At 71.9% G+C, this 48,744-nt stretch carries 50 protein-coding genes and 1 riboswitch; of the genes, 28 read left to right on the top strand and 22 right to left on the bottom strand.

Annotated elements, in window-relative coordinates; genetic code table 11:
• A partial coding sequence (locus tag NK718_RS20465; RefSeq protein WP_307730388.1) for a metallophosphoesterase family protein occupies window positions 1-890 on the bottom strand: 890 nt, incomplete at its 3' end.
• 260 nt (window positions 891-1,150) lie between these two features.
• Between NK718_RS20465 and NK718_RS20460 the strand changes: the two genes are divergently transcribed.
• A complete protein-coding gene (locus tag NK718_RS20460; protein ID WP_254746188.1) occupies window positions 1,151-1,633 on the top strand; it encodes a DUF4188 domain-containing protein in 483 nt (160 codons plus the stop codon).
• A gap of 24 nt (window positions 1,634-1,657) precedes the next feature.
• Here the strand turns inward: NK718_RS20460 and NK718_RS20455 are convergent, their stop codons facing one another.
• Window positions 1,658-2,617, bottom strand: coding sequence for a leishmanolysin-related zinc metalloendopeptidase (locus NK718_RS20455; RefSeq protein WP_254746186.1), 960 nt, complete (start codon window positions 2,615-2,617; stop codon window positions 1,658-1,660).
• Between the two features lie 398 nt (window positions 2,618-3,015).
• Here NK718_RS20455 and acpA point away from each other — a divergent pair, with 398 nt between their 5' ends.
• Entirely contained in the window at window positions 3,016-4,383 is a 1,368-nt protein-coding gene (acpA, locus tag NK718_RS20450) for an acid phosphatase (RefSeq protein WP_254746184.1), read from the top strand.
• Here acpA and NK718_RS20445 read toward each other — a convergent pair.
• A complete protein-coding gene (locus NK718_RS20445; RefSeq protein WP_254746182.1) occupies window positions 4,380-6,158 on the bottom strand; it encodes a cation:proton antiporter domain-containing protein in 1,779 nt (592 codons plus the stop codon). The genes acpA and NK718_RS20445 overlap by 4 nt on opposite strands.
• A gap of 84 nt (window positions 6,159-6,242) precedes the next feature.
• Here NK718_RS20445 and NK718_RS20440 point away from each other — a divergent pair, with 84 nt between their 5' ends.
• The 3 genes from NK718_RS20440 (at window position 6,243) to NK718_RS20430 (ending at window position 7,151) form a co-directional block, all read left to right on the top strand.
• A complete protein-coding gene (locus tag NK718_RS20440; RefSeq protein ID WP_254746180.1) occupies window positions 6,243-6,497 on the top strand; it encodes a helix-turn-helix transcriptional regulator in 255 nt (84 codons plus the stop codon).
• The gene (locus NK718_RS20435) at window positions 6,494-6,871 is read left to right on the top strand and encodes a hypothetical protein (protein ID WP_254746178.1); all 378 of its coding nucleotides are present in this window, start codon (window positions 6,494-6,496) and stop codon (window positions 6,869-6,871) included. The genes NK718_RS20440 and NK718_RS20435 overlap by 4 nt, the downstream gene beginning before the upstream one ends.
• Window positions 6,872-6,977: 106 nt before the next feature.
• Window positions 6,978-7,151 carry a hypothetical protein gene (locus NK718_RS20430; protein ID WP_254746176.1) on the top strand — a complete coding sequence of 58 codons (174 nt, stop codon included), beginning with the start codon at window positions 6,978-6,980 and terminating at the stop codon, window positions 7,149-7,151.
• 98 nt (window positions 7,152-7,249) lie between these two features.
• On the opposite strand, the gene NK718_RS20425 is transcribed toward NK718_RS20430, so the two are convergent.
• Window positions 7,250-7,537 (bottom strand): hypothetical protein, encoded by a 288-nt coding sequence (locus NK718_RS20425; protein WP_254746174.1) that lies wholly within the window; start codon window positions 7,535-7,537, stop codon window positions 7,250-7,252.
• Window positions 7,538-7,924: 387 nt separating this feature from the next.
• Here NK718_RS20425 and NK718_RS20420 point away from each other — a divergent pair, with 387 nt between their 5' ends.
• Together NK718_RS20420 and NK718_RS20415 are read left to right on the top strand one after the other, a co-directional pair.
• Window positions 7,925-8,524 (top strand): methyltransferase family protein, encoded by a 600-nt coding sequence (locus tag NK718_RS20420; RefSeq protein WP_254746172.1) that lies wholly within the window; start codon window positions 7,925-7,927, stop codon window positions 8,522-8,524.
• Between the two features lie 176 nt (window positions 8,525-8,700).
• Window positions 8,701-9,420 carry a trypsin-like serine peptidase gene (locus NK718_RS20415; RefSeq protein WP_254746170.1) on the top strand — a complete coding sequence of 240 codons (720 nt, stop codon included), beginning with the start codon at window positions 8,701-8,703 and terminating at the stop codon, window positions 9,418-9,420.
• 15 nt (window positions 9,421-9,435) lie between these two features.
• On the opposite strand, the gene NK718_RS20410 is transcribed toward NK718_RS20415, so the two are convergent.
• The gene (locus NK718_RS20410; RefSeq protein ID WP_254746168.1) at window positions 9,436-10,332 is read right to left on the bottom strand and encodes an EamA family transporter; all 897 of its coding nucleotides are present in this window, start codon (window positions 10,330-10,332) and stop codon (window positions 9,436-9,438) included.
• A 563-nt stretch (window positions 10,333-10,895) separates the two neighbouring features.
• Here NK718_RS20410 and NK718_RS20405 point away from each other — a divergent pair.
• Window positions 10,896-11,207, top strand: a complete 312-nt coding sequence (locus tag NK718_RS20405; protein WP_254746166.1) for a hypothetical protein — start codon at window positions 10,896-10,898, stop codon at window positions 11,205-11,207.
• 591 nt (window positions 11,208-11,798) lie between these two features.
• Here NK718_RS20405 and NK718_RS20400 read toward each other — a convergent pair.
• On the bottom strand, window positions 11,799-13,046 hold the full coding sequence (locus NK718_RS20400) for an SAM-dependent methyltransferase (RefSeq protein WP_254746164.1): 1,248 nt from the start codon (window positions 13,044-13,046) through the stop codon (window positions 11,799-11,801).
• Window positions 13,047-13,354: 308 nt separating this feature from the next.
• On the opposite strand from NK718_RS20400, the gene NK718_RS20395 reads away from it, so the two are divergent.
• Window positions 13,355-13,624, top strand: a complete 270-nt coding sequence (locus NK718_RS20395; RefSeq protein WP_254746162.1) for a hypothetical protein — start codon at window positions 13,355-13,357, stop codon at window positions 13,622-13,624.
• Between the two features lie 213 nt (window positions 13,625-13,837).
• Here the strand turns inward: NK718_RS20395 and NK718_RS20390 are convergent, their stop codons facing one another.
• Both NK718_RS20390 and NK718_RS20385 read right to left on the bottom strand, forming a co-directional pair.
• Window positions 13,838-14,623 (bottom strand): ADYC domain-containing protein, encoded by a 786-nt coding sequence (locus NK718_RS20390; protein WP_254746159.1) that lies wholly within the window; start codon window positions 14,621-14,623, stop codon window positions 13,838-13,840.
• A gap of 35 nt (window positions 14,624-14,658) precedes the next feature.
• Complete coding sequence (locus tag NK718_RS20385; protein ID WP_254746157.1) at window positions 14,659-14,904, bottom strand: hypothetical protein; 246 nt, start codon at window positions 14,902-14,904, stop codon at window positions 14,659-14,661.
• A gap of 383 nt (window positions 14,905-15,287) precedes the next feature.
• On the opposite strand from NK718_RS20385, the gene NK718_RS20380 reads away from it, so the two are divergent.
• Window positions 15,288-15,575, top strand: coding sequence for a GYD domain-containing protein (locus NK718_RS20380; protein WP_254746155.1), 288 nt, complete (start codon window positions 15,288-15,290; stop codon window positions 15,573-15,575).
• A 151-nt stretch (window positions 15,576-15,726) separates the two neighbouring features.
• Window positions 15,727-19,032, top strand: coding sequence for an AAA family ATPase (locus NK718_RS20375; RefSeq protein WP_254746153.1), 3,306 nt, complete (start codon window positions 15,727-15,729; stop codon window positions 19,030-19,032).
• A 71-nt stretch (window positions 19,033-19,103) separates the two neighbouring features.
• On the opposite strand, the gene cysK is transcribed toward NK718_RS20375, so the two are convergent.
• Together cysK and NK718_RS20365 are read right to left on the bottom strand one after the other, a co-directional pair.
• Window positions 19,104-20,177: a cysteine synthase A gene (cysK, locus tag NK718_RS20370; protein WP_254746151.1), complete on the bottom strand. Its 1,074-nt coding sequence runs from the start codon at window positions 20,175-20,177 to the stop codon at window positions 19,104-19,106.
• Window positions 20,178-20,286: 109 nt separating this feature from the next.
• Window positions 20,287-21,984: a cation:proton antiporter domain-containing protein gene (locus NK718_RS20365; RefSeq protein ID WP_254746149.1), complete on the bottom strand. Its 1,698-nt coding sequence runs from the start codon at window positions 21,982-21,984 to the stop codon at window positions 20,287-20,289.
• A gap of 195 nt (window positions 21,985-22,179) precedes the next feature.
• On the opposite strand from NK718_RS20365, the gene NK718_RS20360 reads away from it, so the two are divergent.
• Window positions 22,180-22,359 carry a hypothetical protein gene (locus NK718_RS20360; protein WP_254746147.1) on the top strand — a complete coding sequence of 60 codons (180 nt, stop codon included), beginning with the start codon at window positions 22,180-22,182 and terminating at the stop codon, window positions 22,357-22,359.
• A gap of 339 nt (window positions 22,360-22,698) precedes the next feature.
• On the opposite strand, the gene NK718_RS20355 is transcribed toward NK718_RS20360, so the two are convergent.
• Complete coding sequence (locus tag NK718_RS20355; RefSeq protein ID WP_254746145.1) at window positions 22,699-23,109, bottom strand: DUF1236 domain-containing protein; 411 nt, start codon at window positions 23,107-23,109, stop codon at window positions 22,699-22,701.
• Between the two features lie 142 nt (window positions 23,110-23,251).
• On the opposite strand from NK718_RS20355, the gene msrB reads away from it, so the two are divergent.
• Both msrB and NK718_RS20345 read left to right on the top strand, forming a co-directional pair.
• Window positions 23,252-23,686, top strand: a complete 435-nt coding sequence (gene msrB, locus NK718_RS20350) for a peptide-methionine (R)-S-oxide reductase MsrB (protein WP_254746143.1) — start codon at window positions 23,252-23,254, stop codon at window positions 23,684-23,686.
• 72 nt (window positions 23,687-23,758) lie between these two features.
• Window positions 23,759-24,520, top strand: coding sequence for a hypothetical protein (locus NK718_RS20345; protein WP_254746141.1), 762 nt, complete (start codon window positions 23,759-23,761; stop codon window positions 24,518-24,520).
• Here NK718_RS20345 and NK718_RS20340 read toward each other — a convergent pair whose 3' ends face one another.
• From NK718_RS20340 to cysG, 3 genes are all read right to left on the bottom strand, one after another.
• On the bottom strand, window positions 24,521-25,081 hold the full coding sequence (locus NK718_RS20340) for a DNA-3-methyladenine glycosylase (protein WP_254746196.1): 561 nt from the start codon (window positions 25,079-25,081) through the stop codon (window positions 24,521-24,523). It lies immediately after the preceding gene.
• The gene (locus NK718_RS20335; RefSeq protein WP_254746139.1) at window positions 25,078-26,013 is read right to left on the bottom strand and encodes a Gfo/Idh/MocA family protein; all 936 of its coding nucleotides are present in this window, start codon (window positions 26,011-26,013) and stop codon (window positions 25,078-25,080) included. The genes NK718_RS20340 and NK718_RS20335 overlap by 4 nt, the downstream gene beginning before the upstream one ends.
• An 85-nt stretch (window positions 26,014-26,098) precedes the next feature.
• Complete coding sequence (gene cysG, locus NK718_RS20330; RefSeq protein WP_254746137.1) at window positions 26,099-27,586, bottom strand: siroheme synthase CysG; 1,488 nt, start codon at window positions 27,584-27,586, stop codon at window positions 26,099-26,101.
• Window positions 27,587-27,845: 259 nt separating this feature from the next.
• On the opposite strand from cysG, the gene NK718_RS20325 reads away from it, so the two are divergent.
• The 9 genes from NK718_RS20325 (at window position 27,846) to NK718_RS20285 (ending at window position 35,840) form a co-directional block, all read left to right on the top strand.
• Window positions 27,846-29,615 (top strand): methanol/ethanol family PQQ-dependent dehydrogenase, encoded by a 1,770-nt coding sequence (locus NK718_RS20325; RefSeq protein ID WP_371877336.1) that lies wholly within the window; start codon window positions 27,846-27,848, stop codon window positions 29,613-29,615.
• The gene (locus NK718_RS20320; protein WP_254746133.1) at window positions 29,596-30,420 is read left to right on the top strand and encodes a substrate-binding domain-containing protein; all 825 of its coding nucleotides are present in this window, start codon (window positions 29,596-29,598) and stop codon (window positions 30,418-30,420) included. Before NK718_RS20325 ends, NK718_RS20320 begins: the two co-directional genes overlap by 20 nt.
• A complete protein-coding gene (locus NK718_RS20315) occupies window positions 30,417-30,974 on the top strand; it encodes a c-type cytochrome (protein ID WP_254746131.1) in 558 nt (185 codons plus the stop codon). The genes NK718_RS20320 and NK718_RS20315 overlap by 4 nt, the downstream gene beginning before the upstream one ends.
• A complete protein-coding gene (gene coxB / locus NK718_RS20310) occupies window positions 30,971-31,975 on the top strand; it encodes a cytochrome c oxidase subunit II (RefSeq protein WP_254746129.1) in 1,005 nt (334 codons plus the stop codon). The genes NK718_RS20315 and coxB overlap by 4 nt, the downstream gene beginning before the upstream one ends.
• Window positions 31,976-33,895: a cytochrome c oxidase subunit I gene (gene ctaD / locus NK718_RS20305; protein WP_371877335.1), complete on the top strand. Its 1,920-nt coding sequence runs from the start codon at window positions 31,976-31,978 to the stop codon at window positions 33,893-33,895.
• On the top strand, window positions 33,895-34,497 hold the full coding sequence (locus NK718_RS20300) for a cytochrome c oxidase subunit 3 (RefSeq protein WP_254746127.1): 603 nt from the start codon (window positions 33,895-33,897) through the stop codon (window positions 34,495-34,497). The genes ctaD and NK718_RS20300 overlap by 1 nt, the downstream gene beginning before the upstream one ends.
• Window positions 34,494-34,847 carry a hypothetical protein gene (locus tag NK718_RS20295; RefSeq protein ID WP_254746125.1) on the top strand — a complete coding sequence of 118 codons (354 nt, stop codon included), beginning with the start codon at window positions 34,494-34,496 and terminating at the stop codon, window positions 34,845-34,847. The genes NK718_RS20300 and NK718_RS20295 overlap by 4 nt, the downstream gene beginning before the upstream one ends.
• Window positions 34,844-35,419 carry a c-type cytochrome gene (locus NK718_RS20290; protein ID WP_371877334.1) on the top strand — a complete coding sequence of 192 codons (576 nt, stop codon included), beginning with the start codon at window positions 34,844-34,846 and terminating at the stop codon, window positions 35,417-35,419. Before NK718_RS20295 ends, NK718_RS20290 begins: the two co-directional genes overlap by 4 nt.
• Before the next feature lie 283 nt (window positions 35,420-35,702).
• Window positions 35,703-35,840, top strand: coding sequence for a hypothetical protein (locus NK718_RS20285; RefSeq protein ID WP_254746123.1), 138 nt, complete (start codon window positions 35,703-35,705; stop codon window positions 35,838-35,840).
• An 88-nt stretch (window positions 35,841-35,928) separates the two neighbouring features.
• Here the strand turns inward: NK718_RS20285 and NK718_RS20280 are convergent, their stop codons facing one another.
• From NK718_RS20280 to cobD, 5 genes are all read right to left on the bottom strand, one after another.
• The gene (locus NK718_RS20280) at window positions 35,929-36,168 is read right to left on the bottom strand and encodes a DUF2188 domain-containing protein (protein WP_254746120.1); all 240 of its coding nucleotides are present in this window, start codon (window positions 36,166-36,168) and stop codon (window positions 35,929-35,931) included.
• 254 nt (window positions 36,169-36,422) lie between these two features.
• Entirely contained in the window at window positions 36,423-37,094 is a 672-nt protein-coding gene (locus NK718_RS20275) for a spermidine synthase family protein (protein ID WP_254746118.1), read from the bottom strand.
• Between the two features lie 4 nt (window positions 37,095-37,098).
• The gene (locus NK718_RS20270; RefSeq protein ID WP_254746116.1) at window positions 37,099-37,419 is read right to left on the bottom strand and encodes an ArsR/SmtB family transcription factor; all 321 of its coding nucleotides are present in this window, start codon (window positions 37,417-37,419) and stop codon (window positions 37,099-37,101) included.
• Window positions 37,420-37,467: 48 nt separating this feature from the next.
• Window positions 37,468-38,253, bottom strand: a complete 786-nt coding sequence (locus tag NK718_RS20265) for a potassium channel family protein (RefSeq protein WP_254746114.1) — start codon at window positions 38,251-38,253, stop codon at window positions 37,468-37,470.
• Complete coding sequence (gene cobD, locus NK718_RS20260) at window positions 38,250-39,293, bottom strand: threonine-phosphate decarboxylase CobD (RefSeq protein WP_254746112.1); 1,044 nt, start codon at window positions 39,291-39,293, stop codon at window positions 38,250-38,252. The genes NK718_RS20265 and cobD overlap by 4 nt, the downstream gene beginning before the upstream one ends.
• Between cobD and cbiB the strand changes: the two genes are divergently transcribed.
• Window positions 39,292-40,266, top strand: a complete 975-nt coding sequence (gene cbiB / locus NK718_RS20255; RefSeq protein ID WP_254746110.1) for an adenosylcobinamide-phosphate synthase CbiB — start codon at window positions 39,292-39,294, stop codon at window positions 40,264-40,266. The two genes, cobD and cbiB, sit on opposite strands and share 2 nt — an antisense overlap.
• Window positions 40,267-40,269: 3 nt before the next feature.
• On the opposite strand, the gene NK718_RS20250 is transcribed toward cbiB, so the two are convergent.
• The 3 genes from NK718_RS20250 to cobU are packed head-to-tail and all read right to left on the bottom strand — an operon-like array spanning window position 40,270 to window position 42,875.
• Window positions 40,270-41,712, bottom strand: a complete 1,443-nt coding sequence (locus NK718_RS20250) for a cobyric acid synthase (RefSeq protein ID WP_254746190.1) — start codon at window positions 41,710-41,712, stop codon at window positions 40,270-40,272.
• A gap of 26 nt (window positions 41,713-41,738) precedes the next feature.
• Window positions 41,739-42,359, bottom strand: a complete 621-nt coding sequence (cobO, locus tag NK718_RS20245) for a cob(I)yrinic acid a,c-diamide adenosyltransferase (protein WP_254746108.1) — start codon at window positions 42,357-42,359, stop codon at window positions 41,739-41,741.
• Window positions 42,360-42,362: 3 nt separating this feature from the next.
• Window positions 42,363-42,875, bottom strand: coding sequence for a bifunctional adenosylcobinamide kinase/adenosylcobinamide-phosphate guanylyltransferase (cobU, locus tag NK718_RS20240; protein ID WP_254746106.1), 513 nt, complete (start codon window positions 42,873-42,875; stop codon window positions 42,363-42,365).
• A gap of 42 nt (window positions 42,876-42,917) precedes the next feature.
• Window positions 42,918-43,116: riboswitch (cobalamin riboswitch) on the top strand.
• Between the two features lie 114 nt (window positions 43,117-43,230).
• Here cobU and NK718_RS20235 point away from each other — a divergent pair.
• From NK718_RS20235 to NK718_RS20220, 4 genes are all read left to right on the top strand, one after another.
• Window positions 43,231-43,662, top strand: a complete 432-nt coding sequence (locus tag NK718_RS20235) for a DUF1636 family protein (protein WP_254746104.1) — start codon at window positions 43,231-43,233, stop codon at window positions 43,660-43,662.
• A complete protein-coding gene (gene cobW / locus NK718_RS20230; protein WP_254746102.1) occupies window positions 43,659-44,714 on the top strand; it encodes a cobalamin biosynthesis protein CobW in 1,056 nt (351 codons plus the stop codon). The genes NK718_RS20235 and cobW overlap by 4 nt, the downstream gene beginning before the upstream one ends.
• Window positions 44,715-44,727: 13 nt before the next feature.
• Window positions 44,728-48,087: a cobaltochelatase subunit CobN gene (gene cobN / locus NK718_RS20225; RefSeq protein ID WP_254746100.1), complete on the top strand. Its 3,360-nt coding sequence runs from the start codon at window positions 44,728-44,730 to the stop codon at window positions 48,085-48,087.
• Window positions 48,084-48,744, top strand: a 661-nt coding sequence (locus tag NK718_RS20220; RefSeq protein ID WP_503827000.1) for a ferredoxin-like domain-containing protein, incomplete at its 3' end; no start/stop codon positions are given. The genes cobN and NK718_RS20220, both read left to right, overlap by 4 nt.

Raw genomic sequence — 48,744 nt, 5'->3', positions numbered from 1 at the left:
CCCGGGCTCAGCGTGGCGTAGGCGACGCCGAGCCCCGCGAGCCCGAGGATCAGCGCCGAGGCCGCGATGCGGCCATAGGAGGGGGCCGGCTCGCTCACGCCCGGCGGGGGAGCCATCGGCGGCTTCAGCGCGTTCAGCCCGTCGGCGCGGGCGGGGCCGGACAGGCGCGAGATCAGCGCCAGCACCTGCCGCTTGGAGCTGAAGAACAGCGCCTCGCCGTCGTCGCGCACCTGGATGAAGCCGACCGGATGCACCTGCCCGGCCGTGAACACCGCCGCCGTGAGCGCGCCGCCGAACACCGCGCCGGTGTCGATATTGGTGCGGTGGTCGCGCTCGTCGGGCAGCGGGGCGGAGCCCTGGGCGAGGCGCACCGGCGTGTGGCCATGCACGACGTGCTTGCCGAAATCGTGGTCCGAACCGATGAACGGCTCGCGGATCCACAGCCGGTCGGCGTCGGACTGGCGCTCCAGCGGCGTGTCCGGGTCCAGCCCGGCGTGGACGTAGTAGCGGACGTCGTCCTCGGCGAAGGTGGGCAGGCCGGAGATCCATGCGACGACGTCGCGCGGCAGGTCGGAGACGTCGGCCGCGCCGAAGCTCGCCAGCGTCGCCACGCCGCCATTGTCGAGCCACACCGCGCGCGCGGCGGCGTCCTGGCGCGCCAGCAGCAGCATCTGCTCGTGGTTGCCCATCAGGCAGGTCACGCCGTCGGGGTCTTCCGCCTGCAGGGCGCGCACCCGCGCCAGCACGCCGGCGCTGTCGGGCCCCCGGTCGATGTAATCGCCAAGAAAGATCACACGCCTCGGCCGGCCCGCCGCGTGCGTCTCGATCTCCGACAGCATCGCCGCGAGCAGATCGGCCCGCCCGTGCAGGTCGCCGACGACAAAAATCATCTCGATGTCAGTCAATGACGACCCCCCGTTGTGACGACGCCCAAGAAAATGCGTCCGGAGCCGCGCCTCTGCCCGGGGGACAACGTCGGCTGATTTCGGATGTTCCCGGCGTCCCGCGCCGGCATCACGCAATCGAGACCGGCGAGACCGATGGCCCCCGTTGCCAAGCTGAAGCGCCGGGGTCACGCTTGCGCCCAGTACGCGGATCGTCGGTCGTGCCGGGCAGACCGGGTGTTCACAGCCCGTCGGGGGAGACGCGGATGTCGGAGATCATCGCGGAGCGCATGGCGGCGGAAATCGACGGCGACTTCGTCGTGTTCCTGATCGGGATGCGCGTCAACAAGCTCTGGAAGCTGGGCCAGTGGATGCCGACCGCCAGGGCGATGGGCGTGATGCTGAACGAGCTTTACGCCCGGCCATCCGAGGAGACCGGCTTCCTCGGGCATCAGCGGCTGTCGCTGTTCAACATGGCCCAGTACTGGCGCGACTTCGACAGCCTCGAAGCCTATGCGCGGTCGAAGGACGCGGCGCACTGGCCGGCCTGGGTCGAGTTCAATCGGAAGATGAAGAACGCGCGGGGCGACGTCGGCATCTGGCACGAGACCTACAAGGTCCGCGCCGGCGAATACGAGGCGATCTACTCGGGCATGCCGAAGACGGGGCTCGGCAAGGTCTCGTCCCTGACGCCGGCCACCGGCCCGCGCGAGGCGGCGCGGCAGCGCCTTCGCCTCGCGGCCGAATGAGCCGGGCCGCGACGATGTCGCGGGTCAGACCGCCAGGAGCCCGCTGTCGATGAGGATCGACGCCGTGGCGAGGTTCGGGTCGGAGACGGTGTAGCCCATGTCGTGGAACGCGGCGAGCGTGGTGTCGGAGAGATAGGTCTTCTCTCCCGCCCCGATGTAGCCGGTCATGAGCTCGTTCGACATGGCGACCCCGCCGGGCGCGAACGCGGTCTCGGACCAGTGCGAGCCGGCGGTGCCGGTTCCGCCCGCGGTCTCGATCGGCACGGCGCCGCCATAGGCCTGCACGGCCGAGGCTCCGCTGAAGTTCCCCGCCGCGTCCAGCAGGGCCTTGGCGGTGAAGATCGGCCCGGCGAAGCCGAGCGCATGCCCCATCTCGTGCAGGATGATGGTGTCCCAGGTGCCGTTGAAGCCGTTCTTCGCTGAATTCGCGAGGTCGGTGGAGTCGAGCTTCATCGTCGATTCCACGGGCAGGTAGTAGGAATAATCGCTGTAGGTCCGCACCGTGTTGATCGTCGTCTGCGCCAGGATGTTGCCCAGGATCGGGCTGCCCGTCCCGTCGATGCGCCCGGCGCTGACATGGATCACGAGGTCGTCGATGGGCGTCGTGTTGTCCTGGTAGAAGTCGTCGTGGACGTCGCCCGTGATCCACGTGCTCCACGTATTGGCGGCCCAGACGATCAGGTCGTGCTGCTTCTGGGTGAAGCTGCCGACGAAATCGAGCGTGATGTTGAACTGCAGGCTGTCGGCGACCGTGTCGGCGGCGCCGGTCGTGTAGTCCTGGAACGTGGTGGCCCCGCCGCTGGTCGAGCCGCCGCCTCCCGATCCGCCGCCACCTGTCTTGGCGGCGTCGCCGGTCGGGAAGACGAAGATCTCGTGGTCGAGCAGCACGGGCCCCGCGTGCTCCTGGGCCGCCGGCGCGGCCTCGAGCCAGAAATCCGCGCGATTGTCGTCGCCGAGCGTCAGTCCGTCACGCGTCCTGGTCATCGCGGTTCCCCCCATCCCGAGACGTCAAGCTACCACGGGTTGCAGCGGGGGTGCATGCAGGCCGTGCAATTAAGACTAATCTCCGGCCATGAAAGACGTGGGAAATGGAGGGGCGATCCAGGCCAAAGTGTTCAGGCGGCACGACACCTCCCCTGAGGCCTCCTGGCGGCTCGACACATAGTCGATACTGTCCAACGCGGCTGCGCCGCCGGCCGAAGGTGTCCGGCGTCTTGTCCGGCCGCCACATCGCGCCGGCGGCGCGCCCGGCCTTGGCGGCATCGCCCGCGAAGCCGAGATCTCCGCCCCGCCGGCACGACGGCGACGCGCATTGAAAAGCGGCGGGCCGGCCGGCATGCTGGCCTGCGATCCCGCACGCGGGACGTGGAGGGAGATCCAACATGCACAGGCTTGCGGCGGGCTGCGCGGCGGGTGTGGCGCTGGCGACGATCTGGGGCGGCGCGGGCGCGCGGGCGCAGATGGCCGCGCCGGCCGGCCTCAACCAGATCGAGACCATCGTGGTCCTCTACATGGAGAACCGCAGCTTCGATCACCTGTTCGGCAATTTCCCCGGCGCGAACGGGCTCTCCAACGCCGGCGACGCGGCGATCCAGGTCGACGCCGACGGCAAGCCCTACGCCGCCCTGCCCGACCCGCTCGACCTGCGCAAGAAGCCGCCGGCGCGCTACGAGAAGCTGCCGGCCTCCATTCCCAACGGCTTCTTCAGGCTGGACGACAGCTACAAGCTCAGCGACCAGCTCGGCAGCCTGGTCCACGCCTACTACCAGCAGCAGATCCAGATCGCCGGCGGCAAGATGAACCGCTTCGCCGAGGGCTCGGACGCCCAGGGCTACGCGATGGGCGTTTGGGACGGCTCGTCGCTGAAGATGTACGACTACGCCCGCAAGTACACTCTCGCCGACAACTTCTTCCACGGCGCGTTCGGCGGCTCGTTTCTCAACCACATCTGGCTGGTGTGCGCCTGCGCGCCGGTCTACCCCAACGCCCCGGCCAAAATCGTCGCCAGGCTGGACGCCTCCGGCAAGCTCATCGAGGACGGCTTCGTCACGCCGGACGGCTATGCCGTCAACACGCTGGAGCCGGTGGGCGGGCCGTTCGGACCGGAGACCAAGAAGGAGCGCCTGCTGCCGGTGCAGACCATGGCCACCATCGGCGACAGGCTCAGCGAGAAGAACGTCTCCTGGACCTGGTACTCGGGCGGCTGGAACGAGGCGGAAAGCGGGACGCTGAAGGCCGGCGCGCCGTTCAGCTATCACCATCAGGCGTTCGCCTTCTTCGACCGTTTCCAGAAGGGCAAGCCGGACCGCGCCGCGCACCTCAAGGATCTCGACGACATGCTGGCGGACATCGACAGGGGCACGCTGCCGCAGGTGGTGTTCTACAAGCCGCGCGCCGGCGTGAACCAGCACCCCAGCAACAGCAACGTCCTGTCGAGCGACGCCCACGCCGCCGACATCCTGGCGCGGCTGGAGAAAAGCCCGCAATGGGCCCACATGGCCGTCATCGTCACCTACGACGAGAACGGCGGCTTCTGGGACCACGTCGCCCCACCCACGCGCGACCGCTGGGGACCGGGCACGCGCGTGCCCACCATCGTCGCCTCGCCCTTCGCCAAGACAGGGTTCGTCGACCACACGAGCTACGACACCACCTCGATCCTCAGCCTGATCGAGCTGCGCCACGGCCTCGCGCCGCTGACCGAGGCCGACGCCAAGGCGACGCCGCTGCTCAACGCCTTCAAGTTCTAGGCCGCGCCGGGAACGGGCGTCGCCTCGGCGACGCCCTCGAGACGGCTCTCGATATGCTCGGTCATGCCTCGGGCGATCTCGGCCTCGCCGACGATGATCAGGTCGGCGCCGTGGCGCTGGAGATAGTCGACCTCGTCCTGCGAATGGGCGCGGGCGATGATCTCCAGCGCCGGATTGGCGCCGCGCCCCTGCTCGACGAGGATGCCGTTCTCGAACGGATTGGGAATGGCGCTGATCAGCCAGCGCGCCTGCGCGATGTTGGCCGCCGCCAGGATGCCCTCCTGCGCCGCCGTGGCCGCGATGGCCTCGACGCCGCGCGCCCGCAGCGCCTCCACCACATCGTCGCGCTCCTCGATGACGAGCAGCTTCTGGCCCTTGGCCAGCAGGCGCTCGCCCACCAGGCTGCCGACGCGGCCGTAGCCGACGAGGACCGCATGCCCGGCGAGCGCGGACGTGGGCAGATGCGCGGCCTCCTCCTCCGCCTCCGCCGCCGCTGTCGCGCCGGCAGCGGCCGCCGGCCCGGCCCGGTCCGCCGCCCGCGTCCCCTCCCCCTCGCGCCGGCGAATCCAGGGGCCGAGCCGGTCCAGCGCCTGGAACAGCAGCGGGTTCGCCAGGATCGACAGCAGCGCCGCCGCCATCACGAGGTCGCGCCCCTGCGCGGGAAGCAGGTCCAGCTCGACGCCCAGCCCGGTGAGGATGAAGGAGAACTCGCCGATCTGCGACAGCGCCGCCGACATCGTCAGCGCCGTCGTCCACGAGCGGCCGGACAGCTTGACGATGGCGAACGCCGCCGCGGCGTTGCCGACCACGACGACGAGGAAGGCCCCCAGCACCAGCACGGGATTCCGCACCAGGATCATCGGGTCGAACAGCATGCCGACCGACACGAAGAACAGCACCGCGAACGCGTCGCGCAGCGGCAGCGTCTCGCGGGCGGCCTGCTGGCTCAGCGTGGACTCCGCGAGGATCATGCCGGCGAAGAACGCCCCCAGCGCGAACGACACGCCGAACAGCTCCGCCGACCCGAACGCCACGCCGAGCGCGATGGCGAGCACCGCCAGCCGGAACAGCTCGCGCGAGCCGCCATGCGCCACCCAGTGCAGCACGGCGGGGATGACGCGTCGGCCGACGATCATCATCACCGCCACGAACGCCGCGACCTTGAACAGCGTGACGCCCAGGATGGCCCACACCGATTGCAGGCCGAGCCACGTCACGAGCATGCTGCCGTGGTCCGCGCCCGCCTTGCCGCCGAGCAGCCCCGCGGCCGCGGGCAGCAGCACCAGCGCGAGCACCATGGCGAGGTCCTCGACGATGAGCCAGCCCACCGCGATCTTGCCACGCTCGGTGTCGATCAGCCGCCGCTCCTGCAGCGCCCGCAGCACCACCACCGTGCTGGCGACGGACAGAGCGAGGCCGAAGACGAGCCCGGCCCCCGCGCTCCAGCCCATCGCCTGCGCCATGCCGAAGCCCAGCAGCGTCACCAGGGCCATCTGTCCCAGCGCGCCCGGCACGGCGATGGTGCGCACGGCCAGCAACTCGGACAGCGAGAAGTGGAGCCCCACGCCGAACATCAGCAGGATCACGCCGATCTCGGCGAGCTGGTTCGCCAGCCCCTGGTCGGCCACGTAGCCGGGCGTGAAGGGGCCGATCAGGACGCCGGCGAGAAGATAGCCGACGAGCGGCGACAGGCGCAGCCTGTTCGCGATCGCCCCAAACACGAAAGCGAGCCCGATGCCCGCGACGATGGTGGCGATCAGCGAATGATGAGGCATCCTGGCTCCGGAGAGGTCGTGAAGGCCTTGATTTAGGATTGAAAACGCATATTTCAACCTAATTGGTTGAAATCCGAGGTCGAGTTGACGCTCTTTCTCACGCCCGCGCACTGCCGCGCCGCTAGGGGCCTGCTCGACTGGACGCAGGACGATCTCGCGCGCGCCGCCGGCCTGTCGCGCAGCACGGTGCGCGATTTCGAGACCGGACGCCACGACCTTCACCGCGCCACCGAGGCGCATATCGTCGAGACGCTGCAGCAGGCGGGCGTCCGCCTCATCCCCGCCGACGAGGGCGGCCCCGGCGTGCAGTTGCGCCAAACCGGGACGACGCCCCCGTGAGGTCGTCGCGGCGGCTCCCGTTCGGCAACCTTGCGGCGCTGGCGGCGGCGGCGCTGGTCGCCGCCCTGCTGACATTCGCGAGCGGCGCGCCGCGCGACGACGGGCCGGCGTCGGGCGTGGCGCTTCACGCGCCGACCGCGCCCGCGACCCTGCTGGCCCGGCAGGCCCCGGTCCTGCTCGCCCGCAAGCCGACGGGCGCGGCGTGGCTCGCCGGCCGCGACGGCGCGCCCGCTGCGGCCACCGCCGCCGAGGCGGCGCTTCCAGACGGGTTCGGCGGCTCTCGACTGGCCCTCGTCGAACGCGACGCCCCGGCCGAGGCCGGCCGCGCGCATGCCTGGGCGCGCGGTCCCCCGGGGGCGGGTTCAGCTCTCTGAATCCCATTCGCGCCCGCTCGTCGGGCGAGGACCCATGTTTTCGCAGGGGCGAGGCCGGCCATGGCCGGATCGCGCTCGCCCGCCTGCGTCATCAGGATTTTGCATCATGAAAAGACCACGCGCCGTGATGAGCGGCATCGTGCTGTTCCTGGGCGTTCTCGGCACGCTCGGCGCCCTCGGCGTCGATCTGTTCGAGGAGGCGCTGCACTTCGCCATCTATCTCGCGGCCGTCACCGCGCTGGCCCTCTGGCTGGCGATCGGGACGGCGCGAGCCCACTGAGCCAAAGCCTGCGGCCCGCGTCTCGCGACGCGGGCCGTCACCACCATCCGTGAACTGAGCGCGTCACGCACCTCGCGTGGCGTCGCAGCGCGGACCATTCAGCTCTTCTTGAGGCAGTCGCTGGAGAACTCGCGCCACGTCTGGCCCTGCGTCTTGCCGGCCTTCTTCATCGCCTGCCACTTGCTGCCGCAGGCCTTCATCTTGTTGCGCTGGGCCGTCTGGGCCGGCGTCGGCGCCTTCGTCGAGGTGGAGGGCGCGGCGGCGGCGGGCTTGGCGGGAGCGGTGGCGGCCGGCTTGGCTGGAGTGGTCGCGGTCTGGGCGAAGGCCGGTGACGCGACGCCGAGCGCGACGGCGGCGGAGAGGACGCAAGCGAGGATGGTCCGCATGGCAGGGCTCCCTTGTCAGGTCACGCGCGACAAGAACCCGCAGGCAGCGGGGTCGCGCCGTGCTCACGACAACGCTGGCGTCCCGGCCAGGTTCAATCCGCCCGCCCCGGCGCGCCGCCCCGCGGGGACCAGCGACCCTTTCCATCCCGCGCTCGCGGGCGGACGAGGCTGGCACGCTGGCGTCGGGGCACAACGCCGCGACCTGGGCGTGCCGGAGGGCCAGGTGGGGCCCCTGCGGCGTCGCGGGCGCTTGACGGGCGGCGAGGCGCGGCGCATCAGGAAACGGCGCTCCGCGCTCTCGGGACCGAGGGCGAAGTTGTGGGCTCGTGTTAACACAATCATCAAGTTGCCGCTTTAAAGCTTGAGCCGCCACATGGGGGCCGACACATGACACGTTCGCAGCTCGCGCTGATCGACCGGCTGGAACAGGCCGTGATCACGGTCCTTTGGCTGTGGTTTGCCTACCGCATCTACGAATCCAGCTCGCCCTTCGCGCCGCTGCTGCTGATCTCGGAGATTTCGGTCGCCGTGTTCGTGCTGGTGCGCCGGCCGACGCTGAACGTCTCGACCCGCCTGTCGGACTGGGGCCTGGCCTGCGCCGCCACGGCGCTGCCGCTGCTGGCCGAGCCCACCAACGGCGAGGGCTTCGTGGTGGCGGGAATGCTGTTCTACCTCGCCGGCCTGCTCTGGCAGCTCGGGGCCAAGTTCTTCCTGCGCCGCAGCTTCGGCGTCGCGCCCGCCAACCGGGGCATCGTGACCTCCGGCCCCTACCGCTTCATGCGCCACCCGATCTACGCCGGCTATCTCTCGACCCATATCGGCATCCTTCTGCTGATGCCGTCGCTGTGGAACCTCACGGTCTACGGCGCGGCCTGGGCGGTGCAGGTGCTCCGCCTGCTGGCCGAGGAGCGCCTGCTGGGCGAGGATCCCGACTACCGCAGCTACCAGCAGAAGGTCCCGGCGCGGCTGGTGCCCGGCGTCTTCTGAAAGCGCGCCCGGCCGCCGGTTGGCGCGCGGCAAGGCGGCCTCTACCATCGCCGCCGATGATGCGCTTCGCCCCTCCCGCCCGTTCGGCGGCAGCACTCCTGTGTCTCGCGCTCGCCGGCCTCGCCTCCGCGCCGTCGCGGGCTGAGCCTGCCCCCGCCCTCCGCCACGTCGGCGAAATGGCCGATCCGGCGCAATGGCCGGCGTCGTCCATCGGCCCGCTGCGCATCGCGCCCAACTCGTCGCACCGCATCTCGTGCACCGGCACGCTGGTCGCGCCGGACGTGGTGCTGACGGCGGCGCACTGCCTGTACTTCGCCGGCGCGCCGGTGAACCCGGCCATCGTCAACTTCCTGCCCGGCCAGCGCCAGGGCGCGCCGGGCGCGCGCGGCGTCGGCGCGCGCTTCGTCATCGCGCCGGGCTTCGACATCGGGGACCGGACTCCGCGCGGCGCGGCGAACGACTGGGCGCTGGTGGTGCTGCGCGAGGCGCTGGACTTGAAGCCCGCGCCCGTCGCGGCGCTGCCGCCGGAGCGCCTCGCCGAGCTGTCGCGGGCGGGGGCGATCAGCCAGATCGGCTACGGGGCGGACCGGATGTACCTGCCCAGCGTGTCGCGCCCCTGCCCCGTCGCCCCCGGCCCGGACGGCGGCGCCTTCCGCTACGGCTGCCTGACCCGACACGGCTATTCCGGCGCGCCGATCTTCGCCGATCTCGCGGATGGCCCGGCCGTGATCGGCATCGGCTCGCGCGTTCCGGAAGCCGTGCTCGCCGACCCGGGCCGCCCGGGCGCGCCGCCCGCCGCGATGGCGACCGACGCCGGGCAGTTCGCCGCCGCCGTCGCGGCGGAGTCGCGGCGCGCCTCGACGCCTTCCGAAAGGCCGACCAGCCAGCCCCGCTGACAGCGGCCGGCGGCGTCAGCCGGCGCGCCGCCGCAGCGCCTTCACCGCCATCGGCCACAGCATGCCGACGGCGAGGCCGCCGATGACGAGCGCCGCCGCGCCGATCTTCCACCCCGGCAGCGGCTCGCCGAGCAGCAGCACCGACGCGCCGAGGCCGAACACCGGCACGAGCAACGCCAGCGGGGTGACGGTGGCGGCGGGGTGGCGGGCCAGCAGCCACGCCCAGGCGGCGTAGCCGAACAGGCTGTTGCCGACCGACTGCCACAGCACCGCCGCCCAGGTGCCGGGCCCCGCCTCGCGGACGCCGGTCGAGATCGCGTCCCAGCCCTCGAAGACCAGCGCCAGCGCCGCCAGCGCCGGCGCGGCGAACACGCTCGACCACACCACGTAGGCGACCATGTTCACGCGCCCGGCCCGGCGGGCGACCATGTTGCCGGCCGCCCAGCACGCGGCGGCGAGCACCACCAGAACGAGGCCGAGCGGCGTCGTCGTGGCGTCGACATGGGCGGCGATGATGGCGATGCCGGCGCAGGCGAGCAGCAGGCCGAGCACCTGGAAGGGACGCACCGTCTCGCCGGCGAGGACCATCGCCGCGCCGATAGTGAAAAACACCTGCACCTGCACCACCAGCGAGGCCAGGCCCGGCGAGATCATGCCGCTCATGGCGATGAACAGCAGCCCGAACTGTCCCGCGCCGATCAGCAGCCCGTAAAGCGCGAGCTGCGACCACGGCACGGGCGGGCGGCGCACGAACAGCAGCGCCGGCACGGCGGCGAAGAAGAAGCGCAGCGCCGCGAAGGCGAGCGGCGGCAGATGGTTGAGCCCGGCGCGGATGACCACGAAGTTGGTGCCCCACACCGCGACGACGGCGAGGCCGATGAGGGCGTGGGTCAGGGGCAGAGCGGCGGGCATGGGGGAGTCTCCGGGAGCCCCGTCATGCCACGGATTCGACCCCGGGCGCGATCCCCCCGCGCGCAAACCCGTTCCGCGGGGGCCGGCGGGCAGGCCGTTCCAACGTGGGCCGATCAGCGCGCCGCCCGTGCGCCCCGGCACGCCGGCTGCGACGCCGAACTGGCGGAGCTGGCGCTTGACTCCCCGGGCGCTTGGGCGGACCCTTCCTTTGGTCGCCGATCACGGGCGGCGCAAACGCCGGAGGTCTCGATGGAGCCACCGCCGCAGCACAAACCGCACATCCCCCGGACAGTATGACGGACGCGGGGGAGCGGACTTCACGTCCCGCATCCCGGATCTGGCCAGGACATGCAGGTCCAGCCGACAGCGGACGCGCGCACCCGCCTGCGCCGTCCGGGATGCGTCGTCATTCCCCCGAAGATGCCGGGCTCGCCGGTTTTGGTTTCGTCGGTCACGGCCTCGAGGCAGCCGCCGGTCCCCCGCTCGTATCGCAGCGCCCGGGTCCGCCCCGCGCCGGCCGTCCCTCCCCCGCTCGCGTCCTCATCGCCTCCGCGCTCGCCGCCGTGACGCTGGGACCGGCGCGCGCCGCTTGGGCGGCCGAGCGCGCTCCCTTCGCCGGCGCGTGGTCCTGCGCGCAGCTCGTCGACAACGAGGTCGTCGGCGACTGGTGGCCGGAGCGCTACGCCGAGGACGGCGGCCCGCTGGCCGACGGCGCGGGTGCGACGCCGGCGGGTTCGGCCCGCCGCCTGAGCGCGCGGGTCTACGACGTCGTGTTCCCCGACGGAGGCCGCTCGCGCATCGCGATGAAGGCGCCGTTCGTCTTCGTCCGCTCCACCGCCGAGCACGCCTATCTCTGCGTCCGCCGCCGCCCCTGAGCGCGGTCGTCCCCGGTCCCGGAACCCCGCAGCATGGCGGAGGGCCCGGGAACGGGCGGACACGCGTCCGCCCTTTGCGGTTGCGGGCCTCCGGCCCGCCCGTCCCCGGGTCGGTGCAGCGGAAGCGGAACCGAGCCCGGGGCCCAGCGCAATCTGTTCGCGCGCCAGCGCGTCCTTACTAAAAAGGCTTAGAAAGCGCCGCTTCGCGGCAGCATCCATGCGCTGGATCCCGGACACCCCTCCGCTATCGCTCCGGGGTTCCGGGAACGGGCGGACTGACGTCCGCCCTTTGGGGTTCCGGGAACGGGCGGACACGCGTCCGCCCTTTGGGGTTGCGGGCCTCCGGCCCGCCCGTCCCCGGGTCGGTGCAGCGGAAGCGGAACCGAGCCCGGGGCCCAGCGCAATCAGTTCGCGCGAAGCGCGTCCTTACTGAAAAGGCCTTTAACAAGCTCAACGCCCAGCCGATCGTCCCCTCAACGGTTGAGCTTCACTCAACGTCAAGCCGAACAACGGGCGGAAGTGGTCGGAATTTGCATTGATTCCAACTGAAGTCGCGAACGCGGCCCTGTTCCGTCCCGGATTCCGGGGCGATCAGGCGTATTTCGGCACGGACTTTGAAGCTCGCGCGCGCGGCCCGGCGAGGCGCTTTTCGGCTTCGCCGATATAGTCGCGGGTCAGCGGCACGGCGTCGATCCGGCGCGCCATCTGGATCTGGAACACCATGTGACCGGCATGGCGGAACGTCGCCTCGCAGGCCGCCAGATAGAACTCCCACATCCGGCAGAAGCGCTCGTCGTAGAGCTTCGCCGCCACGTCGCGCCTGGCGAGGAAACGCCGCCGCCATTGGCGCAGCGTTTCGGCGTAATGCAGGCGCAGGATCTCGATGTCCGTGATGTGGAGGCCCGCCCGCTCGATCCACGGGACCACCTCGGAGAGCGCAGGCGAGTAGCCGCCCGGGAAGATGTAGCGGGCGATCCACGGATTGGTGCTGCCGGGACCGTCGGCGCGCCCGATGGCGTGGACCACCGCCACGCCGTCCTCCTTCAGGAGGTCGCGCACCGCGCGAAAGTAAGTCCCGTAGTGATTGACGCCGACATGCTCGAACATGCCGACGGAGACGATGCGGTCGTAGGAGCCGGTGGCGGCGCGGTAGTCCTGCAGCAGGAAGCGCACCTCGTCCTCGCGCCCCGCCACCCGCGCGCGCTCGCGCGCCACCTCCGCCTGGCGTTCCGACAGGGTGAGCCCGGTGACGTCGACGCCCGCCATGGCGTTCAGCGTCAGCGCCAGCCCGCCCCAGCCGGAGCCGATGTCGAGCACGCGCTGGCCCGGCTTCAGCAGCAGCTTGGCGGCGATGTGCCGCTTCTTCTGCTGCTGCGCCTGCTCCAGCGTGTCCTCGGGGCTGAGGAAATAGGCGCAGGAATACTGCATGTCCTCGTCGAGGAAGAGGCGGAAGAACTCCTCGGTGAGGTCGTAATGCGCGGCGACGTTGCGCCTGGCGCGCTCCGCCGGGTTGAACTGCGCCGCGCGACGCAAGAGGCCGCGCAGGCGCGCGCCGACGATCGAGGACCAGTCCGGGTAACTCCAACCGGCGCTGGCGAGCACCAGGTCCAGCAGGTCGTAGACGTCGCCCTGCTCCATCGTCAGCGAGCCCTCCATGAAGGCCTCGCCCAGCGCGAGCTGCGGGTCCAGCACCAGCCGGGTCAGCGTTCGACTGTCATGGATGCGCACCGCGACGACGGGTTCGCCGTCGCCGAACGTGGCGACGCGCCCCTTCCAGTCCGTGACGCGCAAGGTTCCACTGGTGATGCGGGTGCGAAGGAGAAGCTCGAGGAGACGCATGCGTCCGTCCCTCCCCTGTCGGTTGCCCATCGCGGACCGGGCCGCGACGGCAACCGGCCGTGAGCGTCGCAGCACGCCGAAAAAACGCAAGAGATGAGCGACGGGTTTCATGCGCTGCGGGCATGGCGAGAGCGAAGCGCCCGGCGGAAACGGCCGGCGCGCGCGCACGCCGCGCGTATCCGCACCTTCATGGTGAACGGAAAGGCGGGAGTTTCGCCGCCGGCCGTAACGTTAAAACAGGGCTTTCGCGCGCGGGCGCCGGCGCTCTGCTAACCTGCCTTTCGTCAACGAAATTCGAGGAGTGTCCCATGAAGCGGCGCGGCTCCCCCGCCACCGGCCCCGTCATGACTCCGCCCGCGCGACCCGTCTTCGCGCGCCCGCGCAAGGTGGAGCACGCCGGCGGCGCCATCGCCCTGCCCTCCTGGATGGGCCGCCTGGCGCAATCCTGGGCCTGGCAGCCGCCGGCCGAGCGCGCCGCCACCGTCGCCGCGGCGTTCCTCGTGGTCGTCGCCATCGGCATGGGCGTGTACGGCTTCGCCAGCCATACCGGCGCCAAAGTGCTGGGGCATATTTTTTGAGGTTTGGGTCGCGCCGTCCTCAGGCCATCGCGCTCGGCGCGCCCGGTTCGGTCGCGGGACAGGAGGGCCAGGACGCCCGGTCAGAGCGCGGATTCGCAAAAATTCGCGCCGAGTTCCGAAGCCCGGCCGGTTTTGAGCTTAATTCTCTCGTGGCGTTGCTTAACTGCACGCTCAATCGCCTTAAAAGGGCGGGCCGCATCAATAAACGCCCGATTATGATCGATTGAGCACCAGCACACGCGGGTCCGCCACATCCTCCCGGCAGGCCTCCCCGGTATGCCCCCGCAGCGCCGGGACCGCGCGCTCCAGCGCCTCCAGCGTCATCAACTCCCGGTAGCGGGTCTTGCGCACGCACACCGCCCCGTCCGGACCCCACGCCGCCTCGAAGGTCAGGCCGCCGGGATCGCCGGCCGGCAGGTTGATCCCGAGGCGGTCGAACAGGTCGATCGGCGTGTCGTCGCGGGTATGGCCGACGCCGTCCCCGGCATAGTCGGCCCGCACCATCCGCACACAGGCCTGGTGGGCGTCCCAGAGGTCCGCCCCCTTGGCCGAGGCGCGCCACGGCTTGTAGCCCCAGCGCACGCACTTGCCGATGGCGCCCCCGGTGCAGATCAGCGAGAACGCCGCCTCGTCGCGGACGTGCCGTCCGTCCGCCGTCCAGCGCCCGCTCAGCGGAAAGGCCTTGGCGACGCCGTCCGGACCCGGCAGGCAGAAGGGCGACCACGCCCCGGACGCGGGATCGCGCACCGAGAGGCTGTAAAGGCGGATATCCTTGGCGGGGTCGTCCGGATCATCCTCGACGGCGTCGATCCGCACCGCCTGCTCGCCGCCGCCGTCGGCGTCGATGGAGAGCACCGCGCCGACGAGGTCGGCCGGTCCCAGCACGCGCCCGTCCGGCAGGGTCAGCGTGAGGTCGGACCCGATGGCCTGGACGCGCGGACGGTCCGGCTGTCCCGCCGAGGCGAAGGACAGCGCCACGCCGGCGCTCAGGAGCGCCAACGCGAACCGTCGAAGCGCCCAGACCACCTGTCCGGCTACTTCGTGTCGACGACCGTTCCGTCCTTCAGCGTCACCCTGCTGAGGCTGACGGCCCGGGTGTCGAACATGGCCTTCTCGGTCGCCGCGTTGGCGGCGAGCCGGTTCGCGGCGAGCCGGTTGGCGGCCAGCCGGTTCGCGGCCAGCCGGTTCGAGGCCAGCCGCGCGTCGGCGGGCACGACCGTGACCGCGACGAAGCTGGCGACGGACGCCGCCGCCAGCGCAAACGCTACGCTCTTCTTCATGGAACCTCCTGCCCAAAGCACGAGGACACGCACCGGCCAAGAACGGCCGATCCCACACGCTACGCGCCCCAAACACGGAGCGAAACGCGAACGATGTGCGAATCCGCACCCCGCCGCTTGCCGGGCCAGGCATGAAAATCATCGCCCCGGTCGCGTGCGCCCGCGCACTCCCGCCAGCTTCTGGCGAAACTTGCCTTATGTTAGGTTTTCGGCCGCCGGTCGCTGGGACCGCGCGTTCTCCGTCGTTTCGCCTCCGACCGCCAAGTCGCCTCCACCGCGCGCCGACAACGCCCGCGCCAAAGCCTGGCGATCGAGGGACCTGCATTCCGCCGCGGACCGGCGGAAGGGAGCCGGCCCCGCCGGCAGCCTGGGAGGAGACGGTCATGAAATTCATCGCGCTGATCAGCTGGACGGACCAGGGCGTGAAAGCCGCGAAGGAGTCGCCGCAGCGGCTCGACAAGGCCCGCGACATGGCGCACGGCCTCGGCATCAAGATCGAGCAGGCCTTCCTCACCCTCGGCGACATGGACATGGTCTGCATCGTCGACGCGCCGAGCGACGAGGCCTACGCGAAATTCCAGCTGAAACTCGCCGCCGGCGGATCGGTGCGCACCCGCAGCATCAAGGCGTTCGCGGAAGCCGACTATCGGGGCATCATGGCCGCGCTGTAGTCCGGCCGCGCGCCGCCGCGCACGAGAGCGCGGCGGCCGCTCCACGTCCCGGAAGAGTGAACCGCCGCCCGCGGCGCGCCCGGCCTGTGTCGGGGTTCTGCAATCCCCACGCGAAATCTGCTATCCTGCGCAGGACGCCGGGGGAAAACCCATGGACGTGTCCGCATGGCTCTCCTCGCTCGGGCTCGGCCAGTATGCCGACGCCTTCGCGGCCAACGATGTCGACGAGAGCGTGCTCGCCGAGCTGACCGAGCAGGATCTGGCGGCCATCGGCGTCGCCTCCGTCGGTCATCGCCGCAAGCTGCTCAGCGCCATCGCCCGCCGGCGCGGCGGCGAGGCGCGGGAGCCCCCGCCCGCCGCGCCGCGCCCGCCCGCCGGCGGATCGTCCGAGATGGGCGACCGCCGCCCGGTGACGGTGCTGTTCTGCGATCTCACCGGGTTTACCGCCCTCTCCCGCCTGCTCGGGCCGGAGGGGACGCACGCCGTGCTCACCCGCTTCTTCGCCGTCGTTGACTCCATCGTGGCGCGCTATGGGGGAACCGTCGACAAGCATATCGGCGACGCCGTGATGGCGGTGTTCGGCGCGCCGGTGGCGCACGAGGACGACCCGCGCCGGGCCGTGCTCGCAGCGCTCGACATCCAGCGCGCCATGCCGGCGCTGGGGCGCGAACTCGGTCGCGAGGTCCAGGCCCACAGCGCCATCGCCACCGGAACGGTCGTGGCGAGCGGGCTCGGCAGCGCCCAGCACAGCGAATACACGGTGATCGGCGACGCGGTGAACCTGGCGGCGCGGCTGCTGGAGCGCGCCCCGGCCGGCGGAACCGTGGTCTCCGCCGACATCCGCGCCGCCTGCGAGGGCCTGTGCGGGTTCGAGGAGCTGCCCCCCGTGACTCTCAAGGGGCTCGAGGGGCTCGTCGCCGTGTACCGTCTCGACGAGGCGGGGACGGGCGGCGCGCTCGCCTCCGGAGCCGACCGCGCGCTCGTGGGGCGGGCGGCCGAGCTGCACCAGCTCGTGGCCCTGCTCGACGCCTCCCGCGCCGGCGGGCGGGCCGTCATCATTCGCGGCGAGGCCGGCATCGGCAAGAGCCGGCTCGCCCGCGAGCTGCTGGCCGACGCCGCGCGGCGCGGGGTGACGCCCCATGTCGGCCTGGCGCTCGACTTCGGCACCGCGCGCGGTCGCGGCTCCGTCGCGTCGGTCGTGGCGAGCCTGCTCGGCCTGCCCGCACCCGTCGAACCCGACGTCGCCGAAGCGGTTCTCGCGGCTTCGCCGGACCCGGGCGGGATCACGGCGCAGGATGCTCCGTTCGTCCGCGATCTGCTGGACCTGCCCCAGCGTGACGAGGACCGGCCTCTCTACGAGGCGATGAAGGCCACGGCGCGCCTGCGCGGCAAGGCCGACGCCCTGATCCGCCTCGTCGAGGCGCGCACCAGAAGCCAGCCCGCGCTGATCCTGATCGAGGACGCGCACTGGGCTGACGAGGAGACGCTGCGGCTGCTGGCGCTGTTCGCCGCCGGGCTGCCCCGCACGCGCGCGCTGCTCGTGCTGACGACGCGGATCGAGGGCGACCCGCTCGACGCCGCCTGGCGCGCCTCCGCCGCCCCGAGCGCGATCACCACGCTGGACATCGGCCCGCTGGGCGCGAAGGACGCCCGCGCGTTGGCCGCGCACAGCCTGGGCGTGCTCGCCGAGCTGGCCGAGCATTGCGTCGAGCGGGCGGGCGGCAATCCGCTGTTCCTCGAGCACCTGCTGCGCAACGCCACCGAGCTCAGCACGGGGCAGATGCCGGGCTCGCTGCACAGCCTGATCCTGGCCCGCGTCGACCGGCTGGAGCTGAACGACCGCGCCGCCGCGCGGGCGGCTGCGGTGCTGGGGCAGCACGTGACGCTGGAGGGCGTCCGCGCGGTCGCCGAACTGCCCTCCTACCGGTGCGACGAGCTGGTCCGCCACCTCATCCTGAAGCCGGACGGCGACGATTTCCTCTTCACGCACGCGCTGATCCGGGACGGAATCTACGAGTCGCTGACCGCCCTCACGCGCCAAACGCTGCACCGGCGCGCCGCCGCGCACGTCGCCGACGACCCGGTGCTCCACGCCCAGCATCTCGACCGCGCCGAAGCGCCGGAGGCTGCGCGCGCCTATCTCGCCGCGGCGCGCGACCAGGCCTCCCTGTTCCGCCACGACGAGGCGCTGGCGCTGGCGGAGCGCGGCCGGGAGATCGCCGCCGCCGCCGAGGATGGGGCGGAGCTCGCCTGCCTCATCGCCGAATTGCATCTCCTGGCGGGACGCGGCGCGGAGGCGCTGGCTGCGGCCGAGGACGCTCTGGCGCTCGCCGCCGACGAGACGATGCGCGCCCGCGCGCTGCTCGGCGTTGCGGCCGGGTGCCGGCTGCTGGCCCGCGTCGACGAGGGTTTCGCCGCGCTGGAGCGCGCGGCCGCCCCGCTGGAGGCGGTCGGCGACGACGCGATGCTGGCGGAATCCCACTACCTCGCCGGGAGCCTGCACTTCGCCCGCGGCCAGACGGCGGAATCGACCGCCGAGCACGACAGGGCGCTCGCCCACGCCACCCGCTCGGGCTCTCCCGAGTGGCAGGCGCGCGCGCTCAGCGGGCTCGCCGACGCCGCCTATATGCAGGGCCGCATGATGACGGCGAGCCGCCGGTTCCGCGATTGCGTGGCCCTGTGCGAAAGCGAGGGCCTGACCCGCCTCGTCGTGCCCAATCTCATCATGACCGGCCATTGCGTGGTGTTCGAGGGCCGGCTGGAACCCGCCCTCGAGCCGATGCGGGAAGGCATTTTCCTGGCCGACAGGATCGGCGACGCCCACGCCCAGATGTTCGCGCGGCAATCCGTGGGCTTCGTCATGACCATGATGGGCCGCTACGACGACGCCCACCCCTTTCAGCAGGACGCACTGGAGCGGTGCCGGTCGCTCGCCACGCGCCGCTACGAGTCGGTCCTGCTCATGCAGTCCGGCGAGGTGGCGCTGGCGCGCGGCGACGCCCGGGAGGCCAACCGCATGGCGGGCGAGGCGTGGAAACTGACGCGGGAGTTCGGCCCCGGCTTCTCGGGCCCGATGGTTCTCGGGCTGCTCGCACTCACCGCGACCCCGGCCGCCGCGCGGGAGGCGCAGGACGAAGCCGAGGCGATCCTCGCCGCCGGCTGCGTCAGCCACAACCACCTCTGGTATCGCCGAGCCGCCATGATCCGCGCGGTGCGCGACGGCGAGTGGGACGAGATGGAGCGCCACGCCGGCGAACTGGAACGCTACGTCGCCGAGGAACCGCTGCCGCTGATGACGAGCATCATTGGGTGGGCGCGCGGACGCCGGAGCCTCGGCGGCGCGTCGGCGGGCGGACGGCCGGAGGCCGCCACGACGGACCTGCTGGCCTCGCTGGCGGCGGCGCTGGCGGCGGCGGAGGGGCCGGACGCACCGGCCGTCGCCTCCAGAGCCTCATGACCTCCCCGAAGCGGGGCGGACCCGCGCCGGCTGCCTTTCCCGCGTCGGGCAGACCCCGATGACGACGAACCCTAGCCGGGCAGGTAGCCGGGCGTCGAGCGCGCGATCCGCCACTCTTCGTCGTCCATGTCCTCGGCGATGCCCTCGAACAACGGGGTCGTCATGTACCGCTCGCCGGTGTCGGGCAGCATGCACAGGAGAACGGAGCCGGGCGCTGCCTTCTCGGCGATCTTCAGCGTGACGGCGAAGGTTCCGCCGCCCGAGATGCCGGTGAGAATGCCCTCCTTCCGCGCCAGCTGGCGCGCGCCCTGCACCGCCTCGGGGCCCGAGACCGGCACCAGCTCGTCGTAGAGCCGCTTGTCCAGCGCCTCCTGCAGGACGAGCGGGATGAAATCGGGCGTCCAGCCCTGGATCGGGTGCGGCTCGAAGGCCGGGTGTCCCGAGGCGGGCGACCCATCCGGCGCGCGCTGCTGCGGCTGTCCGCTGCCGACGAGCTGGGCGTTGGCCGGCTCGCTGAGGACGATCTTGGTCTCGGGCCGCTCCTTGCGCAGCACCCGGCCGACGCCCGTCACGGTGCCGCCGGTGCCATAGCCGCTGATGAACCAGTCGAGCCGCTTGCCGGCGAAGTCGGAGAGGATCTCGCGCGCCGTGGTGGCCTCGTGGATCTCGGCGTTCGCCTCGGTCTCGAACTGCCGCGCCAGGAACCAGCCGTGCTTCTCGGCGAGTTCGGCCGCCTTGCGGTACATGCCGACGCCCTTCAGCGCGCGCGGCGTCAGCACCACCTTGGCCCCCAACATGCGCATCAGTTTGCGGCGCTCGATCGAAAAGCTGTCCGCCATGGTGACGACCAGCGGATAGCCCTTCTGCGCGCAGACCATGGCCAGGCCGATACCGGTGTTGCCGCTGGTCGCCTCGACCACGGTCTGCCCGGGCTTCAGCGCGCCACTGCGCTCGGCCGCCTCGATGATGTTGAGCGCGAGCCTGTCCTTGACCGATCCGCCGGGGTTGAACGCCTCCGCCTTGACGTAGATCCGTACGTGGTCCGGGCCGAGATTGTTGAGACGGATGCAGGGGGTATCGCCAACCGTGTCCAGAACACTGTCGAACAGCCGGCCGCGGCCGGACGTGGTGCGGACCTGAGACATGGTGACGCCTCCGTGCCGGCGCGCGGCGGGCGGGGGCTCGCCTGGATCGCAACCGGAACGCGCAGCGTGCCATCGGCGCGCGCAGGGTCAAGCCCCCTGGCGGCGGCTGTCAGGCGCGGTTCATGGCCCGGCGCTGCGCCACGATGTCGTCGATGCGCTCGCGCAGCGAGGGATGGCGCGCCAGGAAGCTCACGAAGTCCCGTCGGGTCACGGTGAAGAACTGGCAGTAGTCGATTGCGGTAACGTTGGCGTTGCGGCGCGCCCCGCTGAGCAGCGCCATCTCGCCGAAGAAATCGCCCGGACCCAGCACGATCTCGCGCCCGGCGGCGGAGACTTGCACCGAGCCGGACGAGATGAAATAGGCCGCCGTCGCCCGGTCGCCCTTGCGCAGCACGCGGTCGCCCGGCTGCGCGACGGCGGGGTGGAACAGCAGCAGCAGGTCTTCCGTGGCGTGGTGGTCGAGGTCGCCGAACACGGGGAACAGCTCGAGGATGGTGCGCACCTCCAGCTTGCGCTCGGCCTCGCGCGCCTCGGTCGAGCGGCGAACGTCGTCGAGGTCGCTCTGCAATTGGGACAGCCGATGCTGGCCATGGCCGCGCAGCGGCGCCCAGGCGCGCAGGCGCGGGGTGATCCGGTCGATGCAGACGAAGACGAGCGGGCCGAGCGTCATCGACAGCAGCGCCGCCGCAACGACCAGGTCCTTCGCCTCTCCGGGCAGGACGCCCGTCTGCATCCCGAGCGCGCCGAGGATGAAGGAGAACTCGCCGATGCGCGACAGCGCCGCCGCCATGGGCAGCGCGATCGAGACCGGATAGCCGAGCAGCAGCGTCACCCCGGCCGCCAGCACGGCCTTGCCGATCACGACGAGCGCCAGCACCGCCGCGACGGACAAGGGCTGCCGGACGAGAATGCCGGGATCGAACACCATGCCGACCGACACGAAGAACAGGACCGCGAACGCGTCCTGCATCGGGATCGACTCCGCCGCGGCGCGATGGCCGAAGCGGGATTCGCTGAGCACGACGCCCGCGAAGAACGCGCCGAGCGCGAAGGACACGCCGAACAGCTCCGCCGAGCCGTAGGCAAGGCCGAGCGCGAGCGCCAGGACGGAGAGGGTGAACAGTTCCCGCGAGCCGGTGCGCGCCACCTGCTTGAGCAGCCACGGCACGACGCGCGGCCCGATCATCAGAGCGATGGCCACGAAGGTGCCGACCTTCAGCATCGTCATTCCGACCGGAACGAGGAGCGAGGGGAGCCCGGACGAGGGACCGGCCTGCGGCCCCGCCAGAGCCGCTACCGGCGGCAGCAGCACGAGGACCAGCACCATGGCCATGTCCTCCACCACCAGCCAGCCCACGGCGACGCGGCCGGCCGTGGTGGACAGCGCGTTGCGCTCTTCGAGCGCGCGCAGCAGCACGACCGTGCTCGCCACGGAGAGGCAGAGGCCGAACACGACCGCCCCCGCCAGGCTCCAGCCCCACAGCACGCCGAGCGCCGCGCCGGCCGCCGTGACCAGGGCGATCACCGCCAGCGCGCCGGGGATGGCGATGCCGCGCACCGCGATCAGGTCGGCCGGCGAGAAATGCAGGCCGACGCCGAACATCAGCAGGATGACGCCGACCTCGGCGAGCTGGCCCGCGAGCCCGGCGTCGGCGACGAAGCCCGGCGTGAACGGCCCGATCACGACCCCGGCGAGCAAATAGCCGACGAGCGGCGGCAGGCGCGCCTTGTGCGCCAGGAACGCAAGGCAGAACGCCAGGACGAAGCTGACCGCGATCGTCGAAATCAGCGGAACGCCATGATCCATCGCGCAGTCAGCCCCTACCCGTTCGGCGACCCGTCGCAAGCAAGAACCGCACCGCCTCGGCGGCGCGCTTTCGAAACATCGGGCGACAATTCGTTGCCGAACGATTCCCGAGTTGGCTGGCGGGTTTCCCCCGAGGTGCTTAGCAGAAGCTGACGCTCACGCCAGCCTTTACACAGGGAATCGGGGGGACTTGGGATGACGACTTGCACGCAACGGATCCGCCGCAAGGATCACGACCGCCGCGAGACCGCACCGTTCGAGCAACTCGCCATCCTCGTCATGACGATGCTTCTGTTTTCGCTGCTGGCCGCGTCCGCTCCGGGCGTCGTCGCCCAGCCCTTCCAGCGCCTCACGGTGGCGCTCGGCAGTTTCTGACCGCCGCAGAAAAAGGCCACCGGGAAGCCGGTGGCCCAAGTCGAAGGGAGGAAAACGCCCGATGAGGCGTGGTCTAATCATGGCATGAGTCGCAGATAATTCAACTGGATAATTGGCCACTGTTGCTTGTAGACTTACGGATTCGTAAAATTGTGTGCAATTTGCAACAGTCAATATTTCGTTGCTTGCTCACTCGAACTCTCATTGTCGGACGTTTCCGGCCGGTTTCGCGCCCACTCGTCGGGTGACAAAAACACGAGGCCGGAGCGGTTTCGCCGCTCCGGCCTGGCCGGTTTCTGGGGCCCGCCGCGGCGGGCCCGGACCTCGACTACTTGGCGATTACTCGATCACCTGAACCACCTTGCGGGTCGTCGGGTCGACGAGCACCGTGCGGTTGTTCACGACCGTGTAGCGATAGTTCTTCACGCCGTACTCGGCGGGAACTTCGTAGTACTGGATGCCGGAGGCAGGCAGGGCCGTGCCCACATGCACCTCGTCAGCGTAGGTGTAGGACGGGACGCGCTGCTCCACGACGTAGCTGCGGAACTTGGGCGTGGTCGCATCGCCGATGATGCCGCCCACGATGGCGCCGCCGACGCCGCCGACCACGGCCCCGACAGGGCCGCCGACGACCGCGCCACCCACGGCGCCGGTGGTCGCGCCGGCGGCGACGCCGCCATTCTGAGCCTGGGCCGCAAGCGGGGCGGCGAGAACGATGGCGCCGGCAAGGGCGGCCGTGACGATCTTCATGATGAACTCCTCTCCTTTGTGTCGGTCGGACCATCAACCGGCAAGCGCCGCTCTGGTTCCGGTTTTGTGAACGCTGCGCTCTGGCCATGCGGGCGGCGACGCGCCATCTAGGAGGTCCAAGACAGGCGAAGGAGGAGCGGCGATGAAGCTGTTCGGGTCGAAGACGCAGCAAAGCTCGGAGCATTTCCCGGTCGAGCGCGACGACGCGGAATGGCGGCGGTCGCTGACGCCCGAGCAGTACCGCGTGCTGCGCGAGCACGGCACCGAGCGCGCCGGCACAAGCCCGCTGAACCAGGAAAAGCGCGCGGGAACCTTCGTGTGCGCCGGCTGCGGCCAGCCTCTCTACCCCTCCGACACGAAGTACGAGTCCGGCACCGGATGGCCGAGCTTCTGGGAGCCGCTGCCCGGCGCCGTCGACACCTCGATCGACAAGTCGCTGTGGGCGACCCGCACCGAGGTGCATTGCAGCCGCTGCGGGGGCCATCTCGGCCACGTGTTCGAGGACGGCCCGCGCCCCACCGGGCTGCGCTATTGCATGAACGGCGCGGCCATGAAATTCGAGCCGAAAGGCGAGTAGGTTCGCCCGGCGCGCCGCAACCTCGCATCTTGGAGGGCGTTACTCCCGTCCGGAACACGAGGAGTGCGCACCATGGCGACCCATCGAAGCGCCTATCGCCGACAAGCCATGCTCGCGGCGACCATCCTGGCCGGCCTGATGGCGGCGACGCCGCTGGCGGCGCAATCCAGCGGCGGCGGAGGCTCGTCCGGCGGATCCAGTTCGGGAGGCGGCGGCTCGTCGTCCTCGTCCACGTCCACGTCTTCGACGTCCGGCACGTCGGGCTCGAGCACGCTCGGGCCTGCGGCGGGCAGCGTGTCGCCCCCCGGCACCATCCTGCCGCCGGCCAGCACCGGCGCGCAGGGCTCGGCCCCGGCGACCAGCATCGGAACCTCGGGCAACCCGACCACCTCGGCGGCGACGCCCGGCGGCTCCAACGCGGGAGGAGCGGTTCCCAGCCCCGGCGGCGTCAACCCGACGCTGCCGCCCGGCAGCATCGCGCCTCCGGGCAACACCACGCTTCAATCGGGGTCGGCCGGCGCCATCGTCTCGCCGGGGCGCGGAGGATCGACCGTGGGCGGCGTGTCCGGCGCGCGGCAGGGGAAGGCCGCCGGCCAGGCCGACATCTGCGCCGACGTGCTGGCCAAGCCGGGCAATTTCCGCAAGCAGACGGTCGACGAGTGCCGCGCCAAAACGGGCCGCGAGGCCGCGCCGCGCACCGCCGAGCCGGACCATGCGCTGAACCCGGTCGATCGACCTTCTCAGGTGCAGAAGGCTCAGGAGGCTCAGGACAAGGGCGCGGTGCGCTCCATCTGCACCAATTGCGGCGGCGCGCCGACCACCGCGAAGAAATAGTCAGCGGAAAGGCCGGCTGAGAAAGCGCGAGCCGGCGAGACCGAAGCGCCACGGCGTCGCCACGCCCTTGCTGATGCCGATGCGCGGCCCGGTCGCCAGCGGGACGGGCCGCTCGGGGAGGATCAGCGCGAAGGGCGGCGCGTCGAGCGGCAGCCCGTCCTGCGACGCGTCGACGCCAAGCGCCTGGCACAGGCGGCCCGGCCCGGAGCAGAGCAGGCGCGCCTCGTCGATCCCGCGCCGCGCCCGCATCCGGTCGAGCCCGTGCGTCGGCTCCAGCGCCCGCAGCAGCACGGCGCTGCCCTCCCCGGCCGGACCGCACACCACGTTCAGGCACCAGTGGATGCCGTAGGAGCGATAGACATAGGCGCAGCCGCCGGCGCGGAACATCGAGGCGTTGCGCGCGGTGCGTCCCCCGAAACTGTGCGAGGCGGGGTCCTCGTGGTCATAGGCCTCGGTCTCGACGACGAGGCCGCCCACGCCGTCGACGAGCAGCGTCGCGCCGACCAGCGCGCGCGCCACCGTCTCGGCGTCCTGGAGATAGAAGGTCGCGGCCGGCGTCAGGGGTCGAAGCGCTCCGTCGCGGTGCGGCGGGCGACCATGAACGCGTCCGCCACCAGCCGCAGCGGCGCGGCGTCGACCTGCGAGCTTCCGTCGCGCAGCAGCTCGGCGAAGCGGCGGTAGATGCCCTCGTATTCGTGGGCCGGCTCGTCGACGACGACGGTCCCGTCGACCTCCAGTCGGCTGCCGCCGTGGCGCAGCGCCAGCTTCGCGCCGGCCTCCGTCTCGATGTCGATGTCCCAGGTCTGCGGGCCGGTCTGCCGCCAGTCGAACACCGCGCCAAGGCGTTCGCCGGCCCGGCCGGCCGCCAGCTCCAGCGTCGCGGCGATGGGCGCCTGCGCGTTCTCGGGCGTCTCCAGCGTCGCGGAGCGCACGAAGATCGGCTCCGGCGCGATGCGGGTGACGATGGACAGCGCGTTGATGCCGGGGTCGAACACGCCGAAGCCGCCGGCCTCCCAGATCCACGCCTGCCCCGGGTGCCAGCGCCTCACGTCCTCCTTCCACGTCACCTGCAGCGCGCGCAGGCGCTGCCCGGCGAGGCGTAGGCGGGCTTCCTCGACGCCGCGATTGTACTGCGAATGCCAGGTGGTGAAGACGACGCGCCCGGCCTCGGCGGCGCGGCGCTCCAGGTCGACGAGTTCGCTCAGCGTCGCCGCCGGCGGCTTCTCGAGCAGCACGTGCTTGCCGGCGTCGAGGGCGGCGCTGGCGATCTGGTGGCGGACGCCGGGCGGCGTGCAGATGGCGACGGCGTCCACGTCGGGGTCCGCCAGCAGGTCGCGCCAGTCCGTGAAGGCGCGCGACACGCCCGGCGCGCGCATGGCGCGCTGGCTCGCCACGGCGACGAGGTCGAAATCCGGGTCGGCCGCGATCACCGGCACGTGCTGGTCCTGCGCGATCTTGCCGAGCCCGACAATGCCGATCCGATAGGCGCTCATCCCGTCCTCCGTGGCCGGCGAAAGCCCGGCCCTCTGTCCAGCCGCCCCGCCGCCTCAACGGGCGACGCGCCGGCCGGTTCGCGTCTCAGACGTCCGGCCCGAGCCGTTCGGCCCGCTCGCGCGGGTCGGCGTGCGCCGCGACCGCGCCGATGACCATCAGGCACGGCCCGCGCGGCGCCAGTTCAGCCACGAGCGCGGGCAGGCTGGAGGCGACGCCCCGGACGACCCGCTCCTCGGCCCGCGTGGCGGATTCGACGAGCGCGACAGGCGTTTCCGCCGGCAGGCCGGCCTCGAGCAAGCGCCCCAGCAGCGGCTGCGCCATGTGGACGCCCATATAGACCACGGTGGTGGCGAGCGGGTCGGCCAGCGCAGCCCAGTTGAGATCGCTCGGCAGGCTGCCGTCGCGCGCGTGCGCGGTGATGTACTGCACCCGGCGCGCCTCGCCGCGATGCGTGAGCGACATTCCGAGGCTGGCCGCCGCGCCGCTCGCCGCCGTGATGCCGGGCGCCACTTCGAACGGAATCCCGGCCGCGCGCACCTCGGCCAACTCTTCCGCGAGGCGGCCGAAAATGCCCGGGTCGCCCCCCTTGAGCCGGACCACGCGCTTGCCCTGGGACGCCAGCTCGACGATCAGGCTGGTGATGTCGCCCTGCCTGCACGAGAGGCGGTAGCCGCGCTTGCCGACGGCGATACGCTCCGCCTCGCGGCGCGACAGTTCGAGGATTTCCGGCGAAACGAGGTCGTCGTAGAGCACGACGTCGGCCGACTGCAGCAGCCGCACCGCCTTCATCGTCACCAGCTCGGGATCCCCCGGCCCCGCCCCGACGAAGGCGACCGAGCCCAAGGGCGGCGAGGCGGAGAGCCGTTCGGCGAGGGCGAGCAGGCGGCCGCGGTCGGCCTCGCCCGGCACTCGGTCCGGCGCGGCGAGCGCGGTGGCGGTGAAGCGTTCCCAGAAGGCCCGCCGGGACCGGAACGGCAGCTCCAGCGCGGCGATCAGCGGCCGCCACGCCTTGGCGGCCTCGGCCCAGCGCCGGAACCCGAGCGGGATCATGGCCTCGATGCGGGCGCGTACCGCCTGCCCGAAGACCGGAGCCGCCCCGTCCGTCGAAATGGCGATGACGAGCGGCGAGCGGTTGACGACGGACCCGAACTGGAAGTCGCAGAAGCGTGGCTTGTCCACGATGTTGACCGGCGCGCCGGCCGCCCGGGCGGCCCGGGCGAACGCCTCCGCCTCGGCGTCCGTCTCGAGATCGGCGATGGCCAGCGCCGCGCCGTTCAGCGCCGCCGGCGTCCAGCGGTCCGCGACGAAGCGGATGCCGCCCGGCTCCCCTTCCCCGCGTCCGTCGACCATCGCGTCCAGCGCCGCCACGCCGCGTGGGGCGTAAAGCTCGACCTCGGCCCCGGCGGCGGCCAGCAACTCGGCCTTCCAGGCGACGCCCTCGCTCGCGCCCGCCAGCACGACGCGCCGGCCCGCCACCTTGTGGAACAGCGGCAGCGTGGCCAGCGCCTCGATGCGCGCCGGCCGATCGGTCGAGGGTTGTCGCGCTTCCGACGGGGGATGAGCTCTGGACATGCCGAATGCTACCACCTTTGCGCGAGCCCGGCGGAGCGGCGTCCGTCAGGCCCAGCCTCAGGCCGTCGCTACCGCAATTCGCGCGCTTGCGGAAGGCCGGACCTCGCGAAGCCCGCCCGAAGCGGGATGTCCAAGGCGTGCAACGGCGTCGCCCCCGTCGGGTCAGACAGGAACCGCCTTGCTCAATCCAGAGTTGAACAACGTCACTTCAGAGAGGTACGGGCCCGTGAAGAAGGCCAAAGCCGCTTCGATCGCCGCCATCGCGATCTTGCTCTGTCCCGTCGCGCTCCACGCCCAGACACCGCCAGCCAAGGCTCCGGCGTTCGCCACCGGGCAGGACGACGGCCAGTGGACGACTCCGGCCCGCAACTTCGCCTCAACCCGCTATAGCGAGCTGGCTGAGATCAACGCGGACAACGTCAAGAACCTGCAGGTCGCCTTCACCTTCTCCACCGGCGTCAACCGGGGCCAGGAAGCGTCGCCGCTGGTGGTGGGCGGCACGATGTACGTGCTCTCGCCCTATCCCAACATCCTTTACGCGCTGGACCTCACCAAGCCCGGCGCGCCGCTGAAGTGGAGCTACAAGCCCAAGCCCGAGGCGGCATCGCAGGGGGTCGCCTGCTGCGACGTGGTCAATCGCGGCCCGACCTTCGGCCAGGGCCGCGTCTTTTTCACGACGCTCGACGATCACGCGGTGGCGGTCGACGCCGAAACGGGCAAGGAGGCCTGGAAGGTCAAGCTCGGCGACATCAACCTCGGCGAGACGATGACGGCCGCCCCGCTGGTGGTGAAGGACAAGGTCATCGTCGGCATCTCGGGCGGCGAATTCGGCGTGCGCGGCTGGCTGCAGGCGCTCGACGCGGCCACCGGGCGCAGCGTCTGGAAGGCCTACAGCACGGGCCCCGACAGCGACGTGAAGATCGGCCCGAACTTCAAGCCGTTCTACGACAGCGACAAGGGCAAGGACCTCGGCGTGTCCACCTGGCCCCCCGACGCCTGGAAGCAGGGCGGCGGAACGACGTGGGGCTTCACCAGCTACGACCCCGACCTGAACCTCATCTACTACGGCACCGGCAATCCGGGGCCGTGGAACTCGATGCAGCGGCCGGGCGACAACAAGTGGACGGCCGGCATCTTCGCCCGCGACGCCGACACGGGCGAGGCGCGGTGGTTCTACCAGACGACGCCGCACGACCTGTTCGACTGGGACGGCATCAACGAAAGCGTGCTGGTCGACGTGGAGTGGAAGGGCCAGACACGCAAGGCGCTCGTCCATCCCGACCGCAACGGCCTCGTCTATCTCATCGACCGCACCAGCGGCGAGGTGCTGTCGGCCAGCTTCTACCACCCGGTGAACACGCATCACGGCGTCGACCTCAAGACCGGACGGCTGATGGACGACAGCTCAAAGGCGCCCGTGCTCGACAAGGTGGTGCGCGACATCTGCCCCACCGCGCCGGGCGCGAAGGACTGGAGCCCGTCGTCCTTCTCCCACAAGACCGGCCTGCTCTACATCCCCCACAACAATCTCTGCATGGACTGGGAGAACTCGCAGGTCAGCTACATCGCCGGAACGCCCTATATCGGCGCCGAAGCGCGCATGTTCCCCGCGCCAGGCGACGGTCACATGGGCGAGCTCTCCGCCTGGGACATCGTGAACGGCAAGGAGGCGTGGACCGTCAACGAGCAGTTCCCGGTGTGGGGCGGCACGCTCGCCACCGCCGGCGACCTCGTCTTCTACGGCAACATGCAGGGCTGGTTCAAAGCGGTCGACGCGCGCAGCGGCGCGCTGCTTTGGCAGTTCAAGGCGGATTCCGGGATCATCGGCCAGCCCACCACCTACAAGGGCCCGGACGGCAAGCAATACGTCGCGATCCTCGCCGGGGTGGGCGGCTGGGCCGGCGCCATCGTCGCCGGCGACCTCGACCCGCGCGACGGCACGGCGGCGATGGGTTTCGTCAACGCCATGCGGGAGCTGAAGAACGCCACCACCAAAGGAGGCACGCTCTATGTGTTTCGCCTTCCGTAGGGCGGCGCTCGGCGCGCTGGCGGTCGTGGCTCTGACCTCGGTGGCGTCGGCTCGCGAGCTGCGTGTGTGCGCCGACCCCAACAACCTGCCCTTCTCGAACGACCGGGGAGAGGGTTTCGAGAACCGCATCGCCCGCATCGTGGCGGACGAGATCGGCGCGGAGGTCTCGTTCGTCTGGTGGGCGCAGCGGCGCGGCTACGTGCGTAACACGCTGAAGGCCGGCCTGTGCGACCTTGTGCCGGGCGCGGCGGTCGGCGTCCCCGGCATGGCGACCACCCGGCCCTACTACAGCTCCACCTACGTGTTCGTGACGCGGGCGGGCGAACCGGTGGTGTCGAGCTTCGACGACCCGGGCCTGCGCACGCGGCTGGTCGGCGTCCAGCTCGTCGGCGACGACGGCTGGAACACCCCTCCCGCCCACGCGCTGGCGGCGCGCGGCGTCGTCGCCAACGTGCGCGGCTACAATCTCTACGGCGACTACCGCCAGCCGAACCCGCCGGCCCGCATCGTGGACGCGGTCGCGTCGCGCGACATCGACGTGGCGGTGGCGTGGGGGCCGATGGCCGGCTATTTCGCCACCCGCGAACCGGCGAAGCTCGTCGTGACGCCCGTCGATCCGGCCGCGACGCCGCCGCTGCCGCCGATGCGGTTCGACATCGCGATGGGCGTCCGGCCGGCCGACAAGAGCTTGCGCGACGACATCCAGGGCGCGCTCGACCGCCGCCGCGCCGACATCGACGCGGTGCTCGCCAGCTACGGCGTGCCGCGCGTCGACGCGGGCGCCGTCGCCGGAGCGCGGCCATGAGGACGCTCGCGATCGCCCTCGTGCTGCTGTCGCTGGCCGCGTGCCAGCGCGAGGAGCGCGCGCTGCGCGGCGATCCGATGGCCGACGAGAGCCGCGAGAAGATCGCGCTCACGTCGCTGTCTCCCGGCGACTCCGGCCCCATCGAGGTCCGGACCGGACGCGGCGAGGAGTACACCGGCAACGCCTATCACCAGAGCGAAGGCAAGAAGCTGTTCAAGCAGATGAACTGCAACGGCTGCCACGCCAATGGCGGCGGCGGCATGGGCGTGCCGCTGATGGACGACACCTGGATCTATGGCGGCCGGATCGAGAACGTCGTCCAGACGATCCGGGAGGGTCGGCCGAACGGCATGCCCTCGTTCAGGGGCAAGCTGCCGGACGAGCAGATCTGGCAGCTCGCCGCCTACGTGCTGTCGATGTCGCGCGCCGTGCCGCAGGACGTCGCGCCGTCGCGTGACGACGACATGCATCCGCGCCCGGCCGAGAGCCGCCAGCCGGCCGTCACCGGCGTCCAGGGCGGTACCGTTCCCCCGTCCGGGGAGGCCCCCCAATGAGGCCGCGCGCCGGCGTCGCCTGTGTGCTGCCGCTGGCGCTCGCCGGATGCCAGGGCTGGCAATCCGCGCTCGACCCGCAGGGCCCGCAGGCCCGCTCGCTCGCCGACATCATCTGGGTGTTCACCGGCGTCGCCGTGGCGGTGTGGGTCCTCGTCGCGGTGGCGCTGGCGGCCGCACTGCTGCGTCGACGCGCCGAGCCGCCCGATCCGCTGTCGCGCGCGCCTGATCGCGAGCGCGCCATGGGCTATGCCGTCGGGGGATGCGTCGCGCTGACCCTCGTCGTGATCCTGGCGCTGACCGGCTACAGCTACGCGACGCAGAAGGAGCTGTTCTCCACCCACGAGGGACGGATCACCATCCTGCTGACCGGCCACCAGTTCTGGTGGGACGTGCGCTACGAGGACCCCGCCCCCTCCCGCGTCTTCAGCACGGCCAACGAGATCCACATTCCGGTCGGCGAGCCGGTCCGCATCAAGCTCGAGGCGTCCGACGTGATCCACTCGTTCTGGGTGCCGTCGCTGCTCGGCAAGCAGGACCTGATCCCCGGACGCCAGAACCTCGTGCGGCTGCAGGCGGACCGGCCCGGCGTCTATCGCGGCCAGTGCGCCGAATTCTGCGGCTGGCAGCACGCGCATATGAGCCTTCTCGTCGTCGCCCATCCGCGCGAGGAGTTCGAGGCGTGGCGCGACGCCCAGCTCGCCTCCGCCGCGCCGCCCTCCACCGACGAGCAGAAGGAAGGCCAGCGCGTCTTCCTGTCCAACCCCTGCATGACCTGCCACACCGTGCGCGGCACGTCGGCGGGCGCCGTGGCCGGCCCGGACCTGACCCACCTCGCCAGCCGCCGCATGCTCGGGGCCGGCATGCTGCCGCTGACGCGCGGCAACCTCGCGGCGTGGGTCGTCGACGCCCCCGGCGTGAAGCCGGGCGTCCACATGCCGTCGATCAAGCTCGAACCGCACGAGCTTCACCCGCTGCTCGCCTATCTCGAGGGGCTGAAATAGATGAACGTCCCTCCGCGCCGCCACGCCATCGAGGAGCTGACCGACACCGGACTCGACGCGAAGACCCTGTCGCGCATGCTCGCCGACACCTGGGGCACGCGGCCGGGCCTCATGGGGGCGCTCACCGCCGTCGACCACAAGATCATCGGGCGGCGCTACATCGTCACCGCCTTCATGTTCCTGTGCCTGGCCGGGCTCGCCGCCGTCGTCATGCGCGTGCAGCTGGCGCGCCCCGAGAGCCGCGTCGTCGGCCCCGACCTCTACGACCAGCTCTTCACCATGCACGGCACGACGATGATGTTCCTGTTCGCCGTGCCGGTGATGGAGGCCTTCGCCGTCTACCTCGTGCCGCTGATGGTGGGCACGCGCAACATCGCCTTCCCGCGCCTCAACGCGTTCAGCTACTACGTCTATCTGTTCGGCGGGCTGATGATCTGGGTGGCGTTCGCGCTGAACGCCGGGGCCGACACCGGCTGGTTCGCCTACGTGCCCCTCTCCGGCCCGGAAAACTCGCCAGGCAAGCGGGTCGATTTGTGGGCGCAGATGATCACCTTCACCGAGGTCGCCGCGCTGGCGGTGTCGGTGGAGATCATCGTTACGGTGCTGAAGCTGCGCGCGCCGGGAATGACGCTCGACCGCATACCGCTCGCGGTGTGGTCGCAGCTCGTCACCGCATTCGCCGTGCTGTTCGCCATGCCGGCGGTGATGATCGCCTCGACGATGCTGATCATGGACCGGCTCGTCGGCACGCATTTCTTCAACCACGCGGAAGGCGGCGACGCCCTGCTGTGGCAGCATTTGTTCTGGTTCTTCGGCCACCCCGAGGTCTACATCATCTTCCTGCCGGCGACGGGGTTCGTGTCGTCGATCGTGGTGACGTTCAGCCGGCGGCCCATCTTCTTCTATGTCGGCATGGTGGCGGCTTTGGTGGCGACCGCCTTCCTGGCGTTCGGGCTTTGGGTCCACCACATGTTCGCGACCGGCGTGCCGCAGCTCGGCTCGAGCCTGTTCACCGCGTCGAGCATGCTCATCGCCATCCCGAGCGGGCTGCAGATCTTCTGCTGGATCGCCACGCTGTGGAGCGGACGGCCGGTCTACACCACGGCGCTGCTGTTCGTGCTGGGCTTCCTCATCAACTTCGTCGCGGGCGGCGTCACCGGGGTGATGCTGGCTTCGGTGCCGCTCGATACGCAGGTTCACGACACCTACTTCGTGGTGGCGCATTTCCACTACGTGCTGATCGGCGGCGCGGTGTTCCCGCTGCTGGGCGCGGTCTACTACTGGTTTCCGAAGTTCACCGGCCGGCTGCTCGACGAGAGGCTCGGCCGCTGGCACGCGGCGACGGCCTTCGTCGGCTTCAACCTCGCCTTCTTCCCCATGCACATCCTGGGGCTGATGGGCATGCCGCGGCGCGTCTACACCTACCAGCCGGAGATGGGCTGGGGGCCGCTCAACATGCTGTCCAGCGTCGGCGCGGCGATCTTCTTCGTGTCGTTCGTCATGCTGCTGTGGAACGTGGTCGCGAGCTTGCGCAACGGGGCTGTCGCCGGCCCGAACCCGTGGGACGCCGGCACGCTCGAATGGGCGACGACCTCGCCTCCCGCCCCGCAGAACTTCGACCGCATCCCGGTCGTCACCCATCGCGAGCCGCTGTGGGCCGAGCGCGACGCGCTGCCCGTGGCGACCGGCCTGCGCGTCGGCGTGCGCGAGGTGCTCGTCACCACCGCCACCGACGCCACGCCCGACATCCGCGAGACCGCGCCCACGCCGTCCATCTGGCCGCTGATCTCCGCGATCCTCACCGCCATCGCCTTCATCGGGTCGATCTTCACGCCGTGGGCGGTGCTGTGGGGCGGCGTGCCCGTCGGCGCCGCGCTGATCGCGTGGTTCTGGCCCAAGGGCGACCCGGAGGATTATTGATGCGCCAGCGCCCCGTCCTCGACGTCTCGTCGCTGCCCGATTTCGCCTTTGGGCCGCGCTCGACCATGTGGTGGGGGACGCTCGGCTTCTGCGCGCTCGAGGGAACCGGGTTCGCGATCGCCGCGGGGGCCTACCTCTATCTGGCCTGGCTGAACCCGCAATGGCCGCTGAGCGCGCCGCCGCCGGCGCTCACCTGGTCGAGCCTGTTCACCGTGCTGCTGGTGGCGAGCGCCGTGCCCAACTGGCTCGTCCAGCGCGCCGCGCGGCGGCAGGACCTGCGCGCCGTGCGGCTCTGGATGGTGGTGATGAGCCTGATCCCGCTGGCGCTGATGGCGCTGCGGGCGGCCGAGTTCCCGGCCCTGATGGTGCGCTGGGACGTCAACGCCTACGGGTCGATCGTCTGGCTGCTGCTCGGCCTGCACACGCTGCACCTCGTCACCGACGCGGCGGACACCTGGGTGCTGACGGCGCTGATGTTCACCGGCCACGTGGTCGGCAAGCGCTACAGCGACGTCTCCGACAACGCCTTCTACTGGAACTTCGTCGTGGCGTCGTGGCTGCCCATTTACGGGCTGCTCTACTGGGCTCCGAGGCTGGCATGAGCGCGCCCCGCAGCGAGAGAGGGTGGCCGAGCGCCGGCCTGTTCGTCGGGCCCGTCGCGTGGCTGGCGCACACGCAGGCGTCCTACGCCGTGACGCCGTGGATGTGCGCGCACAAATGGCCCGCCGTGCCGGCGCTGGCGGCGGTCGCCGTGCTGGCGGCGCTGGCCGGGGCGTGGCTGTCCTGGCGCGCCATGCCGGCCGCCGGGGACGACGACCCGCCGGGCTCGGCCCGCGCCGGGCGGCCGACCCGCTTCGCCGCCATGGCGGGCGCGCTGGTGTCCGTGCTGTTCGCGCTGGTGATCCTGACGCAGGGGGCGGCGGGGCTGATGATGACGGGGTGCGAGCGATGATCGGCGGCCCGGCCTTTCGCGATCGCCTGATCGGCGGCGCCGCGCTCGCCGTGGGCGCGGCGCTGACCGCCCTCGCCTTCCGCCGCCCCCGCCGCCCCGCCCCTCGGCGCGCCGCGATGGCCGATCCAATGGACACGCCCGCCGCGCCCGAGCGCCGCCCCCGCCTGATGAGCGGCCAGGCCAAGCTGATCGCCCTGATGCTGGCTGTGCTCGCCTGCGGCGCGGCGACGGCCGTGTTCTACGGAATTCTCGAGCCCTCCCGCGCCCGGCAGGCGGCGGTCCGCCTCACCGGCGGCGACCCGGATCGCGCGCCGGAGCTGATCCGCCGCTACGGCTGCGCCGGCTGCCACACCGTGCCCGGCGTGCGCGGCGCCGACGGACGGGTCGGCCCGCCGCTGGGCGGCATCGCCGGTCGCGCCTATTTCGCCGGCGTCGCGATCAACAGCCCGGCCAATCTCGTGGCCTGGATCGTCGACCCGCCATCCCTCTCCCCCAGGACGGCGATGCCTCGCACCGGCATCCGCGCGGACGAGGCCCGCGACGTCGCGGCCTACCTCTATACGCTTCAGTAACCGCGTCCCTCCTCCAAGGCCAAACCCCGCCGGGCCTGACGTGGAATAGTAAATACCAAGTCAACCGCCAGCGTACAGCGAGAACACGCCAAATACAACCTGGAGTTCGTAGCGCCTGTTCTGCGATCCGGCTATTTTGGGCGCATTGGAAGATCGTTTTTGAAGCATCGATTTCTGAGCCGCCGAGAGGTCGCCCCCGAGCCGACGCGCGGACCCGCCGGGGCAAGCCCCGGGGCGGTTATCGAAAGGACATTTCGCCATGCGCCCGGTTCGGGAAGCGCCGATGAGGTACGATGTCGAGTTGCGCGAGAAATGCGTGCTCTGTCTCGTGCTCGTCTCCACGGCGGCTGTGCTCGCCTTCTGTCTCGCAAGCACGATGTCAGGCCTCGCCGCCGCGTTCCAGCGCGCCGTCTCGTTCTGATGCGGGGCGCGACCGCGCGCCGCCGCCCTAAGCTGATCGAGAAAAGGCCCGGCTAGGCCGTCCAACCGCCGGTCGCGGAGCCGGACCGCTATTCCCGCACCACGGGATGCGGGCGATCTCCGCCGCGCGCGCGTTCCTCGCGCCAGCGTCCGTCCGCGTCCTGGTAGGAAATCACCGCCGGCTCGCCCGGCGCGCGCTGCTCCTGGGCGGCCAGATGGGCCGCTTCGATGGCCTGCTCGCGGCTGGCGAAAGTTTCGGAATAGGCCCCGCCCAAGCTGTAGGCCCAGCCCCCATCGTGGGGCACGATTTCATAGACGACGTCCGACATGCGGCTCCCCCGGGGTGCGAAGGTCTCGGGAACGTCAACGAAGCCGCGCCCGGCGCGTTCCGGGCCCGGCTTCTGGACTCATCCAACGGCTGCGGGCTCCGTCCACCCGTCGCCCGGCGGCGCAGCGGAAGCGGAACCGCATCCTTGACCGGCCGCCCACGATCGCGCCTCGGCGCGGCAGCATGAAAACTACCACGAAACGCCCCGCGCGGCGTCATTCCTACGCGTGTTCGCAAGCTCCGCCAACTTCGGGCTCAGGGACGTTGTGCCAGCCAGATGACGTGCCGGCGGCCGGACCGGCCCCGGTGCGCCTTGACGGCGACCTCCTCGACCGAAAATCCCGCCTGGCGCAGCCGGCGCGTGAAGCCGTCGTCCGGGTCGGCGGACCAGACCGCCAGAATGCCGCCCGGCCGCAAGGCCGCCCGCGCGGCGGCCAGCCCCGCAGCATTGTAGAGCGCGTCGTTCTGCGGCCTCGTCAGGCCGTCCGGCCCGTTGTCGACATCCAGCAGGATGGCGTCGAACGCGGCCGTGCCGCTCGCGATGACGGCGGCGACGTCCTGCTCGCGCACGCTCACGCGCGGATCGTCGAGGCTGCCCGCGAACAGCTCCGCCATCGGCCCGCGCGCCCACGCCACCACCTCGGGCAGGAGTTCCGCCACGACCAAAGCGGCGTCGGCTGGCGCGCAAGCCAGGGCCGCGCGCAGCGTGAAGCCCATGCCGAGCCCGCCGATCAGCAGGCGCGCGCGCTTGCGGCCGGCGAGCCTGTCGCACGTGAGCGTCGCCAGCGCCTCCTCGGAGCCGCTGAGCCGGCTGTTCATCAGCTCGTTGGCGCCGAGCCGGATCGAGAACTCCGCCCCGCGCCGGAACAGCCGCAATTCGCCGCCGCCGGGGATCGGCGCGGTGTCGAGGTGAACCCAGGGGATCACCCGCTCAGCCCTCCGCCGGGCAGAAGGCGGCCTGCAGCACCTCGATGACGCGGATCACCTTGTCGTCGGCCAGCCCGTACCAGACCGTCTGTCCCTCGCGGCGGGTCTTGACGAGCCCGTCCTTGCGCAGAAGGGCGAGGTGCTGCGAGGCGACGCTCTGCCGCACGCCGAGCGCCTCGGCCAGTTCGCCGACCGAGGCCTCCCCGCCCACGATCATGCACAGCAGGCGCAGCCGCACGGGGCTGGCGAGCGACTTCAGGAATTCGCTGGCCTCGTCGGCGGCGGCGCTGAGCCTGGCGGGATCGATTTGCGGTTGCATCGCCATGCTTTGGCGCATTTCCGAGCCGGATTCAAACGCTTCGAGAGAGCCGGGTCAGTCCCCCTCGTCCGGGATGTTGAGCAACGTGCCGCACGCCTTGCAGTGGACGGCGTCGGGCTCATGGCGCTGGAGCCCGCACGCCGGGCAAGGATAGCGGACCTTGGCAGGACGAAACAGCACCTGCGCGAGACGCAGGAACAGGGTGACGCCGCAGATCATGATGACCACCGAGATCATCCGTCCGGTGGTGCCCGGCAACGTGATGTCGCCGAAGCCGGTCGTCGTCAGCGCCGTCACGGTGAAATAGAGAGCGTCGGCGTAGTTCGCGATGCTCGGATTGGTCCAGTGCTGCGTCTGGAACACCACCGCCGTCATGATGAAGATGAACACGCCGAGGTTGACCGCGGCGATGATCACCTCCTCGTAGCGGCGGAAGAACTCGCTGTCCGTCCGCAGCCGCGCCAGCGTCCGGTACGAGTGCAGCAGGCGCAAGGTCCGCAGCACGCGCAGGAACCCCGCCCCCTCCCCGACGATGGGCGCGAGGAACGAGATCACCGCGACATAATCCACGAGCGTCAGAGGCGTCAGCGCCTCGCGCCACGGGCGCGGGCTCGCCGCGATCCGGCCCACGACCTCCGCCAGCAACGCCACGCCGAACACCACGTCGAGCACTTCTATCCAGCCGGCCGGCGGCAGGAAGGACGTGACGACGATGAACAGCACCGTGACGATATCGAGGGCCAGCAGCCCGTAGCGGAACCGCTGGGCGTCCTCGCTGCGTCCCCAATAAAGACGATGCAGCTCGACGGCCGCCCTTTGGCGCAGCGTGCGGCCTTTCATGGCCCCACCTCGCGCGCCGCCCCGGCCAGCCGCTCTTCTAACAGCCGCCACGCCTCGTCTCCGCCCGGCAGGCCGAAGCGCAGCCAGTGCGGTCGCGCGGCGAACGGCCGCGTCAGCACGCCCTGGCGGCCAAGCGCCTCGAAAAGGGCGAACGCGCGCGAGTGCGAAGCCAGCCGGAACAACGGCGTGCCGCCGACGATGGCGAGCCCCGCCCGCTCCAGCAGCCCATCGAGCCGCGCCACGTCCCCGGCCAGCCGCCGCGCCGTCGCGGCGAGCCAGTCGCGGTCCGCCAGCGCCCGCGCGCCAATCTCCAGCGCCGGGCCGGACACCGCCCAGGGTCCGAGCGCGGCGCGCAGCCGGCTCCCCAAAGGCTCGCGGGCGACAGCGAAGCCGAGCCGCAGGCCGGCCAGCCCGTAGGTCTTGCCGAAAGAGCGCAGCACCACCGCGCCCGGCGGCAGTTGCGGCGCGAGGTTCGCCACCCCCGGCGCGATGTCGGCGAAGGCCTCGTCGACCACCAGCAGCCCGCCGCGTGCGCCGAGCGCGCCGGCCAGCACGGCCAGGTCGCCCGCCCCGACGACGCGCCCGTCGGGGTTGTTGGGAGTGACGATCACCGCCGCGTCGGCGTCGATCAGATCCTCGACCCGCTCGACGGTCGCGACCTCCGCGCCGGCGGCGCGCCAGGCGGCGGCGTGCTCGCCATAGGTGAAGCCGAGGATCGCGACGCGTCGCGCGGCGTGGACGCGCGGCAGGATCTGGATCAGGGCCTGGGTGCCAGGCGCGGCGACGACGAGGCCCGCGTCCGGCGCGCCATAGGCCGAGGCCGCCGCCGCCTCCAGACGGCGCACCGCGTCGGCGTCCGGCAGGCGGGTCCAGGCGCTTTCGGCAAGCTCGCCAACGGGATACGGGACGGCGTTGATTCCGGTCGAGAGGTCCAGCCACGGCTCCGGCGCCCCCGGGAAGCGCCGCCGCGCTTCCGCCAGGTCGCCGCCGTGGTAAAGCAGGCTGTCGCCCGCGAGAGTCGTCACAGTCACCGTGCCCATGCCCCCGGATACCACCGTCGTCCTGGCGCTCGCGGCCGCGCTGATCGAGGCCGCGTTCGGCTATCCTCCCGCCCTATACCGCGCCATCGGCCACCCGGTCACCTGGATGGGCGCGCTGGTGGGATGGCTCGACCGGGCGTTGAACCGCGAGACGATGGATTTCTCGGCGCGCCGCGCGGCCGGCGTGCTGGCGCTCGCGCTCCTGCTCGGCGTCACGGGACTCGTGGCGTTCGCGATCCAGTGGGCGCTCGCCGTCGGCGCGGCGGGCCTCATCGCCCTCGCTGTCGTCGCCGCCAGCCTGCCGGCGCAGCGCAGCCTCGACGAGCATGTCCGCGCCGTCGCCGACGCCCTCGGCCAGGGCCTGCAAGAGGGCCGCCGCGCCGTGTCCATGATCGTCGGCCGCAACACGGCGGTGCTCGACGAGGCGGGCGTTTCGCGCGCCGCCATTGAAAGCCTGGCGGAGAACTTCGCCGACGGCGTCGTCGCGCCTGTGTTCTGGACGGCGGTTCTCGGCCTGCCCGGCGGCGCGCTGTACAAGGCCGCCAACACCGCCGACAGCATGATCGGCCACCGTTCGCCGCGCCATCTGGCGTTCGGCTGGGCGGCGGCGCGCATCGACGACCTGATAAACCTTCCGGCTTCCCGGCTCGCCGCGGTGTGGATTGTGCTGGCGGCGACCGTCACGCCGGACGCCTCGCCGCGCGACGCGCTCCGGGCGGTGTTTCGCGATGCGCGACGCCACCGATCGCCCAACGCCGGGTGGCCCGAGGCCGCCATGGCCGGCGCGCTCGGCCTCAGCCTCGCCGGGCCGCGCATCTATGGCGACGCGCGGGTGGAGGACGCCTTCATGGGCGACGGGCGACGCGACGCCAACGCGGCGGACATCGCCCGCGCTTTGCGCCTCTATCGGGCCGCCTGCGTCTTCCAGCTGGGGGCGCTGGCTGCCGTGGCGCTCGCGCTCGCCGCTCTCTGAAGTTCAGCCGGCCAGACCGAGCAGCCGGTCGAGGTCGACGTGAGTCTCCAGATGCGCGGCCAGCGCGTCGAGCGTCGCCTCCACCTGGGCTTCGTAGGCGAAGGCGGACGGCTCCGCCCCCATCCAGCGCAGCCACGCGGCCCGCTGCCGGTCGTCGTTGAACAGGCCGTGGACGTAGACGCCGCGCACGCGCCCGTCGGCCGAGGACGCGCCGTCCTCCCGCCCGTCGGCGAAGCGCAGCACCGGGCGGGCGCGGTCGGGACCGCGCGTCTCGCCGACGTGCATCTCGTAGCCCGCGAACGGCGCGCCTTCGGCGAGGTCCGCGCCCGAGACCTCCTCCAGCCGCTTGGCCGAGGTCAGCAGCGTCTCCACCCGCAGATGGCCGAGCCCGGCGCAGGCCCCGGCCGGGCCCTCGATGCCGTGCGGGTCGTCGATGCGCTCGCCCAGCATCTGGTAGCCGCCGCACAGGCCGAGCACTCGTCCCCCGCGCCGCACATGGGCGGCGATGTCGATGTCCCAGCCGGCCTCGCGCAGCGCCGCGAGGTCGGCGATCGTGGCCTTCGAGCCGGGCAGGATCACCACGTCGGCGTCGCCCGGGATCGGCTCGCCCCGGCGCAGCATCAGCAGGCTGACGCCGGGCTCGGCCTTGAGCGGATCGAGGTCGTCGAAATTGGAGATGCGCGGCAGCAGCGGCACGACCACGCGCACCGGGGCGTCGGCGGCGCGCTCGCGTCGGTCCAGAGCCACCGCGTCCTCGGCCGGCAGGTGGGCGGCGGGCGCGAAGAACGGCACCAGCCCGAGCCCCGGCCAGCCCGTGCGCTCCTCGATCAGCCGCATGCCGGCCTCGAACAGCGTCGGATCGCCCCGGAAACGGTTGACGATGAAGCCGCGCACCATCGCCGCGTCGTCGGGGTCGAGCACCGCCCGCGTGCCGACGATCTGCGCGATGACGCCGCCCCGGTCGATGTCGCCGAGCAGCACCACCGGCGTGCCGGAGGCGCGGGCGAAGCCCATGTTGGCGATGTCGTTGGCGCGCAAATTGACCTCGGCGGCGCTGCCCGCCCCTTCCACCAGCACGAGGTCCGCCAGCCCGCGCAGCAGGCCGAAGCTCTCCAGCACGGCGTCCATCAGGCGCGGCTTCCAGGCCTGGTACTCGCGCGCCTTGGCGTTGCCCTGCACCCGCCCCTGCACCACGACCTGCGAGCCGATCTCGCTCTGAGGCTTCAGCAGCACCGGGTTCATGTGGACGCTGGGGGCGACGCCGCAGGCGCGCGCCTGCAGCGCCTGGGCGCGGCCGATCTCCCCGCCGTCGGCGGTGACGGCGGCGTTGTTGGACATGTTCTGCGGCTTGAACGGGCGCACCGCCAGCCCGCGCCGCGCGAAGGCGCGGCACAGCCCGGCGACGATCAGCGACTTGCCGACGTCCGACCCCGTGCCCTGGACCATCAGGGCCCTGGCGCGCCGCCCGGACATCAGAACTCCACGCCCTGCTGCGCCTTCACGCCAGCGGCGAAGTGGTGCTTCACCAGCGTCATCTCGGTGACGAGGTCGGCCGCCTCGATCAGCTCGGGCTTGGCGTTGCGCCCGGTGACGACGACGTGCAGGCCCGGCCGGCGGGCCTTCAGCGCCGCGACCACCTCGTCGAGCGGCAGGTAGTCGTAGCGCAGCGCGATGTTGAGCTCGTCGAGCACGAGGAGGCGGATGGCCGGATCGTCCATCAGTTCGCGGGCCTTGGCCCACGCCGCCTGGGCCGCCGCGACGTCGCGGGCGCGGTCCTGCGTCTCCCAGGTGAAGCCCTCGCCCATCGTGTGCCAGCGCACGAGGTCCGGGAACCGCTCGAGCGCGCGGCGCTCGCCGGTCTGCCACGCGCCCTTGATGAACTGCACCACGCCGACCGGCCAGTCATAGCCGAGCGCGCGCAGGATCAGCCCGAACGCCGCCGTCGACTTCCCCTTGCCGGGGCCGGTGTGGACCATCAGCAGGCCCTTCTCGGCGATGGTCTTGCCCGCCACCTCGGCGTCCTGCACGGCCTTGCGCTTGGCCATCTTCTCCTTGTGGCGGCGTTCGATGTCGGTGTCGCTGGGCTCGGGCATGGGTCACTTCACGGTGAGGGGGAGGCCGGCGACCATGAAGAGCACGCGCCCGGCCCGCGCCGCAAGCGCCTGGTGCAGCCGCCCCACCTCGTCGCGGAAACGCCGCGCCAGCGCGTTCTCGGGTACGATGCCCAGGCCCACCTCGCTGGACACCAGCACGACGGGCGCGCCGGCGCGCTCCAGCGCGCGCGCCAGTTCGTCGGCGGCGGAGGCCGTGTCGCGTTCGGCCAGCAGCAGGTTGGTGAGCCACAGCGTCAGGCAGTCGACCAGCACCGGCCGGCCGGCCGCGGCGTCGAGCGCGGCGGGCAGGTCCAGCGGCGCCTCGACCGTCTCCCACCCCTCGCCGCGCCGCGCGCGGTGCAGCGCGATGCGCTCGCGCATCTCGTCGTCGAAGGCCTGCGCCGTCGCGACATAGAGCCAGGGCGGCGGCAGCGCGGCCACCAGCGACTCGGCGTGGCGGCTCTTGCCCGAGCGCGCGCCGCCGAGCACGAGCGTGAGGCGCGGGAGTGGATCCATGGTCCCCGATCGGTTCGATTGACTTGAACGGACGGCCACGTCTATCACTGAACCGGACGTCGGTCCCTCGTCTTCGAGGGTGAAGAGGGAATGCGGTGCGCCGGCGACGGCAAATCCGCGGCTGCCCCCGCAACTGTGAGCGGGTAGTCTCGCGCAAGCACGCCACTGGGCCACGGCCCGGGAAGGCCGCGCGAGACGCCGATCCGCGAGCCAGGAGACCTGCCGCGTCCATGACCGAGGCTTCGGGCGGGGTGCCCCGAGGTGTCCGGCGCCGGCCGCGAGGGCCGGTCTGGATGGCGGAGCGTTCCGCCCCGAGTGCGCCCCCATTCGCCGCGTCAGGCGGCCGAAGGGTGACATGGGCAACGCCGCCGACCCGACCTCGACCCGCACCACGATCCACGTGTGCGTCACCTGCAAGCGCGCCGACGAGGCGGACCGCCCGCGCGAGGATTGCGCCGGGGCGCGCCTCCACCGCGCCGTCGCTGCGCTCGCCGCTGAAACGTCAGCCCCCGTCGACATCGTGCCCGTCGAGTGCCTGAGCGTGTGCCGGCGCCCGGTGACGTTCGGCTTCGCCGCGCCGGGGAAGTGGACCTATGTCTACGCCGACGCCGACCCCGATGCCGGGGCCGAGACGATCCTGAACGGCGCCGCGCTCTACGCCGCCGCCCCCGACGGGCTGATTCCGTGGCGGCAGCGCCCGGACGCGCTCAAGAAGGGCGTCATCTCCCGCGTGCCGCCGCTCGCTCCCGCAATTCCATCCCCGTCGCTTCCGGAGGCCGCCGAATGACCGTGTCCACCCCCGCCAGGGCTCCCCTGGAGAAGACCCCCGTCACCATCGTCACCGGCTTCCTCGGGGCGGGCAAGACGACGCTGATCCGCCACATCCTGGAGAACGCCGGCGGACGCCGCCTCGCGCTCATCATCAACGAGTTCGGCGACGTCGGGGTCGACGGCGAGATCCTCAAGAGCTGCGGCGTCGAGAGCTGCCCGGAGGACAACATCGTCGAGCTGGCCAACGGGTGCCTGTGCTGCACCGTGGCGGACGACTTCATCCCCGCCATCGAGGCGCTGCTGTCGCGGCCGGCGCGGCCCGACCACATCATCGTCGAGACCTCCGGGCTCGCTCTGCCGAAGCCCCTGGTCAAGGCGTTCGACTGGCCGCCGATCCGCTCGCGCCTGACCGTCGACGGCGTGCTGGCGGTCGTCGACGCCGCCGCCGTCGCCGACGGCCGCTTCGCCGACGATCCGGAGCGCCTCGCCGCCCAGCGCGAGGAGGACGCGGCGGTCGACCACGACAACCCGCTGGAGGAGGTCTACGAGGACCAGTTGCTGTGCGCGGACCTCGTCATCCTCAACAAGGCCGACCTCGTGGACGCCGACGCCCTGTCGCGCGTCGCCGGCGACATCCGCCAGGCCATTCCGCGCGCCGTGAAGGTAGTCGAGGCGCGCGAGGGCAAGGTCGACGCATCCGTCATGCTCGGCATCCAGGCGGCCGCCGAGGACGACCTCGGCCAGCGCCCCTCGCACCACGACGCCGAGGAGGGCCACGACCACGACGACTTCGACAGCTTCGTCGTCGACCTGCCGCCGGTGGCGGACCCTGCCGCTCTGGTCGCCCGCCTCGCCGAGGTGGCGGCCGCGCACGACGTGCTGCGCATGAAGGGCTTCGTGGAGGTGACGGGGAAGCCGATGCGCCTGCTCGTGCAGGGCGTCGGCCAGCGCTTCCGCCAGCAATACGACCGCGCCTGGCCGCAGGGCGAGCCGCGCCGGGGCCGGCTGGTGGTGATCGGCGAAAAGGGCCTCGACCGCGCCGCCATCGAAGCCGCTCTCGCCGCCTGACCGGACGGGGACGATGCACCTTCTCAGGACGGAGACGCTGTCGCTCGACCAGGCCGCCCAGGCGGTCGACCTCGGGCAGTCTCCGGCCGAGATCGTGTTCCTGTCCTTCACCGACAGCGACCTCGCGGCGTTCGCCGCCGCGTGGGAAGACGCCGGGCCCGACGCGCCGAGCCTGCGCGTCGCCAACCTCGCGCAGTTGCGCCACCCCTACTCCGTCGACCTCTACGTCGCCAACGTGGCCGCCCGCGCCCGCTTCGTGCTGGTGCGCCTGCTCGGCGGCAAGGATTATTGGCCCTACGGGGTGGAGGAGCTGTCCGCCGCCGCGCGCCGCGAGGGGTTCCATCTCGCCGTGGTGCCCGGGGACCACATGGCCGACGCGCGCCTCGACGCCGCCTCGACGCTGCCGGAAGAGGATCTTCGCCGGCTGTGGGGCTGGTTCCACGAGGGCGGCCCGGACAATCTGCGCCAGTGCCTCGCCTTTTTGGCCGACCGGCTCGGCCGTCGCCGCGCCTGGCGCGAGCCCGTCGCCGTGCCCGCCTTCGGCCTCGCCGAGGCGTTCCGCCGCGCGGCCGCTCCGGATGCCCCGCGCGCGCTGGTGGTGTTCTACCGCTCCGTGCTGATGGCCGCCGACACCGCGCCCGTCGCGGCGCTGGCCGACGCGCTGTCGGCCCGCGGCTTCGCGGTGGACGCGGCGCACGTGTCGAGCCTGAAGGACCCCGAGGCCGCCGGCGCGCTCTCCGCCTTCCTCGCCCGTCGTCGGCCCGACGTCATCCTCAACACCACCGCCTTCTCCGGCCGCGCCGGCGACGCGCCCGGCGTGCTCGACGAGGCCGACGCTCCTGTCATCCAGGCCATTCTGGCCGGCGCGCGGGAGGAAGCGTGGCGGGTCAGCGCGCGCGGCCTTGCCGCCGCCGACCTCGCCATGAACGTCGTGCTGCCGGAACTCGACGGCCGCATCGTCGGACGCGCCATCTCCTTCAAGGCCGAGGCCCCGCGCAGCGCGGAGCTGGAGGCGACGCTGCTGCGCCACCGCCCCGCGCCGTCGCGCGTCGCCGCCGTCGCCGACCTCGCCGCCGCCTGGGCGCGCCTGCGCCGCACGCCGGCGGCAGGCCGCCGGATCGCCTGCGTGCTGTCCGACTATCCGGCCAAGGGCGGGCGCACAGGCTACGCCGTCGGCCTCGACACGACGGAGAGCGTGAAGGCCATCGCCGCCGACCTGCGCGACGCGGGCTACGACGTCGGCGACCTGCCCGTCGACCTGATGCGCGCGCTGGAGACCGGCGAGCCCGCCGGCGCGCTCGCCCTCGACGCCTATGCGGCGCTGTTCGACGAATTGCCGTCCGCCTTCCGCGCCTCCGTGCTGGGGGCCTGGGGCGCGCCCGGCGAGGACGACGCGCTGCGGGACGGCGCGTTCCGCTTCCGGATCGCGCGGGCCGGCCGGCTCGTCGTCGCGCTGCAGCCGGATCGCGGCCGGCGCGACAGCCGCAAGGGCGACTATCACGACGTCAACCTGCCGCCCCGCCACGCCTACGTGGCGTTCTATTTGTGGCTTCGGCGGGTGGAGGCCATCCACGCGCTCGTTCATTGCGGCACGCACGGCACGCTGGAATGGCTGCCGGGCAAGGCCGTGGCGCTGGACGAGAGCTGCGCGCCCGAGGCGGTGCTCGGCCCGACGCCGGTCGTCTATCCCTTCATCGTCAACAATCCCGGCGAGGCGGCGCAGGCCAAGCGGCGCATCGCGGCCGTGACGGTCGGCCATCTCAGCCCGCCGCTGGTCGCCGCCGGCCAGCATGGCGGGGCGGCCGAAGTCGAGGCGCTGTTCGACGAATACGCCGCCGCGTCCGAGTTGGACCCCGGCCGCGCCCGGCTGCTGGCGCGCGCCATCCTCGACCGCGCGACGGAGACGGGGCTTTCCGGCGAAGCCAGCCTCGCGGCCGGCGACGATCCTGAGACAGCGTTGCAGAAACTCGACGCATGGCTCTGCGATCTCAAGGAGATGAGGATCGGCGACGGCCTCCATATCTTCGGCCGCGCGGCCGCGGCGGAGGCGCGCGAGCGCGCGCTGGACGCCTGGGCGGAGAGCGACGCGGCGACCCGGGCCGAGGCGGCGCGGGCGCTCGACGCCTGCCCCGCGGCCGAGCGCGACGGCCTTTTGGCCGCGCTCGACGGGCGCTTCGTGCCGCCGGGGCCCGCCGGCGCGCCGTTGCGCGGGCGCGTCGACGTGCTGCCCACCGGCCGCAATCTCTACACCGTCGACCCGCGCGCCGTACCGACCCGGACGGCGTGGGAGATCGGCCGCCGCGCCGCCGACGAGGTGCTGACGCGGCATGTGCAGGACCACGGCGACTGGCCGCGCCGCCTCGTCATCGACCTGTGGGGCAGCGCGACGATGCGCACCGGCGGCGACGACCTCGCGCAGGCGCTGGCGCTGATCGGCGCGCGCCCCGTCTGGGACCACGCCAGCACGCGCGTCTCGGGTTTCGAGATCCTACCCTGCGCCAGCCTCGGGCGGCCCCGCGTCGACGTGGCGCTGCACGTCTCGGGCCTGTTCCGCGACGTGTTTCCCGGCGCCATCGCGCTGTTCGACGAGGCGGCGCGGGCCGTCGCGGCATTGGACGAGGATGACGGCGAGAACCCGCTGGCTGAGGCGCGCCGCGCCAGTCCGGAGCGCGCCTTCCGGGTGTTCGGAGCCGCGCCGGGGGCCTACGGGGCCGGGCTCTCCGGCCCTCTCGCCAGCGGCGCGTGGGAGAACCGGGCCGATCTCGGCGAAGCCTATCTGGCCGCCGGCGCGCATGCCTACGGCAAGGACGCCGAGGGCGTCGCGGCGCGCGAGCAGTTCGACGCCGTGGTCGCCGGCGCGGACGCCTATGTCCATGCGCGCGACCTCGAGGGCCAGGACGCGCTGGACGCCGATGCGCTCGCCCACCACACCGGCGGTTTCGCCGCCGCCGCCGCGCGCCTCGGGGCCTCGCCGGCCCTCTACCACGCCGACACGAGCCGGGCCGGGCGCGTCGTGGCGCGCACCGCGCGCGAGGAGGTCGCCCGCGCGCTGCGCGGCCGGGCCGCCAATCCGCGCTGGATCGCCGGGCAGATGCGGCACGGCCACCGGGGCGCGGCCGAGATCGCGGAGAGCGTCGACAATCTGTTTGCCTGGGCGGCGCTGGCGGACGCGGTCGACGACCGCCAGTTCGACCTGATGTTCGACGCGACGTGCGGCGACGAGGCGGTGCGCGCCTTCCTGGGCGAGGCCAACCCGCGGGCGGCTTGCGCCATCGCGAGCCGCTTCGACGAGGCGATCCGGCGCGGGCTGTGGCGCTGCCGGCGCAACTCCGTGCCCGCCACGCTGTCCGCCATGATGGAGATGGAGCCATGACCGCCGCCGAACGCGCGCTCGCGCTGCGCAAGGGCTGGTGCCCCGGCGCGCTGCGCCCGATGCTGACGGGCGACGGCTGGCTGGTGCGCGTGCGGATCACCGCCGGAATCGTGCCGGCCTCCCTCGCTCGCGCCGTCGCGTCCTGCGCCCGAACCTACGGCAACAGGCTCGTCGACCTCAGCGCGCGCGCCAACCTCCAGCTGCGCGGCGTCACCGACGCGACGCTCGGGCCGCTGACGGAGCGGCTGCGCGAGCTCGACGTGCTCGACGACGACGAGGCGGGCGAGGCGCGCCGCAACGTCATCGCCAGCCCGCTGGCCGGGATCGCCCCCGATGCGCTGATCGACATCCGCCCCCTCGTCGCGGCGCTGGAACGCGCGCTCGTGGCGGCTGAAACGCTCGACGGCCTGCCGCCCAAGTTCGGTTTCCTCGTCGACGATGGCGGCAGCCCCGGCCTGGACGACGTGGCCTGCGACGTCCGCTTCGAAGCCGCGCTGGGCGGGAGCGGCGAAGTCGGCTTCCGGGTGCGCCTGGGCGGCGACGCGGCGAGCGGCGTGCCGGCCGGGTTCTGCACGCCGGCCGGCCTTCCCGACGCCGCCGCGCGGATCGCCGCCGCCTTCCTGGCCCTGCGCGGGACCGGCCCCGACGCGGCGGGCC

It is taken from the genome of Alsobacter ponti (assembly GCF_024294805.1).
GTDB lineage: Bacteria > Pseudomonadota > Alphaproteobacteria > Rhizobiales > Beijerinckiaceae > Alsobacter > Alsobacter ponti.
Note: the sequence above shows the minus strand (reverse complement) of the source record. Positions and strands in the feature narration are given on the sequence as shown.

What these genes read in the sequence shown, in the direction of transcription:
- coxB (WP_254746129.1), top strand. Translation starts at nt 30,971, where the DNA reads ATGAGGCCGCGCGCCGGCGTCGCCTGTGTGCTGCCGCTGGCGCTCGCC.
- NK718_RS20420 (WP_254746172.1), top strand. Translation starts at nt 7,925, where the DNA reads ATGACACGTTCGCAGCTCGCGCTGATCGACCGGCTGGAACAGGCCGTG.
- NK718_RS20290 (WP_371877334.1), top strand. Translation starts at nt 34,844, where the DNA reads ATGATCGGCGGCCCGGCCTTTCGCGATCGCCTGATCGGCGGCGCCGCG.
- NK718_RS20400 (WP_254746164.1), bottom strand. Translation starts at nt 13,046, where the DNA reads ATGCGTCTCCTCGAGCTTCTCCTTCGCACCCGCATCACCAGTGGAACC.
- cysG (WP_254746137.1), bottom strand. Translation starts at nt 27,586, where the DNA reads ATGTCCAGAGCTCATCCCCCGTCGGAAGCGCGACAACCCTCGACCGAT.
- NK718_RS20380 (WP_254746155.1), top strand. Translation starts at nt 15,288, where the DNA reads ATGAAATTCATCGCGCTGATCAGCTGGACGGACCAGGGCGTGAAAGCC.
- NK718_RS20265 (WP_254746114.1), bottom strand. Translation starts at nt 38,253, where the DNA reads ATGAAAGGCCGCACGCTGCGCCAAAGGGCGGCCGTCGAGCTGCATCGT.
- NK718_RS20300 (WP_254746127.1), top strand. Translation starts at nt 33,895, where the DNA reads ATGCGCCAGCGCCCCGTCCTCGACGTCTCGTCGCTGCCCGATTTCGCC.
- cobN (WP_254746100.1), top strand. Translation starts at nt 44,728, where the DNA reads ATGCACCTTCTCAGGACGGAGACGCTGTCGCTCGACCAGGCCGCCCAG.
- NK718_RS20320 (WP_254746133.1), top strand. Translation starts at nt 29,596, where the DNA reads ATGTGTTTCGCCTTCCGTAGGGCGGCGCTCGGCGCGCTGGCGGTCGTG.
- NK718_RS20270 (WP_254746116.1), bottom strand. Translation starts at nt 37,419, where the DNA reads ATGGCGATGCAACCGCAAATCGATCCCGCCAGGCTCAGCGCCGCCGCC.
- NK718_RS20315 (WP_254746131.1), top strand. Translation starts at nt 30,417, where the DNA reads ATGAGGACGCTCGCGATCGCCCTCGTGCTGCTGTCGCTGGCCGCGTGC.
- NK718_RS20355 (WP_254746145.1), bottom strand. Translation starts at nt 23,109, where the DNA reads ATGAAGATCGTCACGGCCGCCCTTGCCGGCGCCATCGTTCTCGCCGCC.
- NK718_RS20345 (WP_254746141.1), top strand. Translation starts at nt 23,759, where the DNA reads ATGGCGACCCATCGAAGCGCCTATCGCCGACAAGCCATGCTCGCGGCG.
- cobO (WP_254746108.1), bottom strand. Translation starts at nt 42,359, where the DNA reads ATGCCCGAGCCCAGCGACACCGACATCGAACGCCGCCACAAGGAGAAG.
- NK718_RS20295 (WP_254746125.1), top strand. Translation starts at nt 34,494, where the DNA reads ATGAGCGCGCCCCGCAGCGAGAGAGGGTGGCCGAGCGCCGGCCTGTTC.
- NK718_RS20425 (WP_254746174.1), bottom strand. Translation starts at nt 7,537, where the DNA reads ATGCGGACCATCCTCGCTTGCGTCCTCTCCGCCGCCGTCGCGCTCGGC.
- NK718_RS20395 (WP_254746162.1), top strand. Translation starts at nt 13,355, where the DNA reads ATGAAGCGGCGCGGCTCCCCCGCCACCGGCCCCGTCATGACTCCGCCC.
- NK718_RS20385 (WP_254746157.1), bottom strand. Translation starts at nt 14,904, where the DNA reads ATGAAGAAGAGCGTAGCGTTTGCGCTGGCGGCGGCGTCCGTCGCCAGC.
- NK718_RS20410 (WP_254746168.1), bottom strand. Translation starts at nt 10,332, where the DNA reads ATGCCCGCCGCTCTGCCCCTGACCCACGCCCTCATCGGCCTCGCCGTC.
- NK718_RS20280 (WP_254746120.1), bottom strand. Translation starts at nt 36,168, where the DNA reads ATGTCGGACGTCGTCTATGAAATCGTGCCCCACGATGGGGGCTGGGCC.
- NK718_RS20365 (WP_254746149.1), bottom strand. Translation starts at nt 21,984, where the DNA reads ATGGATCATGGCGTTCCGCTGATTTCGACGATCGCGGTCAGCTTCGTC.
- NK718_RS20415 (WP_254746170.1), top strand. Translation starts at nt 8,701, where the DNA reads ATGGCCGATCCGGCGCAATGGCCGGCGTCGTCCATCGGCCCGCTGCGC.
- NK718_RS20285 (WP_254746123.1), top strand. Translation starts at nt 35,703, where the DNA reads ATGAGGTACGATGTCGAGTTGCGCGAGAAATGCGTGCTCTGTCTCGTG.
- cobU (WP_254746106.1), bottom strand. Translation starts at nt 42,875, where the DNA reads ATGGATCCACTCCCGCGCCTCACGCTCGTGCTCGGCGGCGCGCGCTCG.
- NK718_RS20235 (WP_254746104.1), top strand. Translation starts at nt 43,231, where the DNA reads ATGGGCAACGCCGCCGACCCGACCTCGACCCGCACCACGATCCACGTG.
- msrB (WP_254746143.1), top strand. Translation starts at nt 23,252, where the DNA reads ATGAAGCTGTTCGGGTCGAAGACGCAGCAAAGCTCGGAGCATTTCCCG.
- NK718_RS20445 (WP_254746182.1), bottom strand. Translation starts at nt 6,158, where the DNA reads ATGCCTCATCATTCGCTGATCGCCACCATCGTCGCGGGCATCGGGCTC.
- NK718_RS20250 (WP_254746190.1), bottom strand. Translation starts at nt 41,712, where the DNA reads ATGGTCCAGGGCACGGGGTCGGACGTCGGCAAGTCGCTGATCGTCGCC.
- ctaD (WP_371877335.1), top strand. Translation starts at nt 31,976, where the DNA reads ATGAACGTCCCTCCGCGCCGCCACGCCATCGAGGAGCTGACCGACACC.
- NK718_RS20375 (WP_254746153.1), top strand. Translation starts at nt 15,727, where the DNA reads ATGGACGTGTCCGCATGGCTCTCCTCGCTCGGGCTCGGCCAGTATGCC.
- cobW (WP_254746102.1), top strand. Translation starts at nt 43,659, where the DNA reads ATGACCGTGTCCACCCCCGCCAGGGCTCCCCTGGAGAAGACCCCCGTC.
- cysK (WP_254746151.1), bottom strand. Translation starts at nt 20,177, where the DNA reads ATGTCTCAGGTCCGCACCACGTCCGGCCGCGGCCGGCTGTTCGACAGT.
- acpA (WP_254746184.1), top strand. Translation starts at nt 3,016, where the DNA reads ATGCACAGGCTTGCGGCGGGCTGCGCGGCGGGTGTGGCGCTGGCGACG.
- NK718_RS20430 (WP_254746176.1), top strand. Translation starts at nt 6,978, where the DNA reads ATGAAAAGACCACGCGCCGTGATGAGCGGCATCGTGCTGTTCCTGGGC.
- NK718_RS20335 (WP_254746139.1), bottom strand. Translation starts at nt 26,013, where the DNA reads ATGAGCGCCTATCGGATCGGCATTGTCGGGCTCGGCAAGATCGCGCAG.
- cobD (WP_254746112.1), bottom strand. Translation starts at nt 39,293, where the DNA reads ATGGGCACGGTGACTGTGACGACTCTCGCGGGCGACAGCCTGCTTTAC.
- NK718_RS20460 (WP_254746188.1), top strand. Translation starts at nt 1,151, where the DNA reads ATGTCGGAGATCATCGCGGAGCGCATGGCGGCGGAAATCGACGGCGAC.
- NK718_RS20360 (WP_254746147.1), top strand. Translation starts at nt 22,180, where the DNA reads ATGACGACTTGCACGCAACGGATCCGCCGCAAGGATCACGACCGCCGC.
- NK718_RS20455 (WP_254746186.1), bottom strand. Translation starts at nt 2,617, where the DNA reads ATGACCAGGACGCGTGACGGACTGACGCTCGGCGACGACAATCGCGCG.
- cbiB (WP_254746110.1), top strand. Translation starts at nt 39,292, where the DNA reads ATGCCCCCGGATACCACCGTCGTCCTGGCGCTCGCGGCCGCGCTGATC.